Here is a 57,671-nt window from a genome sequence, read left to right on the forward strand (position 1 = left end):
TGCTCTCCAAATATGGTACTAACCTTTCTGATTTCAATCCACGCACTCCATACGGAGTGCGACAGCGAAAAAAGAACGTAACAATACTACTTTTAATAATATCATTACGTTCTTTCACTATTTCTTGCTAATCATACAACCATTTTAATATATCAAACCCAATATATTCAATAGAACCGTTGCCAAAAGGTCACAAAAATGACCCTTTCGACAAAATCTGAGGTGCTAATCCCCCGGGGATTTTATGGGAGCTTGGCATTCGCACCTGTCTACTGCCCCATACAACCACTTTCTACCCTTCCACTTCCACCCGCTGCAAAAACGTGCGCGTACGCTCCAGCTTGGGATTGCCAAAAATCTGCTCGGGCGGTCCCGCTTCGGCAATTTCGCCGTTATCCATGAAGAAAACACGATCCGCAACATCGCGGGCAAAGCTCATCTCATGGGTGACGATCATCATCGTCATGTTCTCCTGCGCCAGCTGCTTGATGACGCGCAGCACTTCTCCGGTCAGCTCGGGATCGAGTGCCGATGTCGGCTCGTCGAAGAGCAGAATGTCCGGCTGCATCATCAGAGCGCGAGCAATCGCTACACGCTGTTTCTGTCCACCCGACAGATTGGCGGGATAAGCATCCGCCTTCTCGGACAGCCCTACTTTACCGAGCAATTCCAGACTGCGCTGCCGGATGATCGCTGAGCTTTCTTTTTTCAACGTCTTCGGTGCCAGTTCCAGATTCGCCTGTACCGTCAGATGCGGAAACAAGTTGAAATGCTGAAAGACCATGCCCATGCGATCCGTAATCTTCCGTATATCAGCTCCACCTGCATACGTTCCGTTCTCAGCCAGCGTCTGGCCTTGAATGCGAATGGTACCACCCGAAATATCCTCGAGATGAATCAGGCTGCGCAGCATCGTACTTTTACCAGAACCAGAAGGTCCGATGACGGCAATGACTTCACCCGGCTCCACGTGGAACGATACCTGCTTCAGCACATCAAGTGTACCGAATGATTTTCTTAATTGATTCACTTCTATAATATGTGTCATATGCAGACAGTCCTTTAATTGATCAGATTGGATAACTTCGTAAACTTCTATTTCGTGCGTGTTTACTCAAATGTGTAACGTTTCTCCAGTGACTTGAAGAACAAGGTGAGTACCATGGTCAGCAACAAATAAATAATACCGGCAATCAGGAACGGTGTCAGACGGAAATCACGGTTTACCGCGGCCTGTGCGTAATGCAGCAGCTCAGGTACAGCCACAGCATACAGCAACGCCGTATCTTTGATTAACGTAATCGATTCATTCGCCGTCGCAGGCAGCACAACCCGGATCATCTGTGGGATGACGACTTTCGTCATCGTCTGCCATTTGCTTAGGCCCAGTACCTGTGCAGCTTCATGTTGTCCTTTATCAATGGAGAGCAATCCACCTCTGAAAATCTCGGCAAAGTACGCACCATAATTCAAAATAAAGGCCAGTGCCGCCGCCGTGAAGCGGTCAAATACAAGATACTCTCCTACGCCTGGAAGCAGCGGCAGACCGAAGCAGAAGAACAACAGCTGAAGCATCAGCGGCGTTCCCCGCATCACATATACATACGTATGAGCGATCCAAGCCAGTGGCTTGAACCGGCTTTTCATCAATAAGGTTACTCCAAATCCAAGTGGTACAGACACTATAATGGCCAGCAAAAATAAAAAGATTGTGGTCTGTGCCCCTTCAAGCATGGGCTTCATAACGCCCAATAAATACTCCCAGCTCATCGCAATCGGCTCCTCTAATCTGTTAACCCCGCATTCCGCAGGAGACGTGCTCCTTTTTGGAATCCGGGGTCATGTTGTTTACTACATATGTCAGGCAAATGGCCCGATCTTATTTCAAAACTTCATCTTCACCAAACCATTTGGTGGAAATCTCGGCTGCTGTACCATCTGCATTGAGATCATCCAATGCTTTTTGCAGCTGGTTCAGCAGTTCTTCATTGCCTTTTTTCACACCAATACCGTATTGTTCCGGAGCAAGGGATTCATCCAGCAATTTGAATGTGCCCTCTTCCTTGGACATGTAATATCTCGCGACCACTTCGTCAATGATGACTGCATCCAGACGTTTTGTTTTGAGATCGGTCAGCGCGAGTACATTGTCCGGGAATTCGGAAGCATCCACTTTATCCTTCAGAGGACTTGCCGCTAGTGCATCTGCCGCAGAGGACAGCGCCTGCAATCCTACATTTTTGCCGTCCAGTTCATCCAGCTTCGTGATCGGCGAATCTGCGAGTGTGACTGCAACCTGGCTGTTCTCCAGATACGGCTTCGTGAACAGCACTTTATCTTTCCGTTCATCCGTAATTGTGTACCCGTTCCAGATCAGGTCGATCCGGCCACTGTTCAGCTCCGATTCTTTGGAAGACCAGTCAATTGGCTGGAACGTGATTTCTTTACCCATTTTCTCCGCTGCGGCTCTGGCATAGTCAATATCAAAACCAACAATTTCATTCTTCTCATCCCGGAAGCCCATTGGAGCAAATTTATCATCTATCCCTACAATAATGGCATTATCATCCTTGCTTCCCGAGCTGGAACAACCCGCAACAACAATCATGCATATGCTGATCAATAATAGAAATATCGCTTGTTTTCTCATCTCTCTAACCCCTCCATGTCTATAACCAAAACCCAAACGCTTTAGTTCGTTACCACGTTATCAGAGTATTATAATAACATAGCATGGGAGAAGAGTCGAGCATGTTGCCAAGTTCATTCGTATCTATTCCGGTCAATTGTAAACAATTTGTGAAAAAGCTTCTTTCACTTGCGCCGGTTCCACCAGCTTCTTACGTACGGTTGCATCCCACTTATCCGGTTCCTGAAGCGTCTTCATTTCAGTACCGGCCCATTGCTGGGCAGCCTCACGGCTCAAGGTATATTGAATATCCTCAAATGTATAAAGCACATGCTCCAAATTATCAATCCACACAAAATTGGCAGCAGCGTTATATACAAGTATTCGTTCCAACTCTTCGGGCTTCATATCACTGGCGTTCATCCTGTATTTAATTTGAGCCGTAAATGTCTCTGGATACAATTGATACCCATTCAACTGGTCGTTTAGAGGCAATGTCTGATTTAAATGGCTGAGATTGGAGAAGTCTCCCATATAAGCACTGCGATATTTCGCTAATGCCGCAAAATCATGGGTTAACGGATCTTGCTGCTCTGCTTCGTACTGCGCCTGCTTCGCCTCTATTCTCGGATTAACGACGCCCTCAACCACAATAACACCAAAGATACCGAGCATGACCAATGCAATAATCCATTTGTTCTTTCCCGTCATATGACATCACCTACATCATACTTGCCCACGATCCGATACGCCCTCTGCACGATCAAAGGAATAATAATACTTAATAAAGGTATGGCAAAGGCAATCGCGATTACAGTAAATTGATAGGGCCCCTCTACCTGAATCGGTCGACTATACCAGATGTTGCTTCCAAATCGCAGCGCCGCCTGTGTACCCCACAGCACAACGATGAGACCTGCCCATAACCACCACAATCTGCGCGTCCATTGCAAGAATACAGGTATACGGATAACGGTGATGTCCTCTGGATCTGCCGAAGTATTTTTATTTTTCAACATATAAAATACATACGCTCCACCCACGATCACACTCATGAGCATGAGCAAGTTGTTAATGGTTGCGCCCTGGACCATGACTCTCATTGGAATAGTAATGATCCAGGCGATAAGGCTATAAATCAATGCAGACTGCAACACCGCAGTCCAATAAGGAACGCGTTGCACCCTGCGATGATCACTCATGATGTGATCCATACCAGCTACATGTTGAATGGCAGTCTGAAAAGCCTGCTCCTTGTCCATGCCCTGCTCCATATAATCCTCGATTCGTGCAGCGAGATTACTGTGAATCTCTTCTTTTAACTCCCGATTGGCCAATGTATCCTGCGCATGATCGAACAGACGATTCACATGTCGGGTAATACGAGCTTCCAATGTCATATCCCTTCATCTCCCTTTTCCTCGGAAATAATCATGCAGTCAATCAATGTTTTGGCTGCGTGCCAAGCCTGAACTTGCTGTTTATAACTTTCCTGCCCCTCCGTTGTAATCCGGTAATATTTGCGTCGTCCTCCCTGTGTCTCTTCTCCCCAGTAGGATTCAACATGCCCACTCTTCTCCAACCGTTTCAAACTGGAATAAAGCGTCGGTTCCTTCAATTCAAACCGTTCTCCACTCTTGCGATAGATTTCCTTAATAATGCTGTAGCCGTAGTTATCCTTCGGTATAAGTACACTCAGAATAATGGGGTCAATGTTGCCTCGAATTAGATCACTGTTAATCGCTTGCTCATCCATCTGCCCTACTCACCGACTTTCTTTAATCCTGGGTATACTATAAGACATATTACTATGTCTGTAAAGGTAATATGTGTCGATTGGTAAATATGCATCACAATGGGCAACTTTCCTCTCTCACTTTGCGTCTGGAAGATATTAGGGAGGTGGATAAAATAAAAGTCTTCAATACTATGAGAACGATAACTTCACTCGTGTTCCTTACAACTTTGCTGATATTATCCGGCTGTAATCCTACTCCAAGTAACGGCACAAACGAACCTCCCTCTCTCCCATCGCCAAATACAAAGGAAGCTGAAGTGGGTTCACTAGAGGAGAACGCTAAGGAACCTGGACCAAACTTACCCCAGGCACTGCCTACGCCAACTATCCAGAGCGAAAGCGGCATCTCTATTCCAGCTGTACAGGGCAGTTATTGCTGGGGAGGTATGTGTGCTGACTATGCAAGTGATGTGGAATTGCTGGAAGGTAAAGTACCTGTCTCGGTTTTGGTGGGCGAGAACATATCTATTAAATTGAGTACGGATGTACCACCTAACGAGTTCACTCTGGTTGAATATGTGAACGGGGAGGCACGTCCCATCTCTTTGCGAGAAGGAACATTCCAGTTTGCACAGGAAAAAGATACTCATTATTATGGAGCCTTTGTCGGCTGGTCTTCCCCAAAAAATTCGCAGGTTTCCTTGGGTGATACCTCTTTTGCCTTTGTAATCCGTGGTGTCGAAAAAAAATAGAACCAAACAAGGCCCCTCCAATTTTGGAGAGGCCCTACTCATTTTTATCTATTGCTGCACTTTCTCGCGATCTTTCCCTTTATCCGATTCACCCGCATTTTTGTTGGCGGCATCGCGATCCTGCTGCATTTCTGCAACGGTTTTCACTTTGAGACGTGCAGCACCTTCGTATTCCTTCGTTGGAATCAGATTGCCCGCAGCGAGTCTTGCTTCTGCCGCGGCAATGGCATCACCATATTGCGGCAACCACTCGGCTTGAGCGACCAGCATCTCGTCAACCATTTGCCAGATTTCTTTTGGATTACATACCGCACCCACGAGTGGGTCCATCATAAACGCCTGACGCAATAGTTTGTCATCACCATGTACTGCAGCTTCAACCGCAAGCCGTTGTACGGAAATGCTCACGTTACACACGGCAGCCGGACCGAGCGGCAGATCGCCCACATGCGGCATCGAAATGCCGTTACGGTCCACATATCCCGGTGCTTCGATGATGGCATCATCTGGCAGGTTGGAGATCACACCATTATTAACGGTATTGAAATGTCCGCGGTATACGCGTCCCGTCTCCAACCCTTCTATAATGTAGGAACCATGTTCTCCACCTCGTTTTTCCGGGGCAAATTGCATCGGTTCATCCTTCATCCAGTTCGGGAAATCGGTCTCAAACCAATTTCTGCCCTCTGTACATACACGCAGATACCCGCCTGTCTCGCCGTTAATCCAGTTGCCCAGATCAATCCAGTCCTTGATCTCTTCCGGACGTTTGCGGTACCAAGGCACATATTCGCTAAGGTGACCATTCGATTCCGTACTGTAGTAACCAAATCGGCGCAGCATATCGATCCGTACTTTCTCGGTACGGCTATACTCTGGATGTTTCTCGAAGGCTTCGAGCAAATCACCCGTAAGATCTTTGCCTTCATGGGAAGCCTTGATGTACCAGGTCTGATGATTAATTCCGGCACATACAATATCCACTTCATTCATTTTCAGCCCAAATGCTTCCGCAATCTGGTGATGCCCGTGCTGTACGCCGTGACATAGTCCGATCGTACGCACGCCGCCGTACTTGTTGCAGGCCCAGGTCAGCATGACCATTGGGTTGGAGTAATTTAGAAGCAGTACATCTGGTGCGCTTTGCTCACGAATATCTTTACAGATGTCGAGCATTTCGGCAATTCCGCGCTGTCCGTACATAATCCCACCTGCACACAATGTATCGCCGACACATTGATCTACCCCATATTTGAGCGGAATATCCACATCGGTTGCAAAAGCTTCCAACCCGCCCACACGGATTGTACATAGTACATACTTCGCGTCCTTGAGCGCTTCTCTCCGGTCCGTTGTCGGCTGAATCTGAATATTCAGTCCATTCTCGCGGATATCCCGCTGACACAGCTCGGTAACCATGTCCAGATTGTGCTGATTGATATCACAGAAAGCAACCTCAATATTGTTGAACTCCGGTACCGCGAGCAAATCCCGCAGCAACCCCCGTGTAAATCCGATACTGCCCGCCCCGATAAATGCCACTTTAAACGACATGTACAGTTCCTCCCGTAATCCGAGTATATTCGCCCCGGTTAATGATCTGACTTCATGAAATCATTGTAGCAACGGGTAGTAAGGAAGCGTTATCAAAATCATGACCTCTTCACAACGAGGTTGTCAAAAATCCTCACTTTTGCATCCACCGCGCCGTACTTTCCAGATAAACTGCACGATTTATTCTTCAGCGGGATAATGACTGACATGTCGTTCCATCGAGGAACGGAATTCAACCGGAGTTCGGCCTGTATATTTCTTGAACAACATATGAAAATATTGTCTGCTCCCCACGCCCACGTAATCGGAAATTTCGGAGATTGGAATATCTGTCTGTTGCAGCAGCATCTTCGCCTTTTCCATTCGGAGCATCGTGAGATAATCGGTAGGCGTGCGCTTCGTGTGCTGGCGAAAAATACGGTGCAAATAGCCTGGATGCAGATTCACCGCTGCCGCGATATCCTTCATTTGAATATTGCGATCCATATTGTGATGCATGAATTCAATCGTACGTTTCACGTACAGCTCCGTCTGATCCAGCGCACTTCGGTTGATTTCCCCGCGAAGTCGTGCGACCCGAACGAGCAGTTGGATAAACAACGTGCGTACCAGCGTACCTTGCTCAGGCGACTTTAGATCACGGGCTTCGCGATGATGCAAGCGTTCCTCCGACGGGATGATCCGCATAGGTGCAGAAGATCGGCCCTGTTCCATCAGACCACGCTGATCCAGCTCCAGCACCAGGCTTTTCATAATATGGTACACCTCCTCCGGGTCAGGCAAAACTAGATAAGGCGAGGCTTGTGTTAGAAAAGCATGGACTTCATCCTCTTCCAGCGCGAGCTGGCGAATGGAAGGCTGGCCCGGCTCCGATCTGGCAACTCCAAATTCAACATTCAGCATGCGGCACGGGACCCCATCCTCGACCAGCAGACGGTGCGGAACCCCTGCATCCAGCAAAATGAACTGCCCTTTTTTCAATACAACCTGTTCCGAACTGCCATCCGGCATCTGTACATCGACCCGGCACATTCCCGAAATGATGTACATGATCTCCGTGGAATCATGATCGTGATAGGACATCTGGTAGTTGTCCCATTGCTTGTAATAATACGCGTAGAAACGCGGTCCATAGTCCTCTGTGCGCAGTTCCTCCTGAAACAGACTGCCTGTCCAATGTTTGGCTTCCAATGCCTGCACCTCCGTTGCTGCAACAATCCTCACTTTTCTCCATTGTAGCAAGTCTCCGCGATGTATTTCACCATGTAAATGAAAAATCATAACCAACCATGATTTTACATCCATAGAATAGCATTCATTCGTTTCTTGACGTACGCAAAAAAAGCCCTGGATACCCCCAACGCACCGAGGCACATTAAGGAAATACCAGAGCTTACCGACTATTAACGTTCAGTCATTTCCCACCCTTACCCGACTCGGGCGTGTGGAACTTCGGCAGTGTAACCTTCGACCAGTCGATATCCGATGCCATGTAGAAGGAAGGGTAGGATGGTTGATTGTATCCACTGTTCTGTCCAGCAATTCCGACACGATACATCGCGTCATGCATCAGCGTGTACAATTTGCGATCTGTCTTCTCGGTGCTCAGATAGATGCGGATCGCCGAGCTGTCCTCCGTTCTCACCAGCATCTCTTCCCGCCAATCCCCGAAGATATCCGCTACGAGAGATGGCGTACCCTTGGTATAATTGTTGGTCAACGTTCCGGTTGCGGTCAGCAGCGTGCCTCGATTCCAATCCTTGATCGTAGGTGTGACATCGATGGCACCATCCACGATCTGAGTTGTCATATCGGCGGCCCATCGTATATTCATATTCGTACCAGGGGCTTTATCACTTATTTTCTCACCGCTGGCTGTCCACAATCCCACGGCCCATGTCTCCAGCCCACGGCGGGTCGGGTCCACATCACCAATCATACCGCGTCCGGTATCTTTGCCTGTATAGCCGCCATAGATGACTTCACCAGTCTTCGCATCTCGCAGGGAATATCCGTACGGCGCCCAAGGACCACCCTCATGCACCATGAAGATTTCCAGTCCTGGACGATCCGGATCAATATCCGCTACATGAAGCGCATCCCCATGGCCCAGACGTGCAATCGTTCCCGGAGCGGCGCTCTCTGCAGGCATCAGGTCCTTGGAGCTGTACAGCACACTGCCATCATGATCAATCGTGGCCGAGCCGTACACGATCTCATGTTTGCCATCTCCGTCCACATCAGCGACACTGAAATAGTGCGCGCCTTGGGTTGTAATCGAGCCATACACTGGATCTGTACCATCCACCCCATGTGGACCGTCATTGAACGGGTTCTTCATCGGTGTCCAGCCGCTGTCCACTTTCCATTCACGCTTGAGCTTTTTGCCATCCCAGTTATAGGCGACCATTGTGGAACGTGTGTAGTACCCGCGTGCAAAGATTGCTGACGGTTTCTTCCCATCCAGATATGCCACGCCTGCCAGAAAACGATCTACCCGGTTCGCCGGTTCAATACGCGCCATCGCGTAATCGCCCCACATCAACCCATCATCCTGCCGTCCGGGCTCGTAAGGAATGGTCTCCAGCTCTTTGCCTGACTCTCCTTCGAACACGGTTACATATTCAGGCCCATCCACGATAAAGCCTTCGAACTTGCGCAGCTCATTCTTGTCACTGCGGCTCGGTGCATACACATCGATGAAGTAATCGGCCAAGCTCTCAGCATCCTTCTGAGACAATGGATAACTATACTTTTTCTCTATCCCAAAAGCTTCCTCCAACGTTGCAGGCCAGTTGCCCTTCACGACCTCTTCATGTGTATGCCAATTCTTGAACATATCCACGACATGATCATAGTAGCCATCTGCACTTAAACGGAAATCATCTTCGTTGGAGTAACCTGCTTTGCGATCCTGCTTCGGAAGGGTGATGTACTTCTCGGATGTCACTTTTCCTTTTTTGTTATATTGGATTATCTTGGTGCCTGGCGCGGTCTTAAACATCATCTCGGCCTTGCCATCCCCGTCAAAATCATAAACGAGCATCTGTGTATAATGAGCACCCGAACGGATGTTGACCCCGAGATCGATTCGGTATAACAATTGTCCGTCCAGCGTGTAACAATCTACGTAAGTTTTACCGGTGTAGCCTTTTTGCGAGACATCCTTAGCGTTGGAAGGGTCCCATTTCACAAAAAACTCATACTGTCCGTCCCCATCCACATCGCCCACACTCATATCATTCGCAGAATACGAGTAGGCTTCTCCTACTGGCGTCACACCATCAGCCGGTTTTTGCAAAGGGATATCAACGTAGCCGTTCGCCCAAGGTTTGACGGATGCACTGCGTTTGCTCTCCTTGCCCTTCTTGCTTACCGCTGCCACTTCATAACGGGACGACGATTTGCCTGCGGCATCAACATAGTTGGTACTGTCGGTGACCGTAGCAATCTTCTTGCCATCGCGATATACGTTAAAATCTGTACCTGTCAGACCTTTATCGCTATACCCTGTGGCCTCGTCACCAAGCAATCTCCAACTGAGAAAAACACCCTCCGAAGTAGACGCCGCGACCAGACCGCGATCAAGATATTCAAGCTGAATGTCTTTCACGTTACCGCCTCCCTTATGTGACTGCAGGCTGGCTTCAGCCGCGCTGTTCCCATTGGAAGCTGCTGCTCCGCTCACTCCCGCAGTTCCCGCAACGAGCAAAGCAACGCTTAGTGCCGAAGACAGCATTTTGGCTGCAAGTGGCAAACGTACTTTTTTACGATTGGAGTGCATACCTGAAACCGATCCTTTATGTATCGGCGCTGTTGTTTTGAATTTCATCGACCTTCACTCTCCCTGAGACAGAATGGGTGATGCTTGTCGCTGTGCTTGGATCTTTGCGACATCCTTCAATCGATACAAACGTTCATATCCTTCAAATTTTACTGAATACGCTTACAAAATTAAAAAAGAATAACCTGCTTAAACAGACTTCTTCGACTCCGTCCCCCTTTCAATTCCTCTCCATCCAGAACAGCTCAATCCTGCCCATCGGGTATTATTATAGACATCCTACCTGTCATGACATAGGCAAATATCCGTCCAAAACGATTAATATTCAGTGTTGTTAAGGAAGGCTCGATGCGAAAATATGTACTTGCTGTTCAGCGGAGCAGCCGATCCGTTGTTATTTCCGTCCCTGCGATCTCCGAGTATAAGATTGTTCAGGCACTCATGGCTCACGCAAAATATGTTCAAGTTTGATGCTCTAACGAATCGGTTACACCTTATTCTGAACATTAGCCGACAATGAAAAATCTAACGAACTTCAGTAACGTTATCTCGGTAAAAACAGCGAAAATAGAGTGAAAACATAGTAATAACTTGTCTACGATTCGTTAAACTGCCGCACCTACTCCATTGCTCTAAATAAGACGCGCTCATTTCGTTAAAATGAGAAAAGGGGCGTTCCCAAAGTCATACACATGACTTGGAAACGTCCCTGCTCCTTTGTTGTGGTATGAAAACGCCCATATGGCGTTCTCCACGACATCAAATAATCTTACTCACATTGATCACTGACCACAGCGGCCATCATCTACAGATCCCTTTAATCTTTCAATCCGTTCGATCATCTTGAAATTCCTATTAAGGCTCAATGCCCCAGACCAGAGTGCCGCCTTTATAGAGGGTCACCTTGTTCCAGTCCTGATAGGATGTTTTGGTTGGATCATAGGAATAATCATTGGATTCATCAAAGTTGCTCCAGTCCGTCTTGTATATGCGGAGTTGGATATCCCCGGATTGTGCACCTGCCTGAATCGCGCCTGCTCCAGCAGTGAAGCTGAGCTCCACATAGGAATCGGTGAACGTGCGCTGGATGTTGGCACCACCGACTTGTGCCCAGTCGATTGCAGAGTCCATCCCTGCGGTGCCTTCTTTGGAGAAGTAATAACGAATTTTTAGATCACTCAGGTTTACAGCCGTGTTGCCTACGTTTTTGATGTTAAAGAACGGCTTGATCTGATTGTCTGCCGCGTTGGTATCTCCCGCACGATATTGCAGAACCAGATCACTGGTCGGAACAACTACACTTTGTGGTGTTGCGGAAGCTGCGGCAGAATTGGCACTTTCCCCGGCAGCGTTCACGGCACTAACCACATAATGATAGGTCGTTCCATTGGTCAGACCCGTATTTGTGTAGGATGTTCCGCTCACGTTGGCAGCAACCGTAGTGAATGGACCTGACGCACTCAACGCCCGCTTCACATTATAACTGGTCGCACCTGTGGAGGCGGTCCAGCTCAGTGAAACCTGTGCATTGCCTGCTGTCGCAGTCAGTGTTGACGGAACTGCTGGAGCTGTCGTTTCACCCCCTCCACCATTGCTGGCAGGAAGAACAGGGAATGAGTTTTGCACCAGCATGACGAATTGATCATGGAACCAATGACCCGAAACCGGTGCGTTAGGCAGTGCACCCGTCAATACTCCATCACTAGTTGTAAACGTTGGATCACACATCCGGTCGAAGCCCTTACCTTCGTTATTCGGAATTTCCGAGCTGGAGCCATCAGACTCCCCTGGAGGTTTGACCCATACATAGGCATCCAGATGGGCTGGTCCTGGTGCTGCTTTAGGTGCTTCACCTATGCCTGCTCCGCTGTTGTTACACCAGTTCCCCCGGTGATCCCGCTTATCCACACGCCCGGAGTTCACGTACGTGTTAATATCACTGCCTGTGGCAGACGTTGGACGGTTAATCCCGCCCCATCCATTGCGGCTGGTATCAATCAGGAAGCCCGTGCTGGCCGGCCAACCAGCTTGTACAAATCCGCTATAAAGTGCCGCAGTGAAATCGGTTTCGTCAAAGTACGGATTCCACTCATAAAACTTGGAGGACTTGATCGGTTGTCCGCCAATGTTCAGATCCGGGTTGGTCAGATTCGGTTCGTTCAGCGGTGTGCTGTTCGCTGTGTTCGTGATGAACCCGTCTGCGCTACTAAGACCTGCTGTTGTTCCTTGGACAACTTTGGTGTACAGCGAGATTGAACCTGTACTGTTATTATCCCAACCAAGCCAGCCGGAGTGACCAATATCCAGGTAGTTGTACACATTTGGAATGGCATGCAGCTTGTCCAGTGCATATTCAACGCCAGCTTCATAGATGCCTGTTGAACTCGCCTGGGCACAGGCTGGTGTACTGAGATTGGTTACCAGATTGGGCAGACTGTCCGGCTCAATGATGGCGATGATGCGAATGTCCTGATACTTGGGTTTGGCAAAAATATCGGCGATTACATTGATATAATCATTTTTATACGTCTGCAGGTCCGCCTGTGTTAGTGGAAGTTCACCATTGGACGCAAGCGCATGACAATCCCGGCCCGGCAGGTTGTAAATAACGAATGAAGCGGTAATCGGAGTTCCTGCTTTCTTTTGTGCCAAGGCCGCATCCAGATGCTGCTCCACACTTTTGCGTCCGGCATTGTCTGCTCCACCATGAATGGCGGCGATACGGTCGATCCAGACTGCCGTTGGATAGGATTTGACCGTTTCCATCTTGGCTTTTAACGACGCATCACTGGTGAGAGCAATGGACGTATCCACGAGAGCGGAATAATCCTGGTTTAAATACGCCGTAGCTCCGACAAACGGATTATCCACATGCGCTTCAGCCGCCTGACCCACTCCTGGAGCCATGCCTGGGAAAATGCCCGCTGCGAGCAGCGTTGCTGCCAGCACTTGTCTCATACTTTTGCGAAGGACCTTTCCGCCTCTCGATAAGGTTTTCGATTTTGTCATTAGGGTTCCACCTTTCCTGTGGTTGGATTGGGTATATACTCATGTCTGATCCTCTGTGTCGGCAAGATGCTATGCACGGTAGAGAACGTATGGATGAGCTGTAGGAACTTCACCTCCATGAATGCAGTCAAATTTGGACAAGCGTAGGTCAACAACAATAAGGTGAAAAATAAGAAACAGAAATGGTGTCTTACACTGGGGTTAAGTGACACGGCAAGGGGAAACATCTGTAGGTGTGTGCGGGTGATCTTCGGTGAACGGCTTTCAAAGCTTTACTCAGACTTCAATTTAGTAAGCGCTTACTTTCAGAGATTTTAAAAAAGGCTTACCCTCGATACAAACCTCACATCGCGTGTCCACCTCCTTATGAATCAGATTATACTCTATGTAAATATTACTGTAAATTGAATTTATTAAATTTTATTATAATTAATTCCATAAATCAGGCAGGAATTTTGAGATGTGCCTGCCCAAGCCATAAGAAAGGCTCATCACGGACTTATCCCCCGTAATGAGCTAATTCACATAGTATATTCTCATACTCTCTTTTTATGGAAGCACTACAATATCCCCCGGTTTCAAACCGTTCAGTACTTCAGTCTTGTCATCCGTCTCGATGCCTGTTTGAATTGTCTGCTGAGCATATTGCCCGTTGCCTTGATCCAACATTACATATGCCATATCCTGATCACGCATAACCGCCAGCGTGGGAACCACCGTCGCTTGCTCCTTACGCAGCGTTTCAATCTTGCCCTCCAGACTTAATCCACCGATCAACTTGGCGTTTGGCTTCAGATCAATGACAATATCGAATTGGGAAGGCTGCTTCAAATCTGTTTCCGTTCCCTTTCTGGCAAATTTGGAGATTTTGCTGACCTTTCCGGTTAACGGAACCTCCTTATTGCCCGTCATATGTACGCTTACAGGCATGCCAGTTTGAATTTTGAAAATGTCCTGCTCACTAATGGTCGCCACAAATTGCAGTTTGCCCGTATCCACAATGGTACCCACATACTGACCTTCGCTCACCATACGTGTCTTGGTCTCCGCATCATTCATCAGAAACACGCCGGATACCGGCGCATACACGGTGGATAAACCGATGGCCACCTTCTTTGCCTGAACCTCCTGCTCCTTCACAGCGATGGATTCCTTGTTCATTTCGTTGGTCAGTCGTTTTGTCTCCCGCTCGGCGAAGGCTTTCTTCCGCTCTTCTTCGGTGACCCCTAATGGCTCGGAACCGTTTCCCTGATTAAGACCAATCTCATTTAATTGAGCTTCCAGCCTCGATTTCTCAATATCGGTCTCCAACTGCTGCACTTCTGTCTGAAATGCTTTCGAATCAAGCGAGAACATAACAGCTCCCTTGCGAATGGGCTCCCCATTCTCCACATTCCACTGCTTTATTTTCGAGGCAAAAGGAGCATACACATCTGTCTGTTTGGCATAAATCGATTTGCCTTTGACCTGAATCTCCTGCGTAATTGTCTCCTGAGTGACTTCAAATGTAATGGGCTGCGGTGCCTCAATGGGTGCTTCGGGCACCGGTTTATATTGCTGGTACAGAAAATATCCAGCGCCCGCAAGCAGGCCGATCATGATGATTCTCTTTATCCATTTGCTTATTGCCGAGTTCTTCATTGCCGTATGTCCCTTCGTTAAATCTGTCTGTTAATTCTGTCTTGTTGATGCTGTCTGTCATTCCCAATTTGATTCCCTGTATCTCTGCTGCATTTATGCCGATTTGATCACCTGTAACGCATTCGTACGCGAGGCACTAATCGCCGGATAGATTCCCGAGAGCACTCCGGTCAACACCGCAAATGCTATACCAGCAGGCAAGGTCGACGTCTGAATAACCACTTGGAGAGGTGTGCTTGCCTCCATCGAGACTTGCCCTTGAAGCAGTCCGTTTACCCCCTGGATGGCTCCATAAGCGATGAAGACACCGACAATCCCGCCCAATACCCCGAGTACAGCAGCTTCTGCAATGAACATCTGCCGGATCTGCCACAGATTGGCTCCCAGCACCTTCATGACACCGATCTGTTTGCGTCGCTGATGCGTAGACATGATCATCGCAACAATAATGGACAGCGAAGCCAGCAGCATGACGAATATCCCAATGCCCATAGCGGCCTTCTGGTACATACCGAGCTGTTCCTTCATCGCCTGCTCCTGATACAGATTGCTGTCTGTCATCAGCGTCAGCTTCTGAATCTGCTCCTGCACCTGTGCCACATACTTTTTGTCCTCCACCTTTACGAGCGCCGAGTTCAACCGTCCTGCTGCCGCGGCCTGTGCCTGACTGCTCTGGAACTGTTCAGCGAGCATCCGGGCGGTTTCGAGGGAAACATAGACTTTTTTGTCATACATCGCATTGTTCTCACTCATGCCGCCAGGTAACTTCAGCACACCTGTTACCCGCAAAGGGGAGCTTGTTTTGACTTTAGACGAATCATTCATGTCCTGATATTTCAGGTTAAACTGTGCCTGAAACAGCTCGGTTTGGGTAGACATCAACGCCATGTACTGCTGTAGAAACTCGTCATTAAACGAATCCTCCATGAGCTTGTCGTTCAGTTCACGTATCACCTCGGCGTCCACAAGTCCGAAGGTTGCACCGTAATTCGCAATAGCGGCTCCGCTAATTCCCGATGCACCACCTTTGTCAAAACGGTAGCCGAAACGGCTTAATGACCCAAGCTCTGTACCAATGACTTCCACATTAGAGCTCTTGCCATCCAGCGTTGCCATCTCCAGCATGTCCAGCTTCAGCATCGGAGCAACGGCGACGACATGCGGAAGACTGGCGATAATATCGATTTTTCGAGCTGTCAGTGCTCCGCGTTCAAAGGTAGACGTCTGCCCACTGCTCCCGCTCCCACCCGAGTTGATGCCTTCATTCGGAGATACCGTAATCTCATCCATTTTGTAATTCTCGTTTAACGTCTTCTCTCCATATACCTGTACCGACTGCCCCACGCTTAGCGCGATAATCATGGCGGCACATCCGATGGACAGGCCGATCATGCACAACAAAGTAACGACCTTCCTGCGTACAATCTGTCCCCATGACATTCGCAACACATCCAGAATTCTCACAACCGCGCTCCTTGCTCTACTGCCTTGGACTGGCCACTCTTCACCAAGCATCCGTCCTGCAATGTAATGACAACCTGCATTTGCTCTGCCACTTCCGCCTCATGCGTAACAATGACAAATGTCGTATCCATCTCCCGGTTCAGCTGTTGCAAAATGGAAATGATCTCTTCCTCCGTGCGCGTATCCAAATTCCCGGTAGGCTCGTCCGCAAATATGACGGACGGCTCCGTTATCAGTGAGCGCGCAATGCTGACGCGCTGCTGCTGCCCTCCCGACAGCTGGGAAGGGAACAATTCGGACTTGCCGACAAGGCCTACCTGTTCCAGCAGGTGCATCGCCTTTTGTTTACGTCGTGATGGGCGAATGCCCTGAAATACGAGCGGCAGCTCCACATTTTCCCGAATCGTCAGGTTCGCCAGCAGCTCATACGCCTGAAAAATAAAGCCAATATGTGTCCGGCGGAATTCTGCCAACCGGTTCTCACTCATTCGCACAATATCCTGGTCCGCAATGAGGATCTTGCCGGTGTCCGGTTTCATCAGACCTGCCATCAGATGCAGTAACGTCGATTTGCCTGAACCGGAGCTTCCCAGCAATGCAACCATCTCGCCCTTGCCCACGGATATGTTAATGTCCTGCAATACGGGAACGATCCCTTGTGCATTGCGGAACGTGTGTGACACCTGTTCTACTCGCAGCATGAATCCGGCTTCCTCTCATCGATGTAATAGAGGTAATTATAGCCATCAGATGTATCGGTCCAATCTGGACTTGTATCCAATTTGTAAAATCATCCTTTTACACCATTGGATCGAGATGCGATTGAAATGCCCTCTTTGGATTTATGCAAAATACTCGAATCACAAAAAGGCCCTATGGGTTGAGTCCTTGCGTAGCGACTGCATTCCATAGGGCTCTTATGTCTGAGCGTTCCATATTCACATCTTTACCAAGCTCGGAAGCTAAACCGGTATAACTCACTTTTTTCCATGGAGCTCCCGACAACAAAGAGATTGCTGTCATTCCATTTCAACTTGATAAAGTAATCGATATTCCGGTAGATAACCGTATCGGACCCCAGCTTGTGGTCATTCAGATAGGCAATATGCACCTCATTCTTCTGTCCTTCAAGTGTCAGAAAATAGGCAATACGGGACTCCTCCTCATCCAGATCGAAGCTCCAGATGGGCCCTTTGACCAGCAGCTCAAACTTCTTGGTATCCGCTCGGTGCCTGTACAATCCCTGTTCGTTGTTCATCATACCTTGAATCAGCATATCCCCATTCTTCAATACTTTGAACTGCTGTATATCCTGGGCAGGAGGGTATGCGGTAATATCATTTTTGTCGTTAAGAGAGAAGCTATAAACTGCGTAATTTTCTTTCAGTTTGACCAGCACATACACCTTGGTCAGATCCCGGCTGATCTCATACGAATCCAGCATGATTAGGGTATCATCCTGACTTGAAATGTTGCTTTTCTGTGCAACCATGGCAACTAACTCATCATAACTGTACAATTCGCGTTTCTTTCCTGTATTCAGATCCACCATGTTGAATACCAGGTCATCATATCCGATGTAGGATTCATTGCCTACAAAGACGCGTGAATAGGAGTTGTCATTCTTCAGCTTGCGATGTTCTCCTATTTTTAAGTCATATTCATAGGTTGTCTTCTGCGCCTGAGTCGATCGGTATTGGGAATAAATCAGCTTGCTCTGATCCGGACTCAAGGCAATGCCATACTCTGTATTCGTGGCGATATCCTTCAAGAGATTATCATCCATATGCAGCTGTGAAAGCTTGATCCCGGTATAGGAACGATCTGGCCGATTCAATATGACGGTGTTGGGATCAGCTACCTCAAAATCATAGATAGCAAAGTCATTGGGCAGCTTGGTAGCCGACTCAATTTGAATTGTGCTGCTCGGCGGTGGGGTCAAGCGACTGTTGAACTGTTTATCCGGCAGAATGACGGTTCTGGGCTTCGCATGTCCAATGCTGAAGAGACTGCCAATTCCAAAGATGCCTCCGACAAATACAATCAGCAAACCGGATAACATAAGCATATCACGATGTCTGCTCCAAAATCCTCGTTTCTTCATACGTCCCATTCCCCAGGCAGACTGATATTCACCTGTGTTCCCTTGTTCAATATACTCTTCATTTCCACTGTTCCCCCATGCTGCTCTACCGTGTTTTTCACAATGGACAAGCCCAGTCCAGCGCTTCCCTTCTCTGTCCTGTTCATCCCGTTATCCCGGTAAAAGGGTTCAAATACCTGCTTCAAAGCTTCCTCCGGGATGCCTTCTCCTTCATCGCGAATCAGTATGGCTACCGAATCCCCCAGTCGAAACGATTGGACTTGAATGATGGAATTCACATTCCCGTATTTGACTGAGTTATCCAGTACATTCAGAAAGACTTCTTTGAGCTTGTTCCAATCCCCCTGAACATACAGCGTTTCTTCCAGCTCATAACGAATACCGATATTGTACTTGCCCGCCTTAATGGACATGTCTTCGCAAGCTTCCCGAATAATATTCGATACATTCACCCGCTCAAAGCGATAGGTCTGAATCGGTGTGGATGATACGGTCACTTCCAGGATATCGGCAACCATGACGTTGAGGCGCTGGCTCTCATTGATAATATATTTTAACCCTTTCTCGAAGAATGCCTGATCCGTAAAGCCATTATCCCGCAAAATCTGGGCATACCCAAGTATCGTGGTCAGTGGTGTCTTTAATTCATGGGTCACATTGTCAAAAAAAACCTTGTTGCGTGCCTGCAAATGCTTGACCTCATCCCGTTCTCTCTCAATCACATCAATCTGCTCTCTTACCCGATCAATCATGACCGTAAAGCTGGAAGCCAGCTCTCCAATCTCATCCTTCGTTGAGATGTGGATGTCTGCATTCAGGCTGCCTTGTGCAACTTCGGCTGAACGTTTCGTCAGCACACGAATGGGCTTCGTAATCTGCCGTGATATAAAGACAGAACCAATGAAAACAAACACAAAAATGACGGCTGCAAAGCCCTTGATAGTGTTCTGAAAACGCAGATGCCGTTTGAACAGATCCGTATAATCCCTTTCCAGCTGGATGATGCCAAGGATGCTCCCCTCTGACAGTACGGGGAAAGACAGATTCCCTGTTACTTTGCCCTTATCCACCACTGTTGTATAAGCAATCTTTGACTTCATGGCAGCCTGTAGGTCAGAGGTTTTGGCAGCACCCGGCTTCGCCTCAGCACCCACGGTACTAAACGGGGTGGCATCAGATCGATAGACTATGACCTTGCCACCTACAGCGGAACCGATCTGTTCTGCGAGTTCTCGATTCCCTGTTCCCAGGGAGTTCTCACTAATCCGTTTGTTATGAATCAGGAAGTATTGATTGAGCGCGATATCCAGATTTTTTTTGGATTGTATCATGTCCTCCTGCACTTCCCTGTACATGTTCTCCTCACCCACTTTATTCGAAATAATGAGCAAGGCCGAAAAACCGATAAATACGATGACCGAGAAAAGAACGACCATTTTGAACTGGATCGTCCACTTCATGTATGCACCTGAATATTCAGTTTGTACCCCACGCCGAAGACCGTCTCAATAAGTGAAATCCCCTGCTCCCCACTATCCAGCTTTTTGCGGATGCGCTGAATATGAATGTCTACCGTCCGGGTATCTCCGGGAAAATCAAATCCCCACACTTTATCCAGCAACTCAGACCTTGTATGTACCTTCCGGTGATGGTTGACCAGATACAGCAGTAAATCATACTCCTTATTGGTCAGTCCGGCGCGTTCCCCATCCTTCCAGACTTCACGCTCATCCTTGCGAATTTCAATGTGTCTGCCAAGCCGTACCACTTCATAGGACTGATTCTCCAGCGTCTCGCTGATTAGATCAATCCGGCGGAAAATGGCCCGAATGCGCACAACCACCTCACGAATGTCGAATGGCTTCGTAATATAATCGTCTGCCCCCAGCTCCATGCCGAGCACCTTGTCCAGCATATCGGACTTCGCCGTAATCATAATTACGGGAATCTTCGAATTCACGGAAAGCTGTCTACATACATCGAACCCGCTCATGTCAGGCAGCATCAGATCAAGCAGAATCAAGTCTGGTCTGGACTCCCTGAGCAGTTCCAGTCCTTCTCTGCCTGTTGCCGCTTCTGTCATCTCAAATCCTTCCTTGCGCAAAGAATAGGACAGGATGTCGCGAATGGACTCTTCGTCCTCAATAATCAAAATCTGTTTCGGTCTCATGATGAATCTTAATCTCCCTGCTCTATGAATTTCATCTGCCTATATTCTGTATCCCTGCTCTATGAATGAACAGAGGTTCACGGAAAATGTTACAACTCGGATACAAGTCTGGCTTCTTTGGAAACATCATCCCGATATACTTGGAACATAGGGAACAAACCAGACCGGAAAAGGCCAGATCGGTATCCAAAGGGGAAACATCACGTGAACAAAACAGCCATTCATGATGCTTATGTAAACTATAAATCAGAAGTGACACGGTATCTATCTCAGATCGTCAAAAATCAACAGGATGCAGAGGATCTCACGCAGGAGTGCTTCATTCGAATGATGAATGTATCGGCAGACATTCCAGAAGAACGTCTTCTCTACTACCTCAAAAGAATTGCTCGTAACCTCGCCATGGATACATTCCGCAAGCGAACCCGTACACTGAAACGAGACAGTAAGTTGGAGATGCAGACCTATCACTGTGATACATCCGAGTTGGAGATCTCCGAAGGTGTTAACGACCTTGTGTCGATCATCAACAATACAGAGCATCGCAAAATTCTTGAATTACGCGTGATTCACGGGTACAGCATCAAGGAAACCGCACAGCTCGTCAACCGCAGTGAAGGCATGATCAAATCCTCGGTATTCCATGCTGTGAATCGTATTCGGGCCAAAGTCATCTCATAAGAGATGGCTTTTTTTATCCGTAGGCATGACGAAAAATAAACATTTAATGTTATAAAGAATCAAAATTTGTTATATCAAGCGTGACAAAGGAATCATTTTTACAAAACTCGAGTTCGTTTTTACAAATTGTTATGACTATGTGAGATTTTGGTGTGTTAGAATATGGACGAACTCATGTAGTAACTAATATTTGGGAGGGATTTGGTTGGGTAAATTGACACGTATGCGAGGAGTATGGTTAAAATCACTCCTGGCATTGTCCATGGCATTGCCGCTTCAGATCGGATTATGGAACGGAGATGCATCGGTTCAGGCGGAATGGGCTACAGACCCTGCCCCGTTCATTCAGGCGAAGGTTGTTAACGGAAATGCAGGCAAGAAAGTATTGTTCGACAATACTCATGCACAGACAGCCGGAGCGGCTGACTGGGTCATTGACGGAGGTTTCTCTGACTTCGGCAATGCACTCGCGAATGATGGATATGATGTAAAGGAACTGCGCAAGACGACCCCTTTTACCTATGACGATCTGAAAGAATATAACGTGTTTGTCATTGCTGAACCCAATGTTCCCTTCAAAACGACAGAACAGGCAGCCATGAAAGAGTATGTGGAAAAGGGCGGCAGCATCTTCTTCATTGGAGATCACTACAATGCTGACCGTAACAAAAACCGCTGGGACGGTTCCGAAGCGATTAACGGCTATCGCCGTGGCGCATTCGAAGATCCAGCCAAAGGCATGAGCACAGAGGAGCGTAACTCTGAGGCTATGCAAAATGTTTCCAGCACAGACTGGTTGTCCGATAATTTCGGAGTACGCTTCCGTTACAACGCATTAGGCGATATTAACGCTACTAACATTGTGCCTGCTGGACAGGCATTTGGCATTACGGAAGGTGTATCTGCTGTAGCCATGCACGCAGGGTCCACTCTTGCGATCACCGATCCAACCAAAGCCAAAGGTATTGTATACCTGCCGAAAACGAATGCGGCTTGGCCCAATGCTGTTGACCAAGGCGTATACAACGGCGGCGGAGTTGAGGAAGGTCCTTACGTAGCCGTATCCAAGCTGGGTGCAGGTAAAGCAGCGTTTATCGGGGACTCTTCTCCGGTTGAGGATGCTTCACCGAAGTATCTGCGCGAAGAGAATGGCGCTCGCAAAACAACCTATGACGGCTTCAAAGAAGTTGATGACGGCAAATTGCTGGTCAATACAGTCAACTGGCTTGCTACTCAGGAAAATTACACTAACTTGAACCAAGTGAACGGACTTCAACTGGATAATGCAACAGCATTGCTTCCGTTCGAACAACCTGCGGCTTCCACAGAACCACAGGCTGAACCTTGGGCCGCACCAGCTGCAGGATACAAATGGTATGATCGTTCCACGTTCAAAGCAGGTTCTTATGGTGGACCAGCTTCAAGCGCGAACGCTTCCTACAGCTTCGTGAAGCAGGAAACCCTGCCTAATGCGGAGGATTTCCAAATCCGCGTAGTTGTAGAGAACATGCCTGCTAACACAACCGTTTCCGGTTACAGTGCAGGGATTTACCTGACTGGCGGAACACAGGTCGCCATGATTCAGAATGAAGGTGGTACATGGCCGACTTCGTACGGCTATAGCTCCAACTTTAGCGTTACTTCCGACAGCAAAGGTCGCGCAATCAAGGACCTGAATGTCCGCATTAAATCAGGTACAACGGGCGCTGCCAGCCTGCGTCTGCGTCTGAACGGCAGCAACCTGATCACGACTGCAGTTACAGTCGGCAATGTTCCGGCTGAGCAGCTTCCAGAAGAAGAAGGACCAATCCCGGCAACGATCAGCATTGCTGATGCACGCACCAAAGCAGCTGGTTCAACGGTTACGGTTGAAGGCGTAGTCACTACAGAGCCCGGTGCTTTTGGTGGACAATCCTTCTATCTTCAAGACACAACTGGCGGCCTTTATGTTTTCCAAAGTACTGGCGGCTTCCATGCCGGAGATGTGGTTAAAGTAACCGCAGCAACGGCGCTGTACAACAGTGAATTCGAGCTTACGGATATCGTAGCGATCGAGAAAACAGGAACAGCCTCCGTCCCTGCTGCCGTTGAGGTTCCAGCAGTAACGGCTGCAAACCAGGGTCAACTCGTTCAATTGAAAGATGTGACTGTTCAAAATATCATTAGTGCAACACCTGTAGGTTCGTTTGAATTTGACGCGGTTGCAGCAGACGGAACAAGCACGCATGTACGTGTGGATACACGCACAGGTGTAACGCAAACTTCCTTCCCTTATGCGGCAGGCGATAAAATCAGCGTGACCGGTGTTGCCGCTATTTTCAAAGATGTATTCCAACTGAAACCTAGAAGCTTGAACGATTTTGTGGCAGTTGAGGAAGTTCCTTCTACGCCAGCTGTTGGCGCACCGGGTAAACCGGCGCTTACATCCAACAATGGTTATAGCAACGGTCTGTCCGAAGGATCTTACACCGTTAGCATGAATCTCTGGTGGGGTGGCAATGGCACAAGCTATAAGCTGTATGAAGATGGCGTACTGATTGACACACAAAAGCTGACAGATGCTACCCCAGCTTCGCAATCAGCCCAAACAACAATCACTGGCAAAGCTAACGGTACGTATACGTATGTAGCTGAGCTGACGAACTCCAAGGGCTCAACTCGCAGTGAAGCACTCACTGTAAAAGTAGCAAATGCGGTCCCTGGCAAAGCAGTTCTCTCCCAGGACAATTGGGATGGGGACGGCAACTACAAAGTGACAATGAATCTGTGGTGGGGAACAAATGCAACAGAATACCGTCTCTATGAAAATGGTCAACTGATCGATACTAAAGCGCTGAACGCAGTAACACCTAATGCACAAAGCGCCGTGACAGATGTATCCGGTCACGCGAATGGAACGTACACGTATCGTGCCGAGCTAATCAATGCAGCAGGTGTGACAAGCACTGAAACCATTACGGTACAGGTGACAAAATCCGTATCTCTGCCAGCAGCAAGCTAAGTCTCAGTAAGGAATATCTAATGTTTAACCAAGCATAGAAAAAGCGAAGCAAGATCGCCGGGATTCCAGGCAACCTTGCTTCGCTTTTTTTTCGTACCGTAAACACTCTAAATTTTAGTTGAAAATAATACCGCCTGTATAGTAAAAAACGTAAGACGCCGAAAGATTTGAAATGGTTTACATCAAACCCACATGCAATAGCTATTTTGGTTCCTGCAGTAATTGGAACACTCAGTCCAGTCTGTGATCCCGAAAGTATCGTATTAGCCGGGTATGCGGTACCTCCGATATATTGTCGCTATCTTTTATTCTAGCTATCTTGCCCTCAGCTTACTAAAGATATTAAGCCCGCAATGGCAAACGAAAGAGCTCCAGCTAAAGCCGACCATGTGCCTATTTTTTTTTTAATATTACGTTCTTTTCCATGTTCTGAATGAAAATTCCCTCTTTGTTGTGATCCAGTAGTCCATGCTCCAAAGCAAAGACCAGATACAAAAAGGAGTGCTATCCCACAATAGATAAAAAAATCCATTAGTTGATTCTCCTTTTATCATAATTTTCCTACATTACTAAATTTATAACTATACAGTATCATAATATGAGCCTACTTCTAAACAGTAATTTCATATAGGCTTATATATTTATACATAAGAATATGAAATAAATACAAAAAGCAGCACCTGCTATTGCATGGGCTGCTCTTCCGGTAGATCCACAATGAATTGAAACATATCCATCATGTTTTTTATTTTATTCGTCTTTATTAGCAAACAAACTTTACCCTTTCTTCTTTACACCAGCTTCTTGCGGATGTATCCCGAGATCAGATCAATGATCGTAATCATCACGATAATACCCAGTAAGATGATCCCTACTCGCGGCCAGTTCCGTGTGCTGAGTGCGAAGATCAGCGGTGTACCGATTCCCCCTGCCCCGATCACCCCCAGAATGGTTGCGGAGCGCACATTAATCTCGAACCGATACAACGTGTAATTAAGGAATCCAGGCAAAACCTGTGGCAGTACAGCAAACCACAGCTGCTGCATACGAGTCGCTCCGGAAGCGAGCAACGCTTCAGAAGGACCATAATCAATATTTTCTACTTCGTCAGCGAATAGTTTACCAAGCATCCCGATGGAATGCAGTCCAAGTGCAAGTACACCCGCAAAAGAACCTGGTCCTACCGCTTTGATGAATAGCAAAGCCATGATGATCTCAGGAAAGGTCCGAATGAAGCTCAGGACCATTTTTCCTGTACCCGATATCCCACGTAAGCGGCTCATATTTCTGGCAGACCAGAAAGCAAATGGAATACACAGTACAGCGGAAATGACGGTACCCAGCACCGAGATCGCCAGCGTATCCAGCAATCCTCGCAGCAAATCCTCTCCCTCAGGCAGATAAACAAAGTCCCAATCCGGGGAGAAAATCCCGGCGATAATCGCCTTCATGATCTGGCCGGCGGTTTCCTTAAAACCGGTAAACGGTATACCGGCAAGTGCCCAAGCGTACACAAGTATAAGCAAGATTACAATGACCCAGCGAAGCGGGTTCTTCCGTGGTTTGCGCCGGATTACGCTCGTTTCATTTTTCATCATAACAATTTCTCCCGCAGCTTAGTACTTACGTAATCAATGATCAGAACAATGACAAGGGTAAACAGAATGATCACACTCGTTTTGTCATATTCCAGGAATCCAAGAGTTGCTTCATAATACAGTCCGATACCCCCTGCACCGACTAATCCGAGAATCGCAGCGGCACGCACATTAATCTCAAAGGCATACAACACATAGGAAGTAAACTGGGCAGCCAGTTGTGGCACCACGCCATAAATAATCAGCTGAATCCGGTTCATGCCGACAGCGGTCATCGCTTCAAGCGGTCCCTGATCAATCGTTTCCAGCGTTTCGTAAGTCAGCTTGGCAATCAGTCCCACCGAGAAGACAGCAAGTGCCAAGATACCAGGAATCGGTCCCAGTCCAAACACAGCAACGAACAGTGCCGCCAGCAACAGATCTGGCACGGTACGAATCAGGTTCAGTACAAAGCGGGCCGGATAGTAGATCCAGCGGCTGGGCATCAAGTTGCCTGCACAGATGATGGAGACCGGAATCGCGATGATCGCACCAATCGTTGTACCAATCAGAGCCATTCGAATAGTCTCCAGCATGCCCTGAACGATATTATCAAAGTATGTCCAGCGCGGAGGAAACATCTCCTTCAGCAGATCCAGCATGTTCGGGAAACCTTCAATCAGTTCGCTGAAGCTGGCATCAGTCTGTTTGGCACTTGCCCACAAAAGCAGCAGAATGATGACCAACGTGAGCAGATGTTTGGTGCGCCCAGGTGGTTTGGGACGGTGGATAGTCGAACCTGAGCCTGTGCCAGGACGCTTGCCCTTCCCTGATTCGTTCTGCAATGATCCATCTATCGATACGTTTACGGGTTGCTTCATACCAGAACTTCTCCCCGCTGTTCCTGTACAGCCTGTTTATCCAGCAGCTCGTCTGCCAGAATAGGTCTGCCATAAATTTCTGCAAAACGCTCATCCGTTGCTTCGGATACCGGACCATCAAACACCACTTCGCCCGCACGCAATCCCACAATACGGGTAGCATACTCTCTGGCCAGGTCAATAAAGTGAAGGTTAACGATGGTTGTAATGCCGAGATCCTGATTAATGCGTTTCAGATCATCCATAACCTGTTTCGTTGTCAGCGGATCGAGTGAAGCGACAGGCTCGTCTGCCAGAATGATTTTGGCTTCCTGTGCTAGTACGCGAGCTATGGCTACCCGTTGCTGTTGACCACCGGACAATTGATCCGCACGGGAATAGGCTTTCTCGGCAATATTCACCCGCTCCAGTGCTCCAAATGCAAGTTCGGTATCCTCTTTTGGAAAACGACCCAAAATGGTACGCATTGTGGAATGATATCCCACACGTCCAGCAAGCACGTTGCGAAGCACACTGGAACGTTTTACGAGATTGAAGCTCTGGAAGATCATGCCGATATCCCGACGAATCATGCGAAGTGACTTGCCATGGGCTTTCGTAATCGACTTGCCATTAATCAAAATCTCCCCTTCACTGATATCATGAAGTCGGTTAATGGAACGCAGAAGCGTCGATTTCCCCGCACCAGACAAACCTACTACGGCAATAAACTCTCCCTGTTTAAATTTCAGATTAATATTATTCAGGCCCTTGGTGCCGTTAGCGTATGTTTTCGTTACATTGTGAAGCTCAATCATGGCAGTAATCCTTCTTTCATTAATATGGTATTTCGCAGGGTCACGCTGTAATGGGACAAGCCAGCGCAGCGTATGTCACGCTGAACTGGCCTGCCCGCTAATACGATGAAGTTATCCAATGAAAAGATAAGCAATGCAATACGATCATTAACTATCTTTCTTTTAACAGAAAACTACTCGGTTTTTACTTTTTCGTTGTATTGACGAACGATATCAAACTTACTGTCATCAGACTCTACATAACCTTCGTGTGTGTAGATTTCTTTGATGATTTCGTGACCTTGTGGATCTTTACCGATGTCGATGAACGCTTGTTTGATCTTCGCTGTCCAATCTGCATTCATGTCTGTACGTACTGTGATGGTATCGTTAGGAATCGGCTCAGTGAACGCCAGTACACGTGTATCTTCAAATACAGTCGGATAGTCTTTCGCTACAGTGTTACGAGCATCCTGGAAAATCGCTGCGGCATCAACGTCGCCGTTCAGCACTGCCAGCACGCCTTGGTCATGGCCTTTAACCGTGATTGCCTGTACATCTTTCAAAGGGTCAATGCCTCTGTCCAACAACAGGGCTGCCGGCCATACATAACCTGCAGAAGAAGTTACGTTTTGGTAGGCGATTTTTTTGCCTTTCAGATCCTCAACGGATTGGATCGGTGAATCTTTCTTCACAATAATCATGGATTTATACGAATCTGCCAGTTGCTCGGTAGGAGCGCCAGTCTCATCATTTACACCAAAACGTTGTGCCTGAAGAATAACTTCAGCTGCGCCTTTTTCTTTGGCAAGTACATAAGCCGTCGGAGGCAGGAAACCTACGTCCACTTTATTGGAAGCCATTGCTTCAATAATTGTGTTGTAGTCTGTGGATACGCTAACCTTCACCGGGATACCCAATTTGTCACCCAGCAGCTTCTCAAGCGGTTTTGCTTTGGCTTCGAGAGTATCTGCATTTTGTGATGGAACGAATTGTACAGTCAGCTCAGTCGGCACATAACCTTCAGCGGCTTTTTCTGTCTCTGCCGTGTCAGTACCGGAAGCATTTGAACTCGTATCTGCCCCGTTAGCCGAACCTGTTGTACTACTGTTAGACCCACAAGCACTTAGAAACAGAACCAAAATCAACAATGGTAAAAATAAAGCAGACTTCTTCAAGCGAACACCCTCCAAAGAGTTTCTATTTTTCATTACTTGTCTACTATAGTCTTCGAATATTTGCGCGATGTGAAACGAAATTTGGAGTTTTGTAAAGTTTCCTGTCAGGCTGTCAGAGTGGCTTTGATCTGTTAGAATAGCCTCATTACAGTTGATGATACTAGTAGAATCGGTGAATTCCTTTGTACTCCGCCTGTAATTTACTATGTTTAAACTTATATAGTTAGAGGAGATTGTAAAAATGACATCCATAACAACTACGTCAAGCTTCGACATCATGGTAACCAGTGACCTTCATGGGGCCATTCGTCCCATACATTACAATACCAATGCCTATCGTCCAGCCGGACTTGCTTTGCTCGCTTCGCTGATCCGGCGTGAACGAGAACGTTCACCTGAACTGCTGCTTGTGGATAACGGTGATCTGTTGCAGGGTTCTCCTTTGGCCTCGTATGCTGCGTCCTTTGTTTCAGATCATGAAGTGCATCCCTTCATTAATGTTCTGAATGAACTGTGCTATGATGCTGCCGTGATGGGCAACCATGAATTCAACTACGGACTGGATTTGCTGCGTAAAGCAGTTGAAGACTCCCATTTCCCTTGGCTATCCGCCAATATTGTTGTGGAACATCATAAGGAAGATTATGAAAAGTTGCTCGATAATCACAACGCCGACGATCAGTCGTCGTACAAAACTTATCAGGATGACACGATCGTAACCCATTCATATGGAGGGAATTCTGAAAAAGAAACACGGCCCGTTGCACCCTCAGGTGCAGGCATACCCGCCTTCGGTCCTCCGTATCTGATCAAAACCTTGTCTTCAGGCGTCAAAATCGCTTTGCTGGGTGCAACGACACACTATATCCCAAACTGGGAGCATCCGAAGAATATAGAAGGATTACATTTCCTTGATGCTTTGGAGACCATTCGCGCATGGGTTGGCTATATTCGTGAACATGAACAACCAGATGTGCTCGTGGTCAGTTATCATGGTGGTTTTGAGAGTGATCTGGAGACAGGTGAACCTGCCGAGCGGTTAACCGGGGAGAATCAGGCGTACGCCATCTGCCGTGACATTGATGGGATTGACGTTCTTCTTACCGGACATCAACACCGTCAGCTTACCGCTGAAATACATGGTGTGACCGTGGTTCAGCCTGGATTTAGTGGAAACGGTGTGGGTCATGTATCCGTTGAGTTGGACCGGTTATCGAATGGGAAGTGGCAGATTGCAGGAAAACAGGCTCGCTTGTTGCTTTTGGACGAAAATAGTGATGTACAGCCCGATGGGGCTGTTATGAGACTGACGGACGAGTTGGAAGAAAAAGCACAGGCATGGCTGGACCAGCCGATTGGCGAGGTGGCCGGAGACTTGTCCATCACCGATCCTGCCGCATTGCGGCTTGCGGCGCATCCCTTCATTGCTTTTGTACATCAGGTGCAGATGGAAGCAACAGGTGCTCAAATCTCCAATACGGCATTGCTCAGTGAAGAAGCTCGCGGTTTCGGTTCCCTCATTACTGTTCGGGATGTCTTGTCCAATTTTATCTATCCCAACACACTGACGGTGCTGGAGCTTCGTGGTCAGGACATTCGGGATGCATTAGAGCAAACGGCGCGTTACTTTGAAGTGGAGGCTTCGGGCGAAGTTATCGTCAATCCCGCTTACATGCAGCCGAAACCACAACATTATAATTACGACATGTGGGCAGGCATTGAATATGAGCTGGATATCTCCAAGCCTGTGGGAAGTCGTGTGGTGAAGCTGGAACGTGAGGGCATACCTGTTGCAATGGACGCGACGTATTCTGTAGTGATGAACAGTTATCGCGCAGCAGGTGGCGGTGATTATGCGATGTATCCAGGCAAAAAGGTACTTCACGAAGGCGCCACCGATATGGCGGCACTGGTGGAGGATTATATTCGCAGGCATCAACCACTGACCGTGGAGCAGGCGAATAACTGGCGGGTTGTTGGATCGTGTGAGTAATTACTGTAATTGAAAGAAGTAAAATCATTACCCTAAGTCGTACTACTTCAGAAATGCAAAGAGCAGAACCTGCATCACAGGTTCTGCTCTTTCTACTATAATGAAACCAATGCCCCACGCTCATCCGCCGAGCGCATCTCGGCTTCAATTAACTCAAGCGTGCCCGTTGCGCTCTCCGGTGTACATACAGATACAGGCGTACCTGCTTGAACAGATTGGATAAAATATTTGAGTTGGTGATAATATCCCGAGTCGGGTGACAGTTCAGCGACGAAGCCGGGAGCATTATTCGGATTTACTTTTAGCTCACCATTCTCAAAGACTAGATTGCCCTTCTCCAAATTAACGCGATACGTCATCGAGAAACCGTAATCTCCTTGCAGCGTCCAGTCTGCCTGAGCATTTAGCACTTTTCCATCAGGATACACATAATTGGTGGACACCGTATCATAGCCACTTCCCGGAATGACGTTGCGAGCCAGCGTAGATACATGATCCGGTTTGCCAAACAGCCAGTGAATAATATCCGCATCATGGATGTGCATATCTAATATGCAGCCACCGCTTTTCTCCCCATCCAGGAACCACTCTTGAGGCAAACCTGAACCCCGGAAGAAATAACCTGCGTTTACCGCTCCGTAACGACCATCTTCTACAACAGATTTCAGGTAGCTATAGGCTGGCCAGAAGCGTAAACATTGACCAATCATCAGTGTTTTTCCGGTCGCTTTAGCGGTCTCTGCCATCTTCCAGCCTTCCGCCGAATGACGCGCAACCGGCTTCTCGCACAGCACATGCATGCCTTTCTCCAGCAAGGAACACGTTAGTTCAGCATGTAATGGTGTCGGCAGCGTAATATCAATGATATCCAGCTCCTCTTGCTCCAGCATTGCGTCGATGTTGTCGTACAAACGATAAGGTGTGAGATCATATACCTCTTGCTCTGTCGCCATATTGCCGGCTGCTTTACCGTTCTTAAGTTCCTCTATTTTCAGATCGCAGATGGCTACCAATTCCACGGGCTCTCCTTCGGAAGCAAGGCGCACATAATTATCAAAATGCATACGTCCCATAAACCCAAAACCGATCAATCCCACTTTTAACATGTTTCTACCTCCCAAATAAAAGTTGTATTCGCATAAACAGTTAGCTGTATCTTCTATTCCTGAGAACGTCCAAGAATGGCATCCATCGCTTTGGATGTGTTGAATATGATCTGCTTCGAATGATGAGTGTATGGCGGAATCATCTCGGCCGTCACGTAGTTGTCGTAACCAATAGCTTGCAATGCCTCCATCACCGCCGGATAATTCACATCTCCAGCCAGCAGATCCACAAACCCGTGAAGTCCTCCCGCTTGACGGCGGTAATCCTTGAAATGAACCTTTTTGATCCGATGACCGAGAATGCGAACCCACTGCTCCGGGTAACCGTTCTGTACCACATTGCCCACATCAAAATACGAACCTATATAATTGGAGTTAAATGAATCAATAAAGGTACGCAGCTCTAGCGGCGACACCAGAAATTTGTTCCATACGTTCTCAATGCCAATCGATACGCCGGCACGTTCCGCATACGGCAGCAGATGCGCAATGGCTTCTTGCGCCCGTTCATAGGCGACCTCATAATCCGTCACTTCACTGTCTGGAATAAAATCCACACCAACTGCACCCGGAATGACCAGAATGGTATCCACACCAAATGCCGAGGCAAGCTCCAGCTGTTTTTTACACACATCCAGTGCTTTCGTGCGAATCTCCGGACGAGCGCTCGTCATCGGGTAATCCCAGTACAATCCGGTTGCAAGTCCCGCGATCTCAAGTCCGGCTTCTTCGAGGCGCCCCTGAATATCACGAACCTCCTGATCCGTGGCAGACAGACTCAGCTCCCCTTCTCCATTAAGCGAAAGTTCAATTCCCTCAAAGCCAGCTTGCTTCGCCGTCTGAATACAATCCGCGATTGAGGCATCTCCCGGAAACGACCATATATTAATCCCTTTTTTCATCCGAATACCCTCCTTCAAAATTTAAAAGCCTGTTCTTCAGCAGTGCATGACTATCCCAATCGAAAATGACCAAATCGGGCAGGCAAATGAAAGTTTACAGCGCCAGTAGGCTGCCATGCCTGATACTCCCGTTCTCCTTGCACATTCTCGTCAATTCGGTAAACGTTGACCCTCCAACATAACCCTTTGGTTAAGGGAAACTTAAAGTTACTAGCGGGAATGTGAATCAAATACACCCGATTGCCCTGGCAATCCACTTCTACAGCCGTTTGCAAACCTTCCATCTGCCAGGTTACATCAGCTTTCAATTCGGAACTGTCTCCGTTATTGTGGATGAGTGCATCAAACACCACATTGTGCGGACTGACCTCCAGCTCCATGTAGTTCCTGCCATCTCCCTGTTCATCAATGAACAGTTCAACCACATCCTGCTCATACAATGGCTGATCCCTTTCCGTGAAATCAGATAGGACGTGATCATCCTGGCATAGAAAGCGAATATGCAGGAATTCGGGGCTCCATCCAAAACGGACCTCCGTGGACTGAAGAGGTGGTCTGCCTGTTACCGTGTCCACCAGTTTCACTGGAACACACCGTTCCCAATCCGCAGCCGTGGGGAATCCACTCTGTGCAACTGAACTGAGTGGTTCGCAGCAATAACTCGTGCTCCGTTCCATAGGGAGAGAGCGCATCTTAATCCTCTCCTTTTTAGCTTAATCCGTGATGTTGTCTCTCTCGTAATAACATGTGATAATACATATATTATAAATAACTTACGTGATCATTTATTTAGGAGATAAAGAGATTATTTGCACAATTCCGTTCAGTTTTAACTAGATATATTTTTGTCCAATCTCATTGAGAAAGGGATGGGGTTCATGTCTCTCCAACAATCGGTATATCCTCTGCAACGAACCTCCACTTACAAGGAATGGTCTCCCAACGTGCATTATGCTCAGTTCCAGAGCCTCCCTCCCGGCAAGCTGGCCAAGCGGCGTCTGTATGATTTTGAACTTCTGTACGTCTCTCAAGGTGAAGCTGCAACTTATATGAACGATAAACATCATATTTTGAAGGCAGGTCAGCTCATCATGCTACCTGCCGGGGTTTATCACCAGAATGAAGTGGTTTCCAGCCCGGAAGCACGTTTTATTGGCATTCATTTTGATTTCTTCAACGAATTGACCATTCAGACTGAGGCAGACATGGTTGTGAACGAAGAGACGGTTCAGCATCATAAATTCGCAGTGGAAGCGTGTGCAGAGGGCATGACGCCACTATCTTTCAACCCGGTGTATACCCCTTCTCCAGCTTCCGTGCAGCTTATGGAGCAATTGGTTCATGAATTTACCATGCGCCCACCGGGATATGAACTAGTATGTAAAGCCTTGATGCTACAACTATTAACCCACCTGCTACGTTCATCCTGGCGAAGTTCGCCACGCCATGATTCGGTGCACGGAGATAAACTGCTCGAACTTATGAAACGTATAGAGGTCGCCCCATCCGACCCCTGGACCAATTCGAGCATCGCCAAACAATTGAACCTGAGTGTGGATCACATGGCCAAATTGTTCAAACAGATGGCGGGCATGCCGCCCAACGAATATATTCAATCCATCCGCCTGAGCGAGGCACGCAAGCTGCTACGGGAAACCGATTTTTCCATTGAGGCTGTGGGTGTACAATGTGGTTACCCGGACATTCATTATTTCAGCCGCATGTTCCGCAAATATGAAGGCATTTCACCCCGGGAATACCGGAAGTTGTCCAGAATGCTGTGAAAAAACGGTCATCTTTAGCCCGATAAGCGAAAGACGACCGTTTTTTTTATATCTTCTATCAATTATTTGATTCATTTTTTTATTGATTATCATTCTGCACTAAAGCTTTTCGCCCATTCAGCGACCCTGCGACTACTTTCTTCTTCCGACAAATCCTCAATTCGAGTCAGAATGGACCACCATACCCCAAAAGGATCTACTATACTTCCGAATCGATCACCCGAAGCAAAGTTTATAATCGACTCTCTTACTTTGGCTCCTCTTGATACTGCGTTCTCAATTACTTTATCAACATTAATGACGTAAATCCCCAAAGAATAACATGCATTTTCTTCATCTGGCGGCAGAGCCAACTGATATGCTGGATTCGCTGCTCCTAGCTGTAAAAAACCATTTCCAAAATCTAATTCCGCATGAACAATCATTCGATTTCCGTTTCCATCAGAATGTTCAGTAATGTCCTTTACCCTTGCATTGAAAACATTTTTATAGAACTTTATTGCTTCAGTAGGATCCTTCACTGTTATAAACGGGGTAATAGATGTAACGCCATTAGGAGTACCGTTCTTTGTATAATCACCTGATATTGCAGTGTATTTTGTGTTTTCAGTCATGTTTACTCCACCTTTAAATGATCTTAATATATTGATTCTATGCTTATAACTTCATTAGACAGCTGCAATCATTCCGAGTTCAGTTTCGTTTGCACTCCTTCTTTACAATTGATCAAGTGATACCCAATATCCATCTCGGTAATCCATGATTGTCATCATTATAAAATAACTACACTGACATCTACTGTCAGTGTAGTTATTAAAGTTGATAGTATTCCATTAATTCAGACACAACCGCAACAAGTTTGTCCTTCAAACTCGGTGGTTCGATGACTTGAATGGATTTCCCGTAGGATAGGAGAAAATACGGGACATAGGTATGAAGTGATTTTTCCTCAAGTAAAAAGATGGCTTGATTTGAAGTCCGCTCTTTCAGATGGTGTCCCATAAACCAATGCAGGCATAAGTCATCCAATGCCTCTGACCTTCCTGCGATAATTAACTGAATTAATCCATCCTTGCCCACTACATCAGGTAATAAATTATTCATAAAAAATTCACGAGCTGAGAAAGCTTCAGAACGCTTAAATTTAAGTTGAGTCCGCTTGATTTGTAGAATCCGTTCTGCCCGAAAGCTGCGGATCTCATTCCTCAGATGGCAAAATGCAATTGTATACCACTTATTGTTCCAGTAAACCATTCCATAGGGATCGATCACCCTATTCTCAGGTTGTTCTTTATGTCTTGCGCGATAATCGATTTCTACAGAGAAATCGTTTGCCACAGCCTGCTCTAATTCCACCAACACAGGCTGAATGGAAGGATCCCCCTTGCGGTTGATAACATCAAATCCGGCTAAATGACGACTAAGTATACTTTCTTGTTCCTGATTCGAATACATTTTCAATTTTGATGTCGCATGGTCTAACGCCTCACTCAAAGGGTATCCCGATTCTTTTGCATAAACAGCAGCTTGAAGAAGCGCTTTTTTCTCTTCAATATCAAATAACAGAGGTGCTGTGATAAAATTATTCAGTAAGCTATACCCGCCATTATGACCTGCATCTGAAATTATAGGTACTCCACTGGCACATAATGCATCAATATATCGATAAACGGTCCTTATATTTATTTCTAACTTTTCAGATATTTGTTTTGCAGTTATTTTGGTGCCAGAATTCAGCATCCATAGAATTGCCAGCATATTATCGTTTTTTGGCATAACATAGCCCCTCAGCTTTATTAATTTTCACTCTCTTTTTATTGATCAAGGTTAGCAAAAAAATATTAGTATTGCGAATTATATGAGGGAACCTGCATCAACTGGTATATCAACAGCCCTTTTTAGTAAAAAAGAGTTCCCTTCGTCCAACCCTGGACACGGGAACTCTTTTGTTGATAGCTATTATATTTTGCCATTGGAAGACTGGCGAAATATACAGCGATACGGAACGATCATTTTGACAGCGACTTCATACGGATGATCCAGATAATCGAGCAGCAGTTTAACCGCGAACATGCCCATCTCCAGCTTAGGTACATGAATGGTCGATAACGGCGGAGAGGTGAATTCGGATATCTCAATATTATCTACACCAAAAAAGGCGATATCCTCCGGAATGCGGAGTCCCTGTTCGGTTGCAGCCCGCATGGCCGCAATCGCCATCATGTCACTGGCTGCAAAAATGGCGGTAGGCCTGTTCGCATTGTTGGTAAATGCCTGCTTGGTGAATTCGTAACTCAGCGAAACATCCCATTTCACATCAATCACCCAGTCATCATCAATAGGTAATCCCGCATCAGTCATTGCACGTCGATAACCAAGATAACGTTTTTCCTCAAGAAAATCATTCTTGAATTCTGCTCCTCCTATATAAGCAATGATTCGATGCCCTTGGGCAATCAGATGATTCGTGGCCTCTCTGGCTGCCTCTTCACGATCGTAACCGACGACTGGAATGTCCGGGTCCGTAATATCCACACCTACAACGGTTCGTACATTGGCCTTGAGCCAGCGATAGGCTTCCGGATCAATCCGTTCCACGACAATCATGCCGTCAATTCGATGTTCCTTCACCAGAGACTGCAGCTGCACGATATCTCCGTCGTTCTCGATGCTGTACACAAATTCCAGCCGCATGCCCGCTTCGCCAAGCTGTTTCTCAATGCCTTCCATAATGACTGAAAAATAAGGGCTGTTGTATTTGTTCTGCGGAATGGCGACCACACAACCAATTGCATAAGCCGTTTTAGGTTCAATCTTCTTTTTCTTGGCTGGACGCTGTGAACGATAGCCCAACTCCTCGGCCGTATCCCAGATCTTTTTGCGGGTTTCATCGCTGACCGAGCGATTGACATCGTTCTTCATCACACGTGAAACGGTAGAAATCGATACACCAACACGGTCTGCAATATCCTTCAATTTAGCCATGTGAAGTCCCCCACCTTTTCTCTAACTATGTATTTAAACCCCATTCGTATTGGGGCAATTTCATCCCAGATAACACAAATTTGCGGCAAATATAATTCTATATTTCTACTCGTCAGAAGTCAATGAAATGGTGCACAGACGCAGTCTTCTATAAAATAATAGCGGCAGTCAGGGAGCTTGCTTTCCCCCATAACTGCCGCAATTTTAATCCTTTTAAGAAAACGTATGAAGCTTTGCCGCCTCTTTATCTGCTTATTGCATCTTGGAGGCCAAATCCTTAAGCGCTGCGTTCAGATCACCATCTCCGGCAAGTGGAAGTTTGAGTGATTGCTCACCATACGTCCAGACCAGATCGGTTTTCTTGGTTGTAAAGGGAGATACAATGCCATACTGCTGCGCATCCAGGAAGATTTTATTATCCTCGCCTACAGTAGCAATATAGGCATCCGCTGCGGCCTTGTTAGCCGGAATGGAATATCCCTGCTTCGCCAGTTCTGTCTGTCCTTCCGGACCTGCTAGCCAAGCGAGCAGCTTGTAGGCCGCCTCTTCATGCTTAGTATTGGAGCTGATTGCAAGACCTGCTGGCTGAACAACAGTCTGGTTGGTTTTGAATTTCGGCAAATAAGAGATGCCGTAATCCACACCAGCCTCCTGGTAGTTGGTTGTATTCCAACTGCCACCCGGATTCATCGCTACTTTAGATGTAGTAATCGCAAGATTCACCTGTCCACCCAAGCCTTCAATCTGTGCAGGTGTGGTGTTGATCTTTTTGTTTTTGGTCAAATCGATAAAATAGTTCAGCACTTCCATCGCTTCGGGTGTCTCAAGCGCAAGGGAACCATCGTCATTCACCAGCTTCGCTCCGTTGGACCACAGCTCTGGCTCCAGGAACCAATCCATCGTTGATCCTGGCGAAATGGACAAGCCCCACTGCACGATGTTACCGGCATCAAAACCCGCTTCGTCTGCGCTTTTCCCGTTCTTATCCAGCGTTAGCTTGGTTGCAATGTCGGTAATTTCATCCCATGTTGGCTCAAGCGATGGAACGGGAGCTTTATGAGGATTGGTGGCTTCATTCTCAAAGATAGCTTTGTTGTAATACCATACGATGACGTTGGCATCGATCGGCAAGGATACTTGTTTGCCCTGATACTGGTGAAGTCCCAGAAGACTTTTGTCCACGTTGTTCAGATCAAACTGATTTTCAGCCAATAAGCCATCCAATTCCTTAAAAATGCCGAGCTCGGCATACTTTTCGACATACGCGTAACTGGTTTTGAACACGTCCGGAAGCGTGCCACCCGCTGCATTCGCTGTCAGTCCATCCCAATAGCTGCCCCAATCCTTGCCTTCTAACTTGACCTTAATATCGGTATTCGCCTTCATGAACTGATCCAGCAGTTCCTGTGTACGATGAAGCTCTTCTGCCGTCCCCCACTGGGAGTATGTGATCGTTACAGGTTCACTCTGGCTGCTGCCGGAACCAGAAGAGTCGGCGTTTTCGGACGATCCCCCATTTCCACATCCACTGATCACCACCATTGTCGCAAGTACAAGTGCCCATACATTGAATAGCCGTTTACTTTTCGCTCTCATATACACAGCTCCCCTTTAAGTCATATCAATAAGTCCTGTTCACCCGAAAACTGGAAAGCAGCAGGCAGCCACTCTACCCTTTGGTGCCCGTAAGCACCACCCCCTCGACGATATAACGTTGTGCAAACAGATATAGCAGACCGATAGGCACAATACTGATAAATGCACCCGCAGCAAGCGCAGGCAAATCCTGACTCGTCTGACCAATCAGCAGCTGCAAGCCAACACTCAGCGTGAACATCTCTGGGTTTTTGATATACAGAAACGGCCCCAGAAAATCGAGCCAAGAATTCACAAAGGCAAAAATAATGGTCGTCATAATAATTGGTTTGGACAGCGGCATAATGACTCGTGCGTATACCGTCCAGCGATTGCCTCCGTCGAGATATGTAGCCTCGTCCAGCTCCTGGGGAATAGTCATGAAAAACTGTCGGAACAGGAAGATATAATAGGCTCCTCCGAGCCAGGCTGGCACAATGAGCGGCAACCAGGTGTCAATCCAGTTCAGCTTGGAAAAAAGGACGTACGAGGGAATCATCATAATGGATGGAGGAATCATCAAGGTAACCAGCACAACCGGGAACAGAATATTCCGATATTTGGTTGCAAAACGGGAGAAACCGTAAGCGACAAGTGAACTGGACACCACCGCTCCCGCTGCAACAAAAAAGGAAATGATAAATGAGTTTTGGATCCACTGCCACATCATCGGCTGTACGGCGAATAACCGTTCAAAGGCTTCCAGACTGAATGTATCCGGCAGAATCGTTGGAGGAACCTTGTAGGTTTCCGCTTTGGTTTTCAGCATGGTCGAGAGCATCCATACAAGAGGCCCTGCGAACAGCATTAATGCTACGATCAGCATTGTATATTGGGATGCTTTTACCGCTATTTTTCGGCTGTTCATGTAACTCTCCTCCTATCGTTCTCCCTCGTAATACACAAAGCGGTTCGATACTTTCATCAGGATCAGGGTGACAAGCGAGATCACAGCGAACAAGAATATCGATTGCGTCATCGCCATGCTGAATTTCAGATCGGTAAAGGCCGATTTATAAATGTTGTAGACAAATGTATAGGCGGAGTAGTTCGGTCCACCTTTGGATAGCAGCAGTGCTTCTGTAAACATCTGAAAGTTATACATCGTCTGAATAATGATGACAAACAGGATGGAAGGACTGATCATCGGCAGTGTAATTTGGAAAAATCGGCGAATTCCGCTTGCCCCGTCAATTGCAGCAGCTTCATACAAATGTCTGGGTACATTTTTCAGTGCAGCCAGGAAGATCAGTACCCCACTGCCTGAGATCCAGACTTGAAGCATGATGATGACCGGCTTGATCGTATGTTCGCCGCCAATCCAGTCCACTTTGCCTATACCAAGCGCGCCAAGTCCGGCGTTCAGGATGCCAAATTCGGAGTTGAATACCAGCCGCCAGATAATGACCGTTGCCACAATGGGCACCAGGGTAGGCAAGTAGAAGAAGGTGCGGAACAAGGCAATGCCTTTGACATTAAAATTAAGCAGCATCGCCAGAACGAGCATACCCGCCGTAACGATCGGAACACCGAATACAACGAAAAACATCGTGTTCATCAAGCTTTTCAAAAAGATCGGATCATCCATCATGTGTGTAAAATTATCAATGCCGACAAAGTTGAAGTTGGTTGCTCCCGGAAGCCTTGCATCCGTAAAGGCGTAGAAGACCGAGGTTCCGAAAGGAAACAGGAAAAAGGTAATAAATCCGATGATCCAAGGCAAAATGAAGAGAAAAAACAGCAGTGTGTCATATTTTCTCAACCTATTCATGATGACACCCCTCAGCCTGAAATTTCTTCTAAATAGACATATCGTTCTTCCAAAATGGATTTCTCTGCCGCCAGGGCAATAAGCAACGCGTTACGACCAACCTGCGCACTCGCAAAAGGCTGTCTGCCTTCCTCTATACATTTCAGAAAATCAATGCGCTGGGTCTGTCCTCCGGTATGTCCACCCATGATGGAATCCGACGACACATCAATTTCCAAGTGGTCTTTCGTCCAGTCCTGCCCGCCAACGATATCAATCGTCTTGTCATTCCGTGCCACCATCTGACCGCCATTCTCTCCAATCAGGCCGATCTCAAGCCCTTCTCCCATCAGATTGCGCGGTTTCAAATACATGCATAGACCCAAATTTGCTTTGCTGCCGTTATCATAATCAATGGTGATAAAGGCGTGATCGACGATGGAGGTGTCCGAAATTTCTTTCGTCGGATAGTGACTGTATGAATTTTGAATCTGATTAGGCTCCCCTTGCTTCATGACATGCTGCCCTCCAGAGGCAAACACACGGACTGGCTTCGCCTGAATCATCCAGTTAAAAATATCGAAGTGATGACAATCCTTTTCTACAATCGCTCCCCCAGACTTGGTCTTGTCATAGAACCAATCCGCAGGCGGGAACGGGTCACGGAATTCCTTGCACCACATTAATTTCACGTCGCCAAGACGTCCGTTCTCCAATTCCTTTTCCATCCGACGATATAAATTCGAATAACGATAGACCAGTCCGATCTGTAAAATCCGTCCCGATGCTTCAGCAGCTTCTATAATGGCATCGCAATCCTCAATGGTATGGGCGACCGGCTTCTCCAGAAATACATGCTTGCCAGCTTCCAGAAAAGCTACCGCCACTTCACGATGCAAATAGTTCGGCACACTGATGACCACCGCATCCAAATCTTCCTTGGTGAGCAGTTCACGATAATCGCTTACGATTGTGGGGTTACTGTTCTTGAGTTCAGACATCGTACGTGCCACATTAGCCTCATTCATGTCACAGATATAACGAACCTCACTATCTTCAAGCAAATCAAAACCAATGCAATGATGTGACCCCATGTCTCCTACACCGATAAAAGCCATTTTTATCTTCCCCATGCTTACACTCTCCGTTGCTCATAAATTTGCGGCAAATGCCATGAAGCCAATTCGATGTTAAGAAATCTAACAGGATGGTGACTATGTAACGATAGTAAAATAGTTTTAGTTGCTTGTCAATTAATTTTGGCTAAATTCTTAATTATTTTGCGGCAACATATTTGCGTTTTATTTTACATACTACTAAACAGTATAACTCTTTATTCATCACAAATTAAGCGTTTACATTTTTATTTTATTATCATATACTTTAATGTGAATTCATTTTTATTTGCGGCAAAAGTTAAAACATAATCATAATAAATTATGTTCAAAATCCAATGACACACTCCTATTTTCAATAGAAAAATCAATAAATCCTGGAAAAAAACCTGTTGAATCTCCTTTATTCATCACCTATAATGCAATTTAGACGCGGAACTCCAGATATAAAAACATATCTTATATTTGCCGCAAACCGAAATATGATCTTTTTAGTTGTTTATTTCTCACTTACTACCATGACTCTTACATAAAACGTCATTATTACGCCGCATATGCGGATCTGAAAGGAGTTGAACTTTCCTAAACTCTCCCTTATGAAGACAAGCGGGGTGGGAAGAACGAGTTATCATTTAAAATTCATTATTCAGGAGGTATACCATGACAAGATTATTTGATAGAAGCAAGCGGAGCCTTGGACTGTTTTTGGCTTTTGTCCTCATGATTACCCTGCTATTGCCCGCGGGGGCCTTACCAAAAGCTTCTGCTGCGACCATCACCATTGATGGCAATGTCAGCGACTGGAGTAGCGTTAGTGCTCTCGCAACCAATAGCGGCACAGCCCAGACGCTCAAAGTAACCAATGATGGAACCAACCTCTACCTACTCGTTCAGGGTTCGGGTCTGAGTACGGCGATGGGCAACTTCTGGATCAATACCGATAACAATACTGCAACCGGCTACCAAGCTGCGGGCTGGGGAGCTACAGGTGTGGAGTAGCTACTTGAAAACACGGGGTTATACCGCTATGGAGGCAGCGGTACTGACTGGAGCTGGAATTCTAACAGCACATTAACCACTTCCCAATTCTATCGCAGTGCTTCCGTCATTGAGGTTGTAATCCCTCTCGCTACATTGCAAATTAATGCAGGCAGCACGGTACGAGTTGGGTATATCGACAATAGCTCGGATACGTCGAGACTACCTGCGGCGGGACAAACGCTGCCTGCTTACCTTCTGACCTCGGCTGGATCGGGTGGCGGGACAGGGAACACCGTCGTGAATCCCGTTGAGCTGGACAGCCCACTTAACAATCCGTTCAAAGGCTGGGCGCCTTCGGCCAAGAGCACGACTTATGCACAACCGCACAAGCTCGTATATGCCGGAGTAACCTGGAAGGAACTCGAATCTACCAAAGGCACGTATGATTTTAGCGCGATTGAGGCTGCCAACAATTTAGCCTACTGGAAAAGTAAAGGCGTCAAAGTGGTATTTCGCTTCATTCTGGACAGCCCTACAGGACAGGCTCATCGGGATATTCCAGACTGGCTCTACAATGACATGATTGCCCGCGGAGAATCACCCGGAACAGCTTACAACGATACAACTGGAGGCATGGGTACAGGCAACAACATGGGCTTCTCTCCCAACTACAACTCCACCTATCTGCAAGATCGGCACAAATTAGCCATCGAGGCCATTGCGGCAAGGTACAACACCAATGATCGCCCCGTCGCTTTTATCCAGATCGGTTCTCTCGGACACTGGGGCGAGTTCCATACTTGGCCGTATGTCGGACCGAATGGCGAGACCAATTACACAGGTGCTTTCCCTACCAATGATATTTCAAACAAGTACGTTCAGCATTATATCGATGCCTTTGCCGGCAAAGAGGACAAAATGCAAGTTCTGATCCGGCGCAGTATTGCCCTTGCCAAAACCAATAACAAAGGCATGGTCATGGGCATGTTCAACGATGTGTTTGGACATAAAGACAGCTTCGATGCCGATTGGGGCTGGTACACAGGCACACAGAATGGCTATTGGGATGACATCGGCCAGCAGCAACCAGCACATGCGAACTTCTGGGAGACACGCATCTCCGGCGGCGAATTTTACGGGGGCGCTTCTGGCATGCTTGCAGCATTAACCACGGGTAGCGGATTTACGGAAACGTTGCGTCAAACGGAGCTCAGCAAACCAAGCTGGCTGGGACCAAATTCCCCTGCCTCGCTTCCTCTGAATCATGCGTTACAGGCCAACATTGATGCACTCAAAAAAAGAATGGGTTATCACTTTGTCGTGAAGGAAATCTCGCATCCCTCCACCATTAGCGGAAGCACGTTTACGACAACGATCAAAGTAGAAAACAAAGGCGTACAGCACTTCCCATTTGCCTGGCCGGTTGAAATTCAACTGCGCAGCGGCAATACCGTGGTCGCCAAGAAAACAACAACCGTTAATCTGACCACGTGGAAAACGGGTACCTACACCCTGACCGACTCCATTCCAGTCTCCAGTCTTGCTGCCGGAACCTATGATATTGCGATTGCGATCATTGATCCGGAAACGAATAAACCTGGCGTGGACTTTGCCAATACGAACAAGCTCACCGACGGCTCATTCAAGCTGAGCAGTGTAACGAAGTAAACGGCATGACATGAAAAGAGCAGGAATAAGGGCCACAGCCTTCATTCCTGCTCTTTCTTTTTTGGGAAGATAACTATCTATCAACCGAACACAACAATCAGTAAGCCCCAGCAACTCTCCTCTATACGTGAGGCACAGGTGTCATTTGATTGCGTTCCATCAGAATCCATAATTCATCAACCAATTCTTCTGTGGAGTACGGTTCGGCTGAGGTAATCCACCATTCAATCATGCCAGCCAGCGCGGAAGCAAGGAATTGAAGCATAATCTCCTTGTTCCTTCCCTGATTGATGCCACTCATGTCGATTTGTTTATCCAGTCCTCTCAACAGAGCAGCCTGCAAGCGAGTTCGAAATTCCGGGACACTTTGATCAGCCAACACTGCACCATAGAATAGGGCATGCTCTTTCAGATACCGAAAACTGTGCAGCAGAGCTTCTTTGGAAGGAAATATGCCAGTGACTCCGCAGAAGAGACTGCTCTCGATCAGTTTCACCAAATGGGATTTTATACACTGATCCAACAAATCAAACTTGTCCATAAAATGCAAATAAACCGTTCCGCGACTTACATTGGCTCGCTCTGCAATTTGATTAATCGTGATTTGCTCGAAATTTTTTTCGGACAGCAGTTGAATAAAGGCCTCTATAATCGATTCACGTGATTTTTGTATTCTTCTGTCCATACTTACTCCTTTTATTATCGGATCTGAGATTGAACAAAACAGTGGATTGTGTTCAATATTATACACATTCCACTGTTTTAACAATTGTCGTCCAATCCCATTATAAGTACGATCATTATATTGAACGGCTGGAAACAAATCAACTGACAGCCAGCAATACCGAATGGAGGCCTATGATGAAAACAGTAGTGATAGAGAATTATGGAGGCTCAGAAGTTTTTGCGGAGCAGGAGCGCGATATACCACATATTAGTGATACACAGGTGCTCGTGGAGATGAGGGCAACCACCGTATCCTCAGCGGATCAACTGATCAGAACCGGAGCATTCCGGCATTTCATGCCCGTCCAATTCCCTCATGTTCTTGGAGTCGATATAACCGGAATCGTCGTGGCCACAGGGAGTAAGGTTACGCGTGCACAAATCGGGGATCGCGTTATTGCGGTGTCTCGTACAGGCGGTGGTTACGCCGAACATGTCGCTGTGGAAGAATGCGATCTTGCTGTGATAACGCAGTCCCTTTCCGATACAGAAGCTGCTTCGGTCTCTGCGTCCGGCATGACGGCCTGGCAAGCCTTATTTCACTATGGCAAACTGCAGCCGGGACAGCGTATTCTGATCCACGCCGGTGCAGGTGGCGTAGGACACATCGCCATACAATTAGCCAAACAACACGGCGCTTATGTGATCACCACAGCTCGGGCCCATAATCATTCATTTGTTCTTCAGCTCGGTGCCGACGAAGTGATTGATTATACAACAACCGACTTTGCTGAGACTTTGAGTCCTGTTGATGTCGTGCTGGATATGGTTCGTGACCCGGTTGTCGATAAAGTCACGGGAATCGGAGCAACAGAACTGAAAAATTACAGCATATTAAAGAATAATGGAACGTTCATTTCCCTTGTAAATCCGGTGATTGCGACGCAACCTCTCATCCGTGGAATTGATGCCCAGTTTGCCTTGATCAGCCCCAATGCTAACGACTGGGAAGCGTTTATCCAATGGATTCAGACGAATAAGCTCGATATACATGTAGACAACGTATTCCCCTTTACCCGCCAAGGTGTAGCCGAAGCTCATAAATATTACGACACCCGGAATAAGAGAGGCAAAATAGTTATTCAGAGGGATGCTATAACAGATAATCTATCTTCCATAGTTGCTCAAGAAACTGGGATGTCCCACTTGTAGCAGCAAAAAGAGCAAGTAATCGAACACTTTCAAGGTTCAGTTACTTGCTCTTTTTTTTACTATTGTGCCTTGTTCCGCAGCTGACTGTAATACAGCTCGCTGTAGAAGCCGCCCTGTTCGAGCAATGCGTCATGCGAACCTTGCTCCAGCAGCTGGCCATCCTTCAGTACGAGAATCCGATCGGCTTGACGGATCGTGTTCAGTCGGTGCGCGATGACAAAGCTGGTGCGGCCTTGCATCAGGCGCTGCAGTCCTTCCTGGATTTTGATCTCCGTGACGGTATCAATACTGCTCGTTGCCTCGTCCAATACAAGAATGGACGGGTCGGCCAGAATTGCCCGGGCAATGGCGAGCAACTGCTTCTGCCCTTGGCTGATGCCACTTCCGTCGGCTTGAAGCACTTTGTCGTACCCGTCCTTCATCCGCATGATAAAGGAGTGAGCATTCGCCAGCCTTGAAGCAGCTTCTACCTCTTCATCGGTCGCATCCAGACGGCCGAAACGGATATTTTCCCGAATCGTGCCCTGGAACAGGAATGAATCCTGGAGTACAAAAGCCATATGGGAGCGCAAATTCTCACGCCGAATGGTTGTAATGTCGCGTCCATCCACTGTCAGTGCACCGGCTGTAGGATCGTAGAAGCGGGACAACAGCTGAATCAGGGTTGTTTTCCCGGCCCCTGTTGGACCTACCAGAGCAATCATCTCACCCGGCTTCGCTTCAAAGTTAATCTCATGCAAAATATTGCGCCCTTCATCGTATCCAAAGGATACCTTGTCGAAGCGAACAGCTCCCTCCACCTTTTCGAGGGATACTGCTGCGCCTTCATCCTTCGCTTCCTCATCCTCATCCAGCACTTCAAACACCCGCTCTGCCCCGGCAATCGCAGACAGTAACGTATTCCACTGATTGGCCAGATCGTTAAGTGGACGGGTAAACTGACGAGCATATTCCACAAAGATGATAATTACCCCGACTGTAACGGAACCTTGAATCGCCAGGATCCCGCCGATGCCTGCGACAATCGCAAAACTAAGGTTATTCAGACCATTCATCAGCTTGGGAATAAAACCGGAGATCGTCTGTGCCCAGAAACCGGACAACCGGATTTTCGTATTTCGTTCCTCAAACCCGCGAATGACCCGTTCCTCCTGGGAAAACGCCTTGATAATCTTCTGTCCGGACAACGTCTCCTCAATGTAACCATTAAGTTCACCCAAATTGCGCTGACGCTGCTTGAACAGCGGCCCGGTTCTGCGTGTAATCCAGCGCATGCCAATCGCCATCAGGGGTACAACGATAAATGTAAGTAAGGTCAGCAATGGACTTAACCAGAGCATCACGCCAAACGTTCCGATCAGTGTTAACACACTGGAGAATATCTGGATGGCCGAGCTGTTCAACGTACCGCTGACATTCTCAATGTCGTTGGTGACCCGGCTCATAATCTCCCCCTGTTGTCGCTTGCCGAAGAAAGGAATTGGCAGTTTGTGCAGATGGGAGAAGAGATCATACCGCATGCGGAACACCGTCTCCTGTGCAATTTCAATCATCCATATATTTTGCAGCCATGACGTCAGGGAAAACAGAACATAGACTGCCAGCAGTCCATACAAAAATGTCGTCCAGCTGGAACTCGTCGCTTCTCCATCAATGAATTTATCCACAGCGACACCGACCATATAAGGTCCAAGTAGGGCAAGTGCGGAACTGGCAAATACCATCAGCAGCACCATCGTCAGCTTGACCTTTCGACGGGCCAAATACGTCCAGATCCGGCCTAACGTACCGGACCAGTTCTTCGCCCGTGCCTTCGGCTTGCGACCTCCACCTGCCTTCAGCGTCTCGGGATCCAACGGCGGTGGAGGCTGACGGAAAGGTTCAATGAATGCTTTGAACATGTGGTGTACCCTCCCCGTATTGTGATTCATAGATTCGGCGGTACAGTTCGGAGGAATCCATCAGATCCTCGTGTTTCCCCTGTCCAATCAGACGCCCATCGTCCAACAACAGAATCAGATCCGCAGAGGTGGTCGAACTGATCTTCTGCGTAATAATGAACGTTGTACACGACAACTCCTCCAGTGCATCCAGCAAGCTTGCTTCGGTGGCTACATCGAGAGCACTTGTACTGTCATCCAGAATCAAGATGCTTGGACGACGAATCAATGCACGGGCAATCGAGAGTCGCTGCTTCTGTCCACCCGACAGATTGACTCCCCGCTGACCCAGCTGTGTATCGTAGCCATTCGGCAGCTTCTCAATGGTCTCGTGAATCTGGGCACGCCGTGCTGCTTCCTCAATCTCTTCCAGCGTGGCGTCCTCCCGGCCCCAGGCAATGTTATCCCGTACCGATCCGGTAAAGAGGATCACCTCTTGTGGCACATAACCAATAGCTCCGCGCAGTGTGGAAATATCCAATCGTTCTGAATCATTTCCATCAATACGCACCTCGCCTTGATCCTCGGTATAAAGCCTTGGAATGAGCTGTACTAGTGAGGATTTTCCCGAACCTGTGGCGCCCATGATGGCAATACGCTCACCTCGTTTGGCTGAGAATGTAATATCCTCCAGCACGGTAATCTCACTGCCCGGATAGCTGAACCCTACACCTTGAAAATCAACTGCGCCCTGGATAACAGGATTCCCTTTCCCAGTTTGCACAGAACGACCAGTGTTCAATGATTCACCTGGTTGTCCCGATTGTCCTGATTGCTGTCCTACTTGCTCAGCTTTTCTTGATCCTTCATCTTGTGCTGAGTCCGATACATCCTCTGTATCAAAAACTTCATTAAGCCGCTGCGCCGAAGCACTTGCTCTGGAGAAGGTCACCAGAATCCAGGACAGCGCAGACAGCGCACCAATGGTACGAAGCAGATAGTTAATGACAGCGACGACTTCACCCACGGTTGCACTGCCGGTAGTGATATCACGTCGTCCAAACCACAGAACGGCGATGATACATCCATTCATCATGAGCAGCATGAATGGCATCGTTGTCTCCGTCAGGCGCAACGCGGAGATCGTGCCCTTCATCAGCTTGCCGCTATACCCGGCAAAGCGTTCAATCTCATGGCCCATCCGGACGAAGACACGGATCAGCCGAATGCCTGTCAGATTTTCCTGGATGACTCCGTTGACGGCATCCAGTCTGCGCTGCACATTGCGGAACAGCAGCGCTGCCTTTTTGATCATCCAGATCACAAACACAAGCAGCACAGGCACCATGACAACGAGCAGCAGACCCAGCTTCGGATCCCCCACCACCGCCATGATCATGCTGCCAATCACGACCAGCGGCACACGCGTCATGAATCGCAGACTCATAAACACCGTATCCTGCACCTGTGTGACGTCCCCGGTCAATCGGGTAATCAGGGATGATGTTGCAAAACGGTTAAACACTGCATAAGAGAACGCTTGCACTTTGTCATACAGCTTCTCCCGCAGATCGTAACCGAAGCCAAGACTCGCATGTGACGCAAAAAACGAGCTTGCAATACCCGCGGCAAATGCCACAACGGCACTTCCCACCAGTACGCCCCCCCATAGCCAGACCACCGACAGGTCGCCTTGCTGGATACCGTTATCAATGATCTTCGAGATCAAATAGGGTTGAGCCAATTCGACCGTCAATTCAATCAGCATCATGACCAGTGCTGCGATGGCGGCGACTCGGTACTTCTTCAGGTAGTACAACAGCTTGATCATAACCATTCCTCCGGCCCGGAGCGCTTTATCTTCGTGACGATTTGGTATGTTCACGCAGCCAGCTCCGTTAGTCTCTTACCATAACTCTATGTAAAATTTCACGTATCCAATACGCTTATTATATCGCATTTTGAACCTTCAAATCGCTAATATCTTCATTCCTTTTCTTTATTAACCTGAAATGGACGGTGAGGGAACAATCATTGGCAACAAAAAAACCTGGGCAGATTGCCCAGGCTTGTTGATTTAACATACGATAGTATCACGTTTATTTGCCGTATGTCTGTTCCAACCGTTCTTCCTCATTGGTGGATAGCAAAATGTTCAGCAGCCCCATCGTGTTATTCGCTTCCGTTCTGGCTGACTTATACATCTCGGCAAATGCCGCCTCGTCCTGGACCGGATCGATTACAGCCAGCTTGCCCCACACATCGCGGGCTTTATCGTAGAGTTTCGTTAAGGTGATATCATACGTATGCTGCGCGACAGGTGCCATGGAGTCGAACTCCGCTGCCGTCTTGAAAAAATCCATCGAGTCCGTAAAGGTCTGACTCGTGTAATCCTTGTTTTTCATGGCGTCCTCCGTGAGTAGCAGCGCCTGACGAGAAATAAATAACGTCTTGACCATGGCACGCTCCAGATTGGTTGCTTCTTCCCAGGTAACATAAGAGACATCGGGTGCCTGCACGGTTGTGAAAAAAGGAAAGGCGTCATCAATCAACCGCTGTGAATCGGAGTGGATCGGAATGCCTGTGTTCATATTGACTACTGCATCGCTATAGTTGGCGATATTAATATTTTTGGAACCTTCCTCACTGACTCGACGCACCGGATGATCTTTAATCGGAATACGAATATAGCCAAGTTTGTCGGCGTACTTCTGCTGTAACTCTTGGAGTGTGGAGTCCAAGCCAATCTTGCCTTCATCAGATGAGGAACCTGTTGCAGCCGAATTCGAGGATGTGTCAGTAGTGTCATCTTCATTCGTATCTGCTGCTGACGTTTCAGTCGTTGATGTGTCGGGGCTATTGGTCGCTGTGGCTACTGTACTAGTCTCCTGAGTAGGTTCCTTCGCTGTTGTTTCCTTCGCCCCACCGCCACAAGCGGTAAGAACGGCTGCCAAGCTGAAAATAGCCGTGAACATCTTGATTCTATGATTCCATCTCATCTCGTATAATCTTCCCCTTATCTTATGTATGTACCTGAATTACATCAACCTCTACTTTAAATCGTGAACAGCCCATTCCATAAATCCCCTTTCGGATAACATGGATTATCCAGGATGAAATCTGGTCTTTATTTTATCATAAGTTAAATACTGGATGTATACAACTATATGCCTGCATCCTCATGTAACCTTAGCTATTCCCTAGTTCACGGACAAATCAAAAAAAACACGCTCATCCATGAAAGGATAACCGTGTTGATATGTATCCTGTGCTCTTCATCTCATCCACACTTTACAACAAGTGATGAACCGAAATGAAGAGCACAAATCATTCAATTCCAATTCGTCGCGCTTGATTGATGTAACAGGTTCAAGCTCCTCTTATTTGATACCTTTGGCTTTTTCCATATGCTCAGCCCGGATCTGGGGATCTGTGGAATTGACTGCGGCCAACAAGTTGTAGATCGCCTGAATATCCTGCTCTTTATATAACGTTTCGGGGACTTCGGTCTCAAGCCTTTCCGTTTTGCGCAGAATGGTCTCAACCAGTTCATGATCATAGATAATCAGTTCATCCGAATTGACATACCGTACAGCAGGATCAACGCTGATTCGGCAGCGATTGGTGAAGGTCACAATGGAGACGAGACGAACTCGTTTATAATCACCGAGGTGTGCCTGAATGGCCTCTACATGCCCCCGGTGCTGCATCAGTGGGTTATACATCTTGATTCGGCTGCTGCTGACGGTCCAGTTGGCCTCTCTTCGGCCGCCGCGGATCTCACCCGTTGTCAGGTTTCGTGTCTCAATTACAAAGATTCCCCGGGGACCAATGACGACATGATCAATGGATGAATAACCCGATCGGGACTTGGTATTGGCAACGAGTAAGTCATTGAGAACTTTGTATTCACCAGGAAGACCATGCAGCTGCTGGGCAGTGGTAGGTTCCTCTGGCTGACGGGTCCAATCCCCGTCCGATTTCGTTTTGCGTCGACTGCGGACCATACGTGTGGGAATGGGGGCCGTTGACGGTAAAGATGAAGCGGAAGCTGTGATCTGGTTCGCGAGCTCTGGCTGTGACTTGAACAGAGACAGGATTTTTTTGAACATGGGCAAGCTCCGTTCTATGTAGTGTGGGTTTCGCACATCCATTATGTATACTTCTATTACTTATGTCGGATAAAGAAGGGCAAAAATAAAGGGAAGAGGACCAAAATTCCACGGCTTAACTAAAGTATATACGATTCTTTAACCAATACTGTGACTTTAGACGCATAGAAGAGGGGGAGATTTTAAAAAAACAGCGTATTCCTTTCTATTGAAGAAAAAGAACACGCTGCTTGTCTGGTTGTGGCGATTATGCCTTTAAATAGTAAGTGTAAAGCACCTGTGTACCCTTCTCATCCAGACCGTTCCTTGAGATTTCCTGATACAAGGATTCGGCCAGCGCCAGTCCTGGCGTCTTCATGCCCATGGCTTTGGCGGATTCGAGAGCGATACCCATGTCTTTGATAAAATGTTTCACATAGAATCCAGGCTCGTAATCGCCTGCGATCATGCGCGGACCGAGATTGCTAAGCGACCAGCTTCCGGCTGCGCCGGTAGCAATGCTCTTGAGCACGTTCTCCGCGTCCAGACCCGAGGTCTTGGCATAGGCCAGTGCTTCGCACACACCCATCATACCTGAGGCAATGGCGATCTGGTTGCACATTTTGGTATGCTGTCCCGCTCCCGCCTTGCCTTGCAGCACAATATTGGTGCCCATCTGCTCGAACAATGGACGAACTGCTTCAAAGGCCTCCGTACTACCGCCAACCATAATGGACAGTTTGGCATCCCGAGCTCCAATATCTCCACCGGAAACAGGTGCATCCAATGCATGCAGTCCTTTCGCTTCCGCGGCTTCATAGATCCGTGCAGCCAGCAGTGGACTGGATGTGGTCATGTCAATCAGATACGAACCCGGTTTGGCGTTGGCCACGAGACCATCTTCGCCGAGATAAATCTCCTCGACATCCTTCGGATACCCCACCATCGTGATGATGACATCACACTCGGCTGCCAGTTTGGCTGGTGTGTCATGCCATAGGGCACCTTCCTTCACGAGCGCTTCCGCTTTGGCGGACGTGCGCGTATAAACATGTAGCGGGTAACCTGCCTGCTGAATGTGACCTGCCATGCTTTTGCCCATCACGCCTGTACCGATAAAGCCAACTTTCGTCTCTCCAGGTGCCTTTGTCGTATTGGTCATCGTAGGTCTCCTCCTTATTTCTCTATCCTTCGTTTGGAGCTTGTCTTCTAAACTTACTATATCTGTATGTTAATGCTTTCTGTCTCTTCCGTCTATCTTGTTTCGTCTTCTATTGTGCAAAAAGATAAAACAGGAATCGAAAATCCATTTCCTGTACAACCTAACGGAAACTTCCTTGAACGGAAAGGAGGATTTCCATGAGCCGTGAAAAGGGAGAAATTACGATATGGCTTTCCTTTTCCATCATTTTGTTAAGTGCAGGCCTCGTGTGCCATGTTCTATCCATTCCGGCGATTCTGGATTACGCAGGCAGAGATGGCTGGCTATCGGTAGTGGCTGCTGCCCCATTCTTTATGTTGTTTCTATGCATGATGTTCGTGATCATCCGGCGGGTACGCGGGCAGCGTTTGACGGACTGGATTACGCGGGAATTCGGCGCAATTCCTTCATGGATTTTCCGTATTACTGCCTCACTTATGCTGCTTTCACTTGGCTCACATACCTTATATGAAACAACGAACTGGACGGTATCCACCTACCTGCAATTCACCCCACCCTACGTGCTCGCAGGCGGAGGTGCACTGGTTGCTGCTTGGGCGGCTGCCAAAGGCATACGTTCCATTGCTATGACTTCAAGCCTTCTGCTTCCCTTTGTGATCCTGCTTGGATACTTTGTAATGTCAGCCAACATGAAATATAAAGACTACGGACAACTGTTCCCGATCATGGAATATGGTGCAGGTCCTGTCCTGAGAGGCATGATTTATTCGCTTGCTGGACTGATGGAAATCTGGATATTGATGCTGTTTCAACATGATGTCAAAAGCAAAATTCGTTGGTGGCATCTGCTGCTGCTCGGGATATTCATGCTCAGTATGGCGATCGGCCCAACGCTGGGAGCCATCGTTGAGTTCGGTCCGGAGGAAGCCGCGAAACAACGAAATAGCCCTTATGAGCAATGGAAGCTGGTGAATATCGGGAAATTGCTTCAGCACGTGGATTTCCTATCCATATACCAATGGCTGAGCGGTTCTTTTGCCAGAGTGGCTATCTCCATTTATCTTATCGTGGACCTGCTCAATTTTCGCAGACCGAAGAAAAGGTACATTGCCGTTCTAATCGTCACCTTCATCATGTGCTCCATAGCTGTACAGTGGTGGAGAATTGATTACGTTGACTATTATGTAAACCATATTCAGTTTCCCGTCATGCTGGCCTATGTATCTACGGTTACGGTCCTATTGACCCTCGCTGCATTGATACACAAAAAAGACAAGGAGGCTCCCGCTCATGCCGCTCACAACCACACCAAAAAAGAACCCTCATCTGGCTGAACCTTTTCGAATCAATAAACATAATTTGACGACGTTTTTTGCAGGCTCGGACGATGTCATTATCAGCAGCCATATGATCGGGGAGTCTCCGCAACAGATCGTTATCGTGTATTGTAGCGGTATGGTCAACAGCAAATCGATATATGATATTATTCTTCCTGAATTGACGCGAACGTACGAGAGTACCCACTTTGTTCGTGCATCGGATATCGAGAAGTCCATAACCCTGCAATGGACAAGCATGGACTTGCAGGACCCGGCATTGGGAACGGACCTCATGTCCCTGCGAGTCTTTGAGGGACATATGCTCATCTGCATTCCTTCCCTTCAGAAAATGTGGAGTATGGATATATCCAACATCCCTACCCGGACCCCGGATGAGTCCACCACGGAAGTATCCATTCGCGGGGCCCGGGACGGCTTTATCGAACGACTGTCAGTCAATATTGCCTTAATTCGTACACGCCTGCGTACAAACGAGTTAGCCTGTAACATCGAATTAATCGGTTCACGTTCTGTGACCAAGGTAGCCCTGATGTATATTAAAAATATTGCCAATCCCGAGCTGATCGATGATGTTAAGGATCGCCTGCGCAAAATTGACACGGAACGAATCATGACCGCCAATGAACTGGAGGAATTATTATCCCCCTCCAAAATCACCCTGTTTCCGGTGACTCATTACACGGGTAGACCCGATTTTGCAGCCGAATGTCTTCTGAACGGCCGCTTCATCCTCATCGTGGATGGCAATCCCAGCGCCATCATCGGCCCGGTAAATCTGTTTCTACTTCTCAAATCACCCGAGGATGCCAGTTTCCCGTTCCTTCCGGTGAATGTGGGCCGTATGCTGCGCTTTATCGGGCTATTGGTGACCGTATTCCTGCCCGGCTTCTATATTGCGCTAACTTCATTTCATATGGATCAGCTGCCTTTTCCGCTAGTAGCCACGATCTCGGTTGGACGAATGGGCCTGCCGATGGAGTCCGGTGTTGAGATGTTTCTCATTATGCTTCTGATGGAGCTGTTCCGGGAAGCGGGAGTAAGGCTTCCGAGCGCCATCGGTCAGACGCTGACCGTTGTTGGCGGATTGATTATCGGGGATTCAGCTATCCGTGCAGGGATGGTCTCCCCACTCATGATTGTTGTCATTGCCGTTACCGTAGTGGCCGGGGCAACCATTGTGAATCAAGTCATGACCAGTTCTGTTCTGATTCTGCGCTTTTTCTGTTTTGTACTGGGGGCATCCCTCGGCATATACGGGTTCATTCTGTCCATCATCCTGTTCCTAATCTATCTGACCGATCTGAAATCGTTCGGCATCCCCTATCTGACGCCGTTAAGTCCGCTTCATTTCAAACAGGCTCTGGCTTCCTTATTCAAGCTGCCGAAGGGATGGATGAAACGCAGACCTGTCTATCTGGAAACTCAGAATCCGCGCAAAGAAGGCAACGAATGATGAAACTGATCATGCACCGATTGTTGCTGGGAGTGCTGAGCCTCTCTCTTTGTTTGGTGACCAGCGGGTGCTGGAGTGCCTATGAGATCCAACAGGTTGACTATGCGAAAGCAATCGGGATCGATTACAAGGACGGGATGTACCACATGTATGTTCAGACCATGGACTTTGCCAGTGTAGCCAAAAGCGAAAGTTCAACCAAAACTGCGGAAACCCCGCCCGTATGGGTTGGACATGCATCAGGGAAAACATTGAATTTGGCGGTAAACGAACTGTTCCGAAGTTCCCAGCTCCATATCGCCTGGGGCCATGTGACGGCCATTGTCATGGCCGAAAGTATCCTGACAAGCAAGCATATCAAGGAAGCGTTCGACATGCTTGGACGTTTCCCGGAATCACGTTATACAACCTGGGTGTACGGCACTCGTGATCCTTTGGAAAATATTCTGAGTGCCACGTCCATTTACAATATGTCGCCGCTGGACAGCATTCTGCATAACCCTCTTCCCTCATTCCTGGAAGAATCGCTGTACCCTCCTGTGCTCAGTTTCAAGCTCATTGCCACTCATAACGATGCATCCACGACAACCTATCTGCCTTGCATCGCCATGAACAAGGATCATTGGTCACAGAACAAAAAGAATCATGAACTGTTTATCATTGACGGCGCTTTTTTTGAAAGAACCGGGGATGATTTCGTATATTTCCCCCACAGTAAGCTTTCTGGATACCCTTGGCTACTCAAAGACATGCGGCGGGCGCCATTAATTATTGAAAATGAGGGAACGATCTATGGCGTGCTCAGCGTGGGTTTGCCCAACGTCAAGATTGTGCCGGTCATTCGTGGGAATGAGGTTTATTTCAACATTGATGCGAAGTACCTGACCGCCTTGTATGAATATCTCACCCCTATTTCCTATGATGAAATGGTCCAATTCAGCGAGAAGACGTTGCGGGAGCAAATCTTGCAAACGTATCGCGAAGGTCTGAAAAAAGGGGTCGATATCTA

General features: G+C 47.6%; 48 protein-coding genes (1 of these 48 cut by a window edge). 11 read left to right on the forward strand and 37 right to left on the reverse strand.

All coding sequences use genetic code 11. The features are described from left to right. Positions 1-292: 292 nt before the first annotated feature. From AMS66_RS28655 to AMS66_RS28680, 6 genes are all read right to left on the reverse strand, one after another. Positions 293-1,048 carry an amino acid ABC transporter ATP-binding protein gene (locus AMS66_RS28655; protein WP_053784016.1) on the reverse strand — a complete coding sequence of 252 codons (756 nt, stop codon included), beginning with the start codon at positions 1,046-1,048 and terminating at the stop codon, positions 293-295. Positions 1,049-1,110: 62 nt separating this feature from the next. After that, positions 1,111-1,770: an amino acid ABC transporter permease gene (locus tag AMS66_RS28660; RefSeq protein WP_053784017.1), complete on the reverse strand. Its 660-nt coding sequence runs from the start codon at positions 1,768-1,770 to the stop codon at positions 1,111-1,113. A gap of 109 nt (positions 1,771-1,879) precedes the next feature. Beyond that, complete coding sequence (locus tag AMS66_RS28665) at positions 1,880-2,650, reverse strand: amino acid ABC transporter substrate-binding protein (protein ID WP_053784018.1); 771 nt, start codon at positions 2,648-2,650, stop codon at positions 1,880-1,882. A gap of 132 nt (positions 2,651-2,782) precedes the next feature. After that, positions 2,783-3,340 carry a DUF4825 domain-containing protein gene (locus tag AMS66_RS28670; RefSeq protein WP_053784019.1) on the reverse strand — a complete coding sequence of 186 codons (558 nt, stop codon included), beginning with the start codon at positions 3,338-3,340 and terminating at the stop codon, positions 2,783-2,785. Beyond that, positions 3,337-4,029 carry a permease prefix domain 1-containing protein gene (locus tag AMS66_RS28675; protein WP_053784020.1) on the reverse strand — a complete coding sequence of 231 codons (693 nt, stop codon included), beginning with the start codon at positions 4,027-4,029 and terminating at the stop codon, positions 3,337-3,339. The genes AMS66_RS28670 and AMS66_RS28675 overlap by 4 nt, the downstream gene beginning before the upstream one ends. Further along, the gene (locus AMS66_RS28680; protein WP_053784021.1) at positions 4,026-4,385 is read right to left on the reverse strand and encodes a PadR family transcriptional regulator; all 360 of its coding nucleotides are present in this window, start codon (positions 4,383-4,385) and stop codon (positions 4,026-4,028) included. The genes AMS66_RS28675 and AMS66_RS28680 overlap by 4 nt, the downstream gene beginning before the upstream one ends. A 299-nt stretch (positions 4,386-4,684) precedes the next feature. Between AMS66_RS28680 and AMS66_RS28685 the strand changes: the two genes are divergently transcribed. Further along, entirely contained in the window at positions 4,685-5,119 is a 435-nt protein-coding gene (locus AMS66_RS28685; protein WP_053784022.1) for a hypothetical protein, read from the forward strand. Positions 5,120-5,167: 48 nt separating this feature from the next. Here the strand turns inward: AMS66_RS28685 and melA are convergent, their stop codons facing one another. The 10 genes from melA to AMS66_RS28735 form a co-directional block, all read right to left on the reverse strand. Then, on the reverse strand, positions 5,168-6,673 hold the full coding sequence (melA, locus tag AMS66_RS28690; RefSeq protein ID WP_053784023.1) for an alpha-glucosidase/alpha-galactosidase: 1,506 nt from the start codon (positions 6,671-6,673) through the stop codon (positions 5,168-5,170). A 180-nt stretch (positions 6,674-6,853) separates the two neighbouring features. Then, positions 6,854-7,954 (reverse strand): AraC family transcriptional regulator, encoded by a 1,101-nt coding sequence (locus AMS66_RS28695; protein WP_082350949.1) that lies wholly within the window; start codon positions 7,952-7,954, stop codon positions 6,854-6,856. A 133-nt stretch (positions 7,955-8,087) separates the two neighbouring features. Beyond that, entirely contained in the window at positions 8,088-10,505 is a 2,418-nt protein-coding gene (locus AMS66_RS28700; protein WP_407944583.1) for a rhamnogalacturonan lyase, read from the reverse strand. Between the two features lie 807 nt (positions 10,506-11,312). Then, positions 11,313-13,466, reverse strand: a complete 2,154-nt coding sequence (locus AMS66_RS28705) for a glycoside hydrolase family 6 protein (RefSeq protein ID WP_053784024.1) — start codon at positions 13,464-13,466, stop codon at positions 11,313-11,315. Positions 13,467-14,015: 549 nt separating this feature from the next. Next, the gene (locus AMS66_RS28710; protein ID WP_053784025.1) at positions 14,016-15,065 is read right to left on the reverse strand and encodes an efflux RND transporter periplasmic adaptor subunit; all 1,050 of its coding nucleotides are present in this window, start codon (positions 15,063-15,065) and stop codon (positions 14,016-14,018) included. Positions 15,066-15,200: 135 nt separating this feature from the next. Continuing rightward, a complete protein-coding gene (locus AMS66_RS28715; RefSeq protein WP_053784026.1) occupies positions 15,201-16,571 on the reverse strand; it encodes an ABC transporter permease in 1,371 nt (456 codons plus the stop codon). After that, the gene (locus AMS66_RS28720; protein WP_053784027.1) at positions 16,568-17,272 is read right to left on the reverse strand and encodes an ABC transporter ATP-binding protein; all 705 of its coding nucleotides are present in this window, start codon (positions 17,270-17,272) and stop codon (positions 16,568-16,570) included. Before AMS66_RS28720 ends, AMS66_RS28715 begins: the two co-directional genes overlap by 4 nt. Before the next feature lie 245 nt (positions 17,273-17,517). Next, on the reverse strand, positions 17,518-18,675 hold the full coding sequence (locus AMS66_RS28725; protein WP_053784028.1) for a hypothetical protein: 1,158 nt from the start codon (positions 18,673-18,675) through the stop codon (positions 17,518-17,520). Then, complete coding sequence (locus AMS66_RS28730; RefSeq protein ID WP_053784029.1) at positions 18,672-20,135, reverse strand: sensor histidine kinase; 1,464 nt, start codon at positions 20,133-20,135, stop codon at positions 18,672-18,674. The genes AMS66_RS28725 and AMS66_RS28730 overlap by 4 nt, the downstream gene beginning before the upstream one ends. Next, the gene (locus tag AMS66_RS28735; protein ID WP_053784030.1) at positions 20,132-20,845 is read right to left on the reverse strand and encodes a response regulator transcription factor; all 714 of its coding nucleotides are present in this window, start codon (positions 20,843-20,845) and stop codon (positions 20,132-20,134) included. Before AMS66_RS28735 ends, AMS66_RS28730 begins: the two co-directional genes overlap by 4 nt. Before the next feature lie 204 nt (positions 20,846-21,049). Between AMS66_RS28735 and AMS66_RS28740 the strand changes: the two genes are divergently transcribed. Together AMS66_RS28740 and AMS66_RS28745 are read left to right on the forward strand one after the other, a co-directional pair. Next, positions 21,050-21,526, forward strand: coding sequence for an RNA polymerase sigma factor (locus AMS66_RS28740; protein ID WP_053784031.1), 477 nt, complete (start codon positions 21,050-21,052; stop codon positions 21,524-21,526). 205 nt (positions 21,527-21,731) lie between these two features. Beyond that, positions 21,732-24,527 carry a chitinase N-terminal domain-containing protein gene (locus tag AMS66_RS28745; RefSeq protein WP_407944584.1) on the forward strand — a complete coding sequence of 932 codons (2,796 nt, stop codon included), beginning with the start codon at positions 21,732-21,734 and terminating at the stop codon, positions 24,525-24,527. Between the two features lie 325 nt (positions 24,528-24,852). Here AMS66_RS28745 and AMS66_RS28750 read toward each other — a convergent pair whose 3' ends face one another. The 5 genes from AMS66_RS28750 to AMS66_RS28770 all read right to left on the reverse strand — a co-directional run bounded on the left by AMS66_RS28750 (position 24,853) and on the right by AMS66_RS28770 (position 28,972). After that, positions 24,853-25,059 (reverse strand): DUF5316 family protein, encoded by a 207-nt coding sequence (locus tag AMS66_RS28750; RefSeq protein WP_053784032.1) that lies wholly within the window; start codon positions 25,057-25,059, stop codon positions 24,853-24,855. Between the two features lie 259 nt (positions 25,060-25,318). Then, entirely contained in the window at positions 25,319-26,125 is an 807-nt protein-coding gene (gene phnE / locus AMS66_RS28755; RefSeq protein ID WP_053784033.1) for a phosphonate ABC transporter, permease protein PhnE, read from the reverse strand. Further along, positions 26,122-26,985 carry a phosphonate ABC transporter, permease protein PhnE gene (gene phnE / locus AMS66_RS28760; RefSeq protein WP_236703666.1) on the reverse strand — a complete coding sequence of 288 codons (864 nt, stop codon included), beginning with the start codon at positions 26,983-26,985 and terminating at the stop codon, positions 26,122-26,124. The genes phnE (AMS66_RS28755) and phnE (AMS66_RS28760) overlap by 4 nt, the downstream gene beginning before the upstream one ends. Then, positions 26,982-27,782, reverse strand: a complete 801-nt coding sequence (gene phnC, locus AMS66_RS28765; protein ID WP_024628881.1) for a phosphonate ABC transporter ATP-binding protein — start codon at positions 27,780-27,782, stop codon at positions 26,982-26,984. The genes phnE (AMS66_RS28760) and phnC overlap by 4 nt, the downstream gene beginning before the upstream one ends. A gap of 173 nt (positions 27,783-27,955) precedes the next feature. Then, a complete protein-coding gene (locus AMS66_RS28770) occupies positions 27,956-28,972 on the reverse strand; it encodes a phosphate/phosphite/phosphonate ABC transporter substrate-binding protein (RefSeq protein ID WP_407944585.1) in 1,017 nt (338 codons plus the stop codon). 208 nt (positions 28,973-29,180) lie between these two features. Here AMS66_RS28770 and AMS66_RS28775 point away from each other — a divergent pair, with 208 nt between their 5' ends. After that, complete coding sequence (locus AMS66_RS28775; RefSeq protein ID WP_053784035.1) at positions 29,181-30,932, forward strand: bifunctional metallophosphatase/5'-nucleotidase; 1,752 nt, start codon at positions 29,181-29,183, stop codon at positions 30,930-30,932. Between the two features lie 95 nt (positions 30,933-31,027). Here AMS66_RS28775 and AMS66_RS28780 read toward each other — a convergent pair whose 3' ends face one another. Genes AMS66_RS28780 through AMS66_RS28790 form a run of 3 tightly spaced genes read right to left on the reverse strand, consistent with a single transcriptional unit; the run spans position 31,028 to position 33,617 of the window. Continuing rightward, a complete protein-coding gene (locus tag AMS66_RS28780; RefSeq protein WP_053784036.1) occupies positions 31,028-32,038 on the reverse strand; it encodes a Gfo/Idh/MocA family protein in 1,011 nt (336 codons plus the stop codon). A gap of 53 nt (positions 32,039-32,091) precedes the next feature. Continuing rightward, positions 32,092-32,940: a sugar phosphate isomerase/epimerase family protein gene (locus AMS66_RS28785; RefSeq protein ID WP_053784037.1), complete on the reverse strand. Its 849-nt coding sequence runs from the start codon at positions 32,938-32,940 to the stop codon at positions 32,092-32,094. A 50-nt stretch (positions 32,941-32,990) separates the two neighbouring features. Then, the gene (locus AMS66_RS28790; RefSeq protein WP_053784172.1) at positions 32,991-33,617 is read right to left on the reverse strand and encodes a carbohydrate-binding family 9-like protein; all 627 of its coding nucleotides are present in this window, start codon (positions 33,615-33,617) and stop codon (positions 32,991-32,993) included. Between the two features lie 201 nt (positions 33,618-33,818). Here AMS66_RS28790 and AMS66_RS28795 point away from each other — a divergent pair, with 201 nt between their 5' ends. Then, positions 33,819-34,724: a helix-turn-helix transcriptional regulator gene (locus tag AMS66_RS28795; protein ID WP_053784038.1), complete on the forward strand. Its 906-nt coding sequence runs from the start codon at positions 33,819-33,821 to the stop codon at positions 34,722-34,724. A gap of 89 nt (positions 34,725-34,813) precedes the next feature. On the opposite strand, the gene AMS66_RS28800 is transcribed toward AMS66_RS28795, so the two are convergent. The 7 genes from AMS66_RS28800 to AMS66_RS28830 all read right to left on the reverse strand — a co-directional run bounded on the left by AMS66_RS28800 (position 34,814) and on the right by AMS66_RS28830 (position 42,227). Continuing rightward, a complete protein-coding gene (locus tag AMS66_RS28800; RefSeq protein WP_053784039.1) occupies positions 34,814-35,338 on the reverse strand; it encodes a VOC family protein in 525 nt (174 codons plus the stop codon). A 199-nt stretch (positions 35,339-35,537) separates the two neighbouring features. Beyond that, positions 35,538-36,500, reverse strand: a complete 963-nt coding sequence (locus AMS66_RS28805) for a helix-turn-helix transcriptional regulator (RefSeq protein ID WP_053784040.1) — start codon at positions 36,498-36,500, stop codon at positions 35,538-35,540. Positions 36,501-36,683: 183 nt separating this feature from the next. Continuing rightward, entirely contained in the window at positions 36,684-37,709 is a 1,026-nt protein-coding gene (locus AMS66_RS28810; RefSeq protein WP_053784041.1) for a LacI family DNA-binding transcriptional regulator, read from the reverse strand. 252 nt (positions 37,710-37,961) lie between these two features. Next, positions 37,962-39,305 (reverse strand): ABC transporter substrate-binding protein, encoded by a 1,344-nt coding sequence (locus tag AMS66_RS28815; RefSeq protein ID WP_053784042.1) that lies wholly within the window; start codon positions 39,303-39,305, stop codon positions 37,962-37,964. Positions 39,306-39,378: 73 nt separating this feature from the next. Further along, complete coding sequence (locus AMS66_RS28820; protein ID WP_053784043.1) at positions 39,379-40,212, reverse strand: carbohydrate ABC transporter permease; 834 nt, start codon at positions 40,210-40,212, stop codon at positions 39,379-39,381. Positions 40,213-40,224: 12 nt separating this feature from the next. After that, a complete protein-coding gene (locus AMS66_RS28825) occupies positions 40,225-41,115 on the reverse strand; it encodes a carbohydrate ABC transporter permease (RefSeq protein WP_053784044.1) in 891 nt (296 codons plus the stop codon). An 11-nt stretch (positions 41,116-41,126) separates the two neighbouring features. Further along, complete coding sequence (locus tag AMS66_RS28830; protein WP_053784045.1) at positions 41,127-42,227, reverse strand: Gfo/Idh/MocA family protein; 1,101 nt, start codon at positions 42,225-42,227, stop codon at positions 41,127-41,129. Positions 42,228-42,869: 642 nt separating this feature from the next. On the opposite strand from AMS66_RS28830, the gene AMS66_RS34210 reads away from it, so the two are divergent. Both AMS66_RS34210 and AMS66_RS28840 read left to right on the forward strand, forming a co-directional pair. Continuing rightward, positions 42,870-43,208: a hypothetical protein gene (locus AMS66_RS34210; protein ID WP_053784046.1), complete on the forward strand. Its 339-nt coding sequence runs from the start codon at positions 42,870-42,872 to the stop codon at positions 43,206-43,208. Positions 43,209-43,343: 135 nt separating this feature from the next. Beyond that, the gene (locus tag AMS66_RS28840) at positions 43,344-44,858 is read left to right on the forward strand and encodes a DUF4832 domain-containing protein (protein WP_053784047.1); all 1,515 of its coding nucleotides are present in this window, start codon (positions 43,344-43,346) and stop codon (positions 44,856-44,858) included. 121 nt (positions 44,859-44,979) lie between these two features. On the opposite strand, the gene AMS66_RS28845 is transcribed toward AMS66_RS28840, so the two are convergent. After that, complete coding sequence (locus AMS66_RS28845; protein WP_053784048.1) at positions 44,980-45,543, reverse strand: TetR/AcrR family transcriptional regulator; 564 nt, start codon at positions 45,541-45,543, stop codon at positions 44,980-44,982. A 173-nt stretch (positions 45,544-45,716) separates the two neighbouring features. Here AMS66_RS28845 and AMS66_RS28850 point away from each other — a divergent pair, with 173 nt between their 5' ends. After that, positions 45,717-46,736 (forward strand): NADP-dependent oxidoreductase, encoded by a 1,020-nt coding sequence (locus AMS66_RS28850; RefSeq protein ID WP_236703667.1) that lies wholly within the window; start codon positions 45,717-45,719, stop codon positions 46,734-46,736. A gap of 59 nt (positions 46,737-46,795) precedes the next feature. On the opposite strand, the gene AMS66_RS28855 is transcribed toward AMS66_RS28850, so the two are convergent. The 5 genes from AMS66_RS28855 to AMS66_RS28875 all read right to left on the reverse strand — a co-directional run bounded on the left by AMS66_RS28855 (position 46,796) and on the right by AMS66_RS28875 (position 53,887). After that, the gene (locus AMS66_RS28855; protein ID WP_053784050.1) at positions 46,796-48,637 is read right to left on the reverse strand and encodes an ABC transporter ATP-binding protein; all 1,842 of its coding nucleotides are present in this window, start codon (positions 48,635-48,637) and stop codon (positions 46,796-46,798) included. Further along, positions 48,618-50,447, reverse strand: coding sequence for an ABC transporter ATP-binding protein (locus AMS66_RS28860; protein ID WP_053784051.1), 1,830 nt, complete (start codon positions 50,445-50,447; stop codon positions 48,618-48,620). Before AMS66_RS28860 ends, AMS66_RS28855 begins: the two co-directional genes overlap by 20 nt. Before the next feature lie 268 nt (positions 50,448-50,715). Further along, entirely contained in the window at positions 50,716-51,615 is a 900-nt protein-coding gene (locus AMS66_RS28865; protein WP_053784052.1) for a hypothetical protein, read from the reverse strand. A 381-nt stretch (positions 51,616-51,996) separates the two neighbouring features. Beyond that, positions 51,997-52,728, reverse strand: coding sequence for a nuclease-related domain-containing protein (locus tag AMS66_RS28870; protein ID WP_053784053.1), 732 nt, complete (start codon positions 52,726-52,728; stop codon positions 51,997-51,999). A gap of 247 nt (positions 52,729-52,975) precedes the next feature. After that, the gene (locus AMS66_RS28875) at positions 52,976-53,887 is read right to left on the reverse strand and encodes an NAD(P)-dependent oxidoreductase (protein ID WP_269084580.1); all 912 of its coding nucleotides are present in this window, start codon (positions 53,885-53,887) and stop codon (positions 52,976-52,978) included. A 179-nt stretch (positions 53,888-54,066) separates the two neighbouring features. Here AMS66_RS28875 and AMS66_RS28880 point away from each other — a divergent pair, with 179 nt between their 5' ends. The 3 genes in view from AMS66_RS28880 to AMS66_RS28890 are tightly spaced (each overlapping or abutting the next) and all read left to right on the forward strand, a layout consistent with a single transcriptional unit that may run on beyond the window. Further along, entirely contained in the window at positions 54,067-55,203 is a 1,137-nt protein-coding gene (locus AMS66_RS28880) for a GerAB/ArcD/ProY family transporter (protein WP_053784055.1), read from the forward strand. Then, positions 55,160-56,662: a spore germination protein gene (locus AMS66_RS28885; RefSeq protein WP_053784056.1), complete on the forward strand. Its 1,503-nt coding sequence runs from the start codon at positions 55,160-55,162 to the stop codon at positions 56,660-56,662. The genes AMS66_RS28880 and AMS66_RS28885 overlap by 44 nt, the downstream gene beginning before the upstream one ends. Then, positions 56,659-57,671: the 5' portion of a Ger(x)C family spore germination protein gene (locus AMS66_RS28890; protein WP_053784057.1), read on the forward strand. Its footprint extends 154 nt past the window's final position; only the first 1,013 of its 1,167 coding nucleotides appear in the window; its start codon is at positions 56,659-56,661; its stop codon lies off the right edge, out of view. Before AMS66_RS28885 ends, AMS66_RS28890 begins: the two co-directional genes overlap by 4 nt.

It is taken from the genome of Paenibacillus xylanivorans (assembly GCF_001280595.1).
Lineage (GTDB): Bacteria > Bacillota > Bacilli > Paenibacillales > Paenibacillaceae > Paenibacillus > Paenibacillus xylanivorans.

Bases quoted from the DNA above. Each gene is read 5' to 3' on its own strand.
- AMS66_RS28655 (WP_053784016.1), bottom strand. From the start codon at position 1,048: ATGACACATATTATAGAAGTGAATCAATTAAGAAAATCATTCGGTACA.
- AMS66_RS28660 (WP_053784017.1), bottom strand. From the start codon at position 1,770: ATGAGCTGGGAGTATTTATTGGGCGTTATGAAGCCCATGCTTGAAGGG.
- AMS66_RS28665 (WP_053784018.1), bottom strand. From the start codon at position 2,650: ATGAGAAAACAAGCGATATTTCTATTATTGATCAGCATATGCATGATT.
- AMS66_RS28670 (WP_053784019.1), bottom strand. From the start codon at position 3,340: ATGACGGGAAAGAACAAATGGATTATTGCATTGGTCATGCTCGGTATC.
- AMS66_RS28675 (WP_053784020.1), bottom strand. From the start codon at position 4,029: ATGACATTGGAAGCTCGTATTACCCGACATGTGAATCGTCTGTTCGAT.
- AMS66_RS28680 (WP_053784021.1), bottom strand. From the start codon at position 4,385: ATGGATGAGCAAGCGATTAACAGTGATCTAATTCGAGGCAACATTGAC.
- melA (WP_053784023.1), bottom strand. From the start codon at position 6,673: ATGTCGTTTAAAGTGGCATTTATCGGGGCGGGCAGTATCGGATTTACA.
- AMS66_RS28695 (WP_082350949.1), bottom strand. From the start codon at position 7,954: ATGATTTTTCATTTACATGGTGAAATACATCGCGGAGACTTGCTACAA.
- AMS66_RS28700 (WP_407944583.1), bottom strand. From the start codon at position 10,505: ATGAAATTCAAAACAACAGCGCCGATACATAAAGGATCGGTTTCAGGT.
- AMS66_RS28705 (WP_053784024.1), bottom strand. From the start codon at position 13,466: ATGACAAAATCGAAAACCTTATCGAGAGGCGGAAAGGTCCTTCGCAAA.
- AMS66_RS28710 (WP_053784025.1), bottom strand. From the start codon at position 15,065: ATGATCGGCCTGCTTGCGGGCGCTGGATATTTTCTGTACCAGCAATAT.
- AMS66_RS28720 (WP_053784027.1), bottom strand. From the start codon at position 17,272: ATGCTGCGAGTAGAACAGGTGTCACACACGTTCCGCAATGCACAAGGG.
- AMS66_RS28725 (WP_053784028.1), bottom strand. From the start codon at position 18,675: ATGAAGAAACGAGGATTTTGGAGCAGACATCGTGATATGCTTATGTTA.
- AMS66_RS28730 (WP_053784029.1), bottom strand. From the start codon at position 20,135: ATGAAGTGGACGATCCAGTTCAAAATGGTCGTTCTTTTCTCGGTCATC.
- AMS66_RS28735 (WP_053784030.1), bottom strand. From the start codon at position 20,845: ATGAGACCGAAACAGATTTTGATTATTGAGGACGAAGAGTCCATTCGC.
- AMS66_RS28750 (WP_053784032.1), bottom strand. From the start codon at position 25,059: ATGGATTTTTTTATCTATTGTGGGATAGCACTCCTTTTTGTATCTGGT.
- phnE (WP_053784033.1), bottom strand. From the start codon at position 26,125: ATGATGAAAAATGAAACGAGCGTAATCCGGCGCAAACCACGGAAGAAC.
- phnE (WP_236703666.1), bottom strand. From the start codon at position 26,985: ATGAAGCAACCCGTAAACGTATCGATAGATGGATCATTGCAGAACGAA.
- phnC (WP_024628881.1), bottom strand. From the start codon at position 27,782: ATGATTGAGCTTCACAATGTAACGAAAACATACGCTAACGGCACCAAG.
- AMS66_RS28770 (WP_407944585.1), bottom strand. From the start codon at position 28,972: ATGAAAAATAGAAACTCTTTGGAGGGTGTTCGCTTGAAGAAGTCTGCT.
- AMS66_RS28775 (WP_053784035.1), top strand. From the start codon at position 29,181: ATGACATCCATAACAACTACGTCAAGCTTCGACATCATGGTAACCAGT.
- AMS66_RS28780 (WP_053784036.1), bottom strand. From the start codon at position 32,038: ATGTTAAAAGTGGGATTGATCGGTTTTGGGTTTATGGGACGTATGCAT.
- AMS66_RS28785 (WP_053784037.1), bottom strand. From the start codon at position 32,940: ATGAAAAAAGGGATTAATATATGGTCGTTTCCGGGAGATGCCTCAATC.
- AMS66_RS28790 (WP_053784172.1), bottom strand. From the start codon at position 33,617: ATGGAACGGAGCACGAGTTATTGCTGCGAACCACTCAGTTCAGTTGCA.
- AMS66_RS28795 (WP_053784038.1), top strand. From the start codon at position 33,819: ATGTCTCTCCAACAATCGGTATATCCTCTGCAACGAACCTCCACTTAC.
- AMS66_RS28800 (WP_053784039.1), bottom strand. From the start codon at position 35,338: ATGACTGAAAACACAAAATACACTGCAATATCAGGTGATTATACAAAG.
- AMS66_RS28805 (WP_053784040.1), bottom strand. From the start codon at position 36,500: ATGCCAAAAAACGATAATATGCTGGCAATTCTATGGATGCTGAATTCT.
- AMS66_RS28810 (WP_053784041.1), bottom strand. From the start codon at position 37,709: ATGGCTAAATTGAAGGATATTGCAGACCGTGTTGGTGTATCGATTTCT.
- AMS66_RS28815 (WP_053784042.1), bottom strand. From the start codon at position 39,305: ATGAGAGCGAAAAGTAAACGGCTATTCAATGTATGGGCACTTGTACTT.
- AMS66_RS28820 (WP_053784043.1), bottom strand. From the start codon at position 40,212: ATGAACAGCCGAAAAATAGCGGTAAAAGCATCCCAATATACAATGCTG.
- AMS66_RS28825 (WP_053784044.1), bottom strand. From the start codon at position 41,115: ATGAATAGGTTGAGAAAATATGACACACTGCTGTTTTTTCTCTTCATT.
- AMS66_RS28830 (WP_053784045.1), bottom strand. From the start codon at position 42,227: ATGGGGAAGATAAAAATGGCTTTTATCGGTGTAGGAGACATGGGGTCA.
- AMS66_RS34210 (WP_053784046.1), top strand. From the start codon at position 42,870: ATGACAAGATTATTTGATAGAAGCAAGCGGAGCCTTGGACTGTTTTTG.
- AMS66_RS28845 (WP_053784048.1), bottom strand. From the start codon at position 45,543: ATGGACAGAAGAATACAAAAATCACGTGAATCGATTATAGAGGCCTTT.
- AMS66_RS28850 (WP_236703667.1), top strand. From the start codon at position 45,717: ATGATGAAAACAGTAGTGATAGAGAATTATGGAGGCTCAGAAGTTTTT.
- AMS66_RS28855 (WP_053784050.1), bottom strand. From the start codon at position 48,637: ATGTTCAAAGCATTCATTGAACCTTTCCGTCAGCCTCCACCGCCGTTG.
- AMS66_RS28860 (WP_053784051.1), bottom strand. From the start codon at position 50,447: ATGATCAAGCTGTTGTACTACCTGAAGAAGTACCGAGTCGCCGCCATC.
- AMS66_RS28865 (WP_053784052.1), bottom strand. From the start codon at position 51,615: ATGAGATGGAATCATAGAATCAAGATGTTCACGGCTATTTTCAGCTTG.
- AMS66_RS28870 (WP_053784053.1), bottom strand. From the start codon at position 52,728: ATGTTCAAAAAAATCCTGTCTCTGTTCAAGTCACAGCCAGAGCTCGCG.
- AMS66_RS28880 (WP_053784055.1), top strand. From the start codon at position 54,067: ATGAGCCGTGAAAAGGGAGAAATTACGATATGGCTTTCCTTTTCCATC.
- AMS66_RS28885 (WP_053784056.1), top strand. From the start codon at position 55,160: ATGCCGCTCACAACCACACCAAAAAAGAACCCTCATCTGGCTGAACCT.